This is a genomic window from Geothrix sp. (genome assembly GCF_049292215.1).
GTDB lineage: Bacteria > Acidobacteriota > Holophagae > Holophagales > Holophagaceae > Geothrix.
The window spans coordinates 1-55563 of record NZ_JBATQW010000002.1; the positions used below are offsets into that span (position 1 = coordinate 1).

Here is a 55563-nt window from a genome sequence, read left to right on the forward strand (position 1 = left end):
CTTTCACGGCGGTAACACGGGTTCAAATCCCGTTAGCCCTACCAGAAATACCAACACTTAGGCCCGCGAAAGCGGGCCTAAGTTGTGCCGTGTCCAAGGGCTGTCCAAAAGGTCTTCCTGGAAGGCCTCAGACGGTCCCGGTGGAGATTGGGCCTATCTTCTCCACTGCAGGGAGACAAGTTGGGCAGCACCCTAGTCAGACGAAGACGACGATCCAAGGCAATGATCATGCTGATCCTGGACTACGACAGGGCCTTCAGCAGCGATGGAGTCCCCTATGGGGTTGCCCGGACATCAAGGCTTAGCAAGCGGCTAAGGAGGGCCATGCTACAAGAGGCCCGTTGGCAGCACTAAGCACAACCTTTGCGGTTGCCTGCGCAATCCTGAGGGCAAACTGGGGGGGAAGGGACGACCGCTGCGCAATGTCCGGGGGGGGCGGACCAGATTCCATAAAATTTTGGAATCAATTCGAAGCAAGTAGCGACGAGGGTTTGAGCTGATTTGAGGCCCCAATCGAGACCTTAATGGCATCCAAACCTACGAGCACAATCCGGGACGGCCCCAAAACGGCGGGACAATGTGCATGCGGCCACCGACAGCCGGAAGCCGCGCCACCACAGGGTTTCCGGGCAAGGCCTTGGGGGTGGCACCCCTGCCGAAGGCCTGCCCGAAAGGAACTCTCATGAATGACCGCCTCTCCCCCACTACCGTGACGCTGGCCTCCGGCGACCCCCTCCCCCCGGCCGCGCGGCCCGCTGCCGATGGGGTGAAGGATTGGCTCCTTCTCGGGCCTGCGGAGGGCCGGGACAGCGAGTACGGCCTCTACGCCTGCCCGGTGTGCGGCGCCCCCGCGCCCAAGAAGCACGGCCACGTCCAGTCCCACCAGGTCTCCTGTGACGCCTGCCTCCGGGTACGGCTCGAGGCGGCGGCCAAGCAGCGGGGCATGACCTACCTCGGACCCGTCGCCGGGCGGTCCGGCTACCACACCTACATCTTCGATGGTTGCGGGCATCCCACGGAGGGCCAACCCGGGAATCTCCGTTCCGGCCAGCCGCGGTGCAAGGCCTGCCTCGAGGAGAAACTGCGGGAGGAGGCGCACGCGCAGGGCTACGAGTACATCGGGGAGATCGAGGGGGACAAGCGCCGCCGGTGGTACAAGCACCTGGTGGTCACACCCGATGGAGAGCCCTGTGGGCACAAGGACAAGTTCCAGCCCGGGAACATGCGAATCGGGGCCGTCACCTGCACGGTGTGCGAGGGCGGCGCGCGAGCCAAGCTCAAGACGACGAAGCAGAAGTCGCGTAAGGCGCGGACCCGGCGGCCCGAAACTATCGAGAAGTACAAGGCCATCGGGCAGGCCAAGGGCTGGCACGCACTTGAGATCGTCGGCGCGCATGGGCTCGTCCTCTGGGAGTGCAACACGTGCGTTCATCTGCAGAAGGGCACGGCCGGCAACATGGAGCGAGCCGGGATGAGGTGCGACGTTCACCAGAACATCGAGGAGCACTGGAGGGCCGAGGCCGACGCCAGGAACCTCGACCTCGTGGAGCGCCTCGACGGAAAGACCGCGCTGTACCAGTGCCGCGTCTGCGGCCATCCGATGCCCAAGAAGGCGGCCAATCTGCGCCTGGCCGAGGGGCCGGCCGAGTGTCCCGTGTGCCGGGAACGGGGCTGGCGGGAGGATGCGGAGGACCAGCGCTTTCTCTATCTGGGCCCGGGAGCTGAGTTCGCCTACGGGAACTACCGGCATCCGCTGCGGCCTGACGGTTCCCCTTGCGGGTGGGAAGGTGATTTCGTCCGGCGGAACATGGGCGCTGGTGAGGTGTCTTGCCCCTGGTGCGGCGAGCCTGGAGAGTCGGCCCTCCACCAGGGTGTGGCCCATTGGCTTTTGTCCCAGAGCGAGTTCCCCGGCCTTCACGTGGAGCGCGAGGCCAAGATTTTCGGCCCCGGCGTTCTTCAGGGCCACCCTCTCCGGCTGGATTTCCTCCTCACCTACGGGGATCTCCGTACGAACCTCGAGATCGATGGCCTCCAGCACTTTTCCTGCAAGGTCTCGTACCTTAAGGGGCGGCCTGCCAAGTGGCGTCGTTCCGTGGCACACGATGCGCGCAAGGAAACCCTCTGCAGGCTGCGCGGGGACCGGGTGCTGCACGTCGGCACCTGGGAGGGCCTCGAGGTTGCCATTCAGCTGCTGCGCGAGGTGCTGTCCGGGGCCCGTTTCACCGACCGCCGGGCTGAGGACTTGCCTTTCTTTGGGTCCGGCCTCCCGGGTGGCTGCCCGGCCCCTGACTGGTACACCATTCGCGCGGCCGTGATCGCCGAGACCGAGAAGGCCATGCGCGCCCAGGAGGCCAGCTAGGCGCCACCAGAAAATCTAGGACCGGGATGCTGGGGACCTAGACCAAGAAGGTCCCCAGTGGGAAGTATGGAATCGGCCTACTTCACCCAGTCGAGGCTCATCAGTTGCAGGCAATTGATGTAGCGGGCGAAGGAATTGAGCCGGCTTTCCCGCCAGGTATATCCCCGTGGGCAGCTCCAGCCTTCCAAATTGCTGGGCTACGACCTCTCGTGGCACTCCATGGGCATTGCGTTTGTGGCATTTATTTATATAGTTGGTGATCTGTCTTCCGGACGGGGCCACATACCCATAGTGCCAGACACTGAAAACATGCAGCTCAGCCTCTAGTCCGAACGTAGAGGCTTTCTTGATGTAGCGCTGGCGGTCTGTCGCTCGAACATTTGTGTTGTCCACGACCACGATGGGAGCGTTGTTCGTAATGGCTTCCAGAAAACGCTGCTGACATTGACTATGAGCCGCACCAAGCTGCCAGAGATCCCAAACATCTTCGAAGGACTGGCTGGTAGCTGTAGCTAATTCCTCAAAGTAATGGTCCGCGCTGACAATCACGGCCTCAGGGAAGTGTTCCCGCGCATACGTCGACTTGCCAGAGCCAGAACAACCGACAAGTAAGATCACTCGTGATGCCACAGATCCCTTTCAAGGGAGTCAATTCCAATTTTTAGTGTACGGCTACCCATTAGACAGTGCGTGACCAACTACCCCTATCAGCGCAGTAACCCTGTAAGTTCTGTTATGTTTCTATATTTTTTATTTTTAACAACTTAAGCTTTTTTTGGGACCCATTTTCGATCATACCGATCCTCTGAGAACCCTCGCTACTTCGTTTTCAGGATCAAGGCTGCCTGATCACCTTTAATCCCCAGCATCGAAGCCGACTGGTCCACGGACCATCCCGCCTCGAGTGCGCTGGCCAGGAATTCCCACCTGGCCTCCCGTAAGGCGGCAGGGGTGTGCCCGTCCCCCTGCCCGTCCTCGGCGAGCAGGGCTCTAAAGAGCTTTCGCTCGAGGGGCCCGCATAATTCGGGCATCCTTGGGCTCTCGGTTCTCTTGAGTGCCACCAAGGGGCGGATGATGCCACCTTCCTGGCTGATCACCCCCCGCCTTTGAAGTTTCAATAGGACCCCGTAGAGCCTCCGAGCGACACGCCCCTTGGCGCCTTTGCTGGACCTCTTGGACACCAGAAAGACCGCGAAGTGGTCGAGGAGGGCACGCCGCAACACACCTTCGGGGTAGGACTCAAGAAGGACCTGACGAACCCAAACCCCGCTGAGCCTTCCTACAGCCATGCCCGCCTCTGCCAGATAGGACTGCCAAATGGTGGCCGGTAGACCTTCACTCAACCCCACCCGATCTTGAGGGCGCGAGAGAGGCCCTTTTCGGTAGGTGCCCCTGAAGCCAACTCCCCATTCAGATGCCGCCATAGCCTCCTGAGGCCAGCTTTTAGGGCGATGGCGTCTATCCAATCCCCGTCCCAATCCACCTGCCGAAACTGACATACCGCCACGCCGAGTGCCTGGGCGTAGGCCACCTCGAGCTGATCTCCCGCCACCCAGGTGAGCCGATCCAACACACTGGCCTCCGGCCGCAGACAAAGGATGGGGCGTCCCTCCATGGTCGGAACCAAGGTCGAGGCCTCGCCCTTCTCGAACACATAATCGCCAACCGCCAGTGGCCCCGTAGGGAACTCGATGGGAACACCATCCACCACCACGTGCCGGCCCAAGGCCTCCTCCACGTGGATCCCAGCCTTGGCGAGGTCACCCACGGAAAGATGGGTGATGAAATCCAAATCTCCAGTGGCGAAGATTCCTTCCCGCTGGCCGACCCACACCTGAACGGCAGAACCTCCCACCAGCACCGCGTCAGCCTTGAGCTGCTCAAAGGCGTTCAACAAGGCCGAGGGCACCCCAATCGGCGCGGGCGCGTAATGCCACCGCCGCGAGGTCATGTCCGTTTCCGCTTGGGAGGCCGCCGCCGCTCACCGTCCAGACGCACCGAATCCTCCCGCTCCTTGAGCGCCACCGGATCCTCCGCCTCACGGAGGAGCCGACGTTCGATGGGATCCCGCGACTTCCGGGCGGCGCTCGCGGCCAGCCGGTTCCCATACCTCGAGAGCACGCCCTCCAAGGAAATGGTTGGACGGGTCCGGTTGTCCTGGATGCGACGAATGGCCTCCAGGGCCCGCGTGATGGTGCTTGGACGCACCCGCCGCAGGGGCTGCTCCTGGCGGCTGAGCATGGGCTGGCTGATGCGCAGCGCGAAGGCCAGGTCCGACTGCGTGATCCCTGCCGCCTCTCGGGCCGCCCGAATGGGGTTTACGGGAAGGGTGGTTTCGAGGCAGGACGCCGGGTTGGCCAGGAGCCGATCCAAGGCGCCCACCTCGTTGATCGTGGAAGGTGCGGCGGGCTTAAGGCGACGTCGGATGGCCGGCGTGAACTGAGCCACGGGCACGAGGGCGAATATCCGCCGCCCCTCGTCATCCGTGATGTAGCCCACCGAGCGCATGCCGGCCTCCAGATGAAATTATAACCTTTTATAACCTTTTCACCAAATGGAATACACCGCCCACCCGCCCCATTCGAACCAAAGCCTCGAAAGGCTTAAGTTGCAGATCCACCTCCTAGGCCTCCAGCACTCCGAGGCCTTTATCGGAGAGGAGTTGGCAGGCTGCCCGGAACAGCTCTCACGCTATGCCGAGGCACTCCGGTCCATGGAGAGACGGCCCGTCTGTGCGTGGCTGGTCGCGTTGCGCAGTGGGAAGTGGACTCCGTTTCCCGTCGACTGCTCCACCTGAGCCCGCTAACCAGACCCCGGACGGGGAAGGGACTGCGCGGTCCTAGCCCCGTCCCACCGAGTGGGTGTTCATCCAGCCTGCATAGCGGCGGTCGGAGGTGCGGGTGTGTTCGATCATCCAGTTCCTCAGGCACACCAGCAGCACCGAGGCACTCAGCGTGCCCCCCTTGAACTGCCGATACAGGTCTTGGACCTCGGCGATGGCATGGGAGTGTTGGTCGAAGTGGGCCTGGTAGCCGGGGCACCGCTGGTCGATGAGCACCGACTCCTCGTAGTTGAAGTGGTTGCGCACCGTATGGATGAAGTGGCTGAAAATCTCGTTGGCAGTACTGCGGTCACGCTGGATGACCAGCACCGTGTGGAAGCGGTTGATGAGGTTCACGAGGGCCCGATGCTGTTCGTCGATCTTCGGGTTGCCCAACTGGTCGATGGCCCGCCATTCCAGGAACGCCCCCGACGCGGGTTCGGGTGTGGTCGGGACCTCTCCAAGGCGCATCAGGTGCAGCACGGACCTGACATTCCGCTCGGCGGAAGCCCGGAATTTGAACAGCGCGTTTGGCTCGATCACAGGGACGGATTCCAGGGTGGGGAGGATTCCCCGGTCAGGCTTCGATGTCCTCAAAGGTCTCGCTTCAGGACCGCCCACCGCAGGCGATCCCCTGCGGCGCTCGTTCCTATAGCCAATCTGGCTCGGGGGCCCTCCCCATTCCATACGCTTGATTACCTACATTGAGGATCAGTTCATGCTGGTGGCGGTATAGCAGCCACGCAGAATCTGCACCTGGATGGTCACCTCGTAGAGCGCAGACAGGTTCGCGCTGGTGAGCACCTCGGCCTTCGGGCCATCCAGGAACACGCGCCCCGCCTTCAACAGGATCACGCGCTCGACCTGGGGGAGGACCTCCTCGATGTGATGGGTCACCAGAAGGATCGTCTTGTGGCGCTTCGCCAGGTTCTGGAGCATCTCCAGGAAGGTCTGCCGGGCGACGAGATCCAGCCCCGTGGTGGGCTCATCCAGCAGCAGGGCCCGAGGGTCGTGGACCAGGGCCCTGGCGATGAGCACACGCCGGGCCTCGCCCGTGGACATCTCCTCCAGGCGCTTGCGGGAGAGGTATTCGGCGCCGACCATCGCCAGGGAAGCCTCGGCCTGCTGGCGCATGGCGGGTGTCACCTCCTGATGAGAGAAGAGCCCCTGGCTGGCGAAGAAGCCGGACAGCACCACGCCCAGGCCGTTGCGGGCCCCGCCGCCATCGGCGCGGAGGAAGGCCTGCTGCAAGTCGGCGGAGACGATGCCCAGCTGGGTGCGCAGCGCGAAGAGGTCCCACCGGTCCTGCCCAAGGATGCGGATCGGCGGATCGTCCGGTTCGGGTCGCAGCGGATAGTCCTGCCGCGTCACCAGGCGGATGAGCGAGGACTTGCCCGAGCCGTTGGGTCCGAGGATGGCCGTGTGCTCACCTTCCAGGATCTCGAAACTGAGGTCATCCAAGGCCGGTCGGCCACCCCTAAGCAGGGTCGCGTGGCGGAGGGACAGCAGCGGCGGGCCTGCGCCTTCCCGGGAACCAGGGTCGATCGGGTGCATCGCCACAAGCCCTAGAGGCCCAAAGCGCGGGGCAGCCGCGGGCTGGAAATCAGGTCGACGAAGACCTCCCACCGCCGTCCGGGGTCCGCCACGGTCCCGCCTTGCCGCTCGACCCACTGCCGCACGAGCTGCTCACCCAGGTTGTAGTTGATGACGTAGCTGCGGTAGGTGTCGATGAAGCGCAGGCGCTGGGCGGCCTGGGCCTCGGTGCGCAGGGAATACTGCACGAGCAAGGCCTCGGCCTGGGCACGGTCCAGCCGGCCATCCAGGTAGCCCCTGGCGGCCTCGTTGTCGGTGAAGGCCAGCACCTTCATCTCCGCCTGCACGCGGGCCCAGCGCTCGGCTTCGGCGGGATCGAGACCCGCCAGGGGGAAGAGCACGTCCCGCTCAAAGGCCAGGCGCTCAGCGCCGGGGAAAGCCACCTCGATTCCGAAGTTGGCGGTGCCCTCCGCAATGAGCGACTGGGGTGAGAACAGCGGGTAGACCGTGAACTCCACCCAGCCCTTGCCCACCGGCGAGGGCTGCGCGAAGCGCTGCTCCAGCAGGGCGTTGTAGACGTGGTGGCCCGGGTAGCCCTCGTGGGCGGCCAGATCCAGGGCCCGGTCGATGGCGATGGGCAGGTCCAAGTTCACCTGGATCACGGAGTGCCCGCCGCCCTGGTACCAGTTGTAGGCGGACCAGGACTTCCCGGTGACGTACTCCACGCGGAAGTGGTCCGAGTCAGGCAGGGTCGCGTGCCGGCGCGTGCGGTCGCGGGCCTCGGCAATGGCCGCTTGGAAGACCGCGTCCACCCGCAGGGTTGGCACAATGATCCGCTCCCGCAGCCGCTGGTAGCGGTCCTGCACGGAGCCGGGGCCGTCCAGCAGCCCGTCCAGCCGCGCCAGGGCGGAATCCAGGGCGGCTTCGGACGTCACGGGCGGCCGGACCTGGTAGAGGGCCTCGGCTTCATCGTCGAAGGAGAAACGTTGGCCATCCAGACGGGCCAGGTGCGCCGCCACAGCGCCGAGCTGGCCCAGCAGGTAGTCCCGGCGCAGGGCCTCGCCCTCCTGCGGCTCCGCGGCGGCCACCCCGTCGAGCAGCTGGTCCGCCTCGGCCCGCAGCTCGGCCAGGGGGCGCGGCTCCCCGGCTTCCGCGACCTGCTTCCAGGCCTTGGGGCCGTAGTAGGCGTCGACGAAGTCCCCGTCGTGGCGGCCCACCGCCAGCACCAGGTTCACGTAGTCGGAGGCCCAGCGGGAAAGGGTCCTGTCCATGCGTCCTCCTCGTCCCAGGCATGGTCCCACAACCCCTACGGAGTGGCTCCACCCCACGTCGCTGACGCCCGGCCACATTCCCCCGCATTGATCGTTCTGCGAGGCGCTATGCTGGCCCTCCTGATCCGTGGAGTCCCCATGCGCTGCACCCCGACCACCGGCCGCTCGTAGGTCCCTGTGCATCGGCTCCGCCCCCTCGCCTCACTCATCCTGGTGGCCACGCTGGTGCCGGGCGCACAGGCCCAGGTGCCAGTGCGCAACGCCGCGGACCTGCAGAAGCAGCTGGACCGTCTGCAGACCCTGGGCAGCGTGCTCTACATCGCGGCCCACCCCGACGACGAGAACACCGCCGTGCTGGCCACCCTGTCGAAGGGCCGAAACCTGCGCACGGCCTACCTCTCCATTACCCGGGGCGGCGGCGGGCAGAACCTCATCGGCCCGGAGCTGGGCGACGGCCTCGCGGCCATCCGTACCCAGGAGCTGCTGGCCGCCCGGCGCCTTGATGGCGCCGAGCAGTTCTTCACGTCCGCGGTGGACTTCGGCTACTCCAAGACTGCCGAGGAGTCCCTGCGGATCTGGAACCACGATCACGTGCTGGGCGATGTGGTACGCACGATCCGCACCTTCCGCCCCGACGTGATCCTCACCCGCTTCCCCCCTGATGCCCGGGCCGGGCACGGCCACCACACGGCCTCGGCCATGCTCGCCATCGAGGCCTTCAGAGCCGCCGCGGATCCCTCCCGCTACCCGGACCAGGTGAAGGCCGGGCTGCGTCCCTGGCAGGCCACCCGCCTGCTGTGGAACCACTTCCGCTTCAGCGAAGATGCGCCGAAGCCAGCCCCCGGCAGCCTCACCCTGGACGTCGGCACCTTCGACCCCCTGCTGGGCCGCTCCTACGGCGAGCTCGCCGCCGAGAGCCGCAGCCAGCACCGCAGCCAGGGCTTCGGCGTGCTGGCCCAGCGCGGCGCCAGGGAGGAGAGCTTCGAGCTGCTGGCCGGCAAGCCCGCGAAGACCGGCCTCTTCGAGGGCCTCGACCTGGGCTGGTCCCGCTTCCCCGGCACCGGCGACGTGGCCGCGCGGCTGCGGGAGGCCCGCCAGGGCTTCCGACCCGATCAGCCCGCGGCCAGCCTGCCTGCGCTTCTGAGGGCGCGGCAGGCCCTCCAGGCCCTGCCTCCGGCCCTGCGGTTGGAACCCCTGCTCCAGGCCAAGGTCGCCGAGTTGGAGGACCTGCTCCGGGCCGCCGCCGGACTCTGGGTGGAGGCCATCGCGGATCGCCAGCGACTCGCTCCCGGAGACCAGCTCACGGTGAACACTGCCGTGCTGGCCCGAGGAGGCGCCCCCCTGGTGCTGGAGTCCCTGGCCCTCGAGGCCGTGACACCCGAAGGCGCGCACGCCCTGGAGGTCCACCCGGACGGCAAGCCCCTGCCCGACAACGCCCCCCGGAAGGAAGCCTTCTCCTTCGCGGTGCCCTCAACCACGCCCCTCAGCCATCCCCACTGGCTGGGTGGACCAGGCGCCGTCTGGGCTGGCCTGCCCGACTCGGCCCCGCCCTTCCGTGTGCGGACCCGTGTGGTCCATCCCGAGGGCAGCTTCGACGTGGTGGTGCCTGTGCAGTTCCGCTTCCGGGATCCGGTTCTGGGTGAGCGTTACCAGCCCCTGGCCGTGGTGCCTGCGGCTTTCGTCCACCTGGAAGAGGGCGTCCAGATCTTCGATGGACCAGGTGCTAGGGAGGTTCGGCTGAAGGTTACCGCCGGGGCCGCCCGCGCCGCGGGCCGGGTGCGAGTTCAGGTGCCTGCCCCCTGGAAAGTGGAACCTGCCGAACAGGCATTCACCCTCGCCCGCGCCGGGGAGGAGCAGAAGCTGTCCTTCCGCCTCACGCCGCCAGCTTCTTCCGCTTCCAGCGAGCTACGGGTGGAGGTGGACACCGGGGCCGGCTACGCGACCGCCCGCGGCCTGGTGAAGCTGGACCACCCGCACATCCCCCTGCAGACCCTGCTTCCAGAAGCCAGGGTGCGTCTGGAGCGCTTCGACCTGAAGCACAACGGCCACCGCATCGGCTACGTCATGGGCGCCGGCGACGACATCCCCCAGGCCCTGCGCCGCCTCGGCTACGAGGTGGACCTCCTAACCGACGAGGCCCTGGCCCGGGAGGACCTCGCCCGCTTCGACGCCATCGTGCTGGGCATCCGCGCCTACAACACCCGCCCCGCCCTGCAGACCCTGAAGGAGCGCCTGCACGCCTACGTCGCCGCAGGCGGCACGGAGGTGGTGCTCTACACCGTGAACACGGGCTTCCCGGGCATCAATGCCGCCATGGTCACGGACACCATCGGCCCCTACCCCTTCAAGGTGGGCCGGAAGCGCGTCACCGACGAGACCGTGCCCGTGCGCCTCCTGCAGCCCGGGCACCCGGTCTTCCACAGGCCCAACGAGCTCACCGCGAAGGATTTCGAGGGCTGGGTGCAGGAGCGGAGCCTCTACCACGCCGAAGGCATGGACGCCCGCTACACGCCCCTTCTGGGCATGGCGGATCCCGGAGAGGCCGAAGACACCGGCGCCCTGATCGTGGCGCCACACGGCAAGGGGCACTACGTCTACACGGGCCTCGCCTTCTTCCGCCAGCTGCCGGACGGGGTTCCCGGAGCCACGCGCCTCTTCGCCAACCTCTTGGCCCTGGGCCATCCATGACTGAGCCCGAGAAGGAGGATATGCCGCCGATCCTGGGCTCCTGGAAGCGCCTCTACGCCCTGGTGCTGGGCGAGCTGCTGCTCTGCATCCTGCTCTTCCGCCTCTTCTCCTGGGCCTTCTCATGAGCCGCCTGGACTGGCTGGTCCTGGGTGGCGCCCTCCTCTTTGTGGTCCTTTGGGGCCTCTGGAAGGGACGCGGTGCCACCACGGGCGAAGGCTACATCGGCGGCGGGCGGGACCACCGCTGGTGGCTCATCGGCCTCTCCATCATCGCCACCCAGACCAGCGCCATCACCTTCCTCTCCACGCCCGGCCAGGCCTACGTGGACGGCATGCGCTTCGTGCAGTTCTACTTCGGCCTGCCCATCGCAGCCGTGGTGCTCTCGGTCACCCTCATCCCCCTCTACCACCGGCTCAAGGTCTCCACCGCCTACGAGCTGCTGGAGGCACGCTTCGACCTGAAGACCCGCCTCCTCGCGGCCATCCTGTTCCTCATCCAGCGGGGCCTTGCCGTGGGCCTCACCATCTTCGCCCCTGCCCTGGTGCTCTCGGTGCTGCTGGGCTGGAGCCTCCACGTCAACATCCTGATCGTGGGCACCCTGGTCATGATCTACACCGTGACCGGCGGCACCAAGGCCGTGGCCTGGGCCCACAGCTCGCAGATGGTGATCATCGCCTGCGGCATGCTGCTAGCCGGCGTCATGACGGCTTACCGGCTGCCCGCCGACGTGAGCTTCGGCGACGCCCTGCATGTGGCCGGGGGCCTGGGGCGCTTGAACGTCATCGACACCCACTTCGATCCCAACAGCCGCTACAACCTCTGGTCGGGTCTCATCGGCGGTTTCTTCCTCATGCTGTCGTACTTCGGCACGGACCAGTCCCAGGTGCAGCGCTACCTGGCGGGCAGCGACCTCACCCAGAGCCGCCTGGGCCTGCTGATGAACGCCATGATCAAGGTGCCCATGCAATTCCTCATTCTGCTGCTGGGGGCCCTGGTCTTCGTCTTCTACCAGTTCCACGCGCCGCCGCTCTTCTTCAACCCCGGCCCCGTGAAGCAGGTGCTGGCGGGCCCTGATGCCGCCGCCTACCGGGCCCTCGAAACGAAGTTCGCCCAGGCCCGGACCGCCCAAAGCCAGAAGGCTGAGGCCTACGTCAGCGCCCGCCACAGCGGCGATGCCGCGTCGATGGCGGCGGCCAAGCACCAGCTATCGCAATCCCACGCCGAGAGCGAAGCGATCCGGCGTGAAGGGGTGGCCCTCATCGAAAAGGCCAACCCCGGCACAAACCCCAGCGACACGAACTACATCTTCCTGGCCTACGTGCTGAGCAGCCTGCCCGTGGGTCTCGTGGGCCTGGTCATCGCCGCTGTGTTCTCCGGCTCCATGTCCTCCATGTCCGGCGAGATCAGCGCCCTGGGCGCCACCACCGTGGTGGACCTGTGGCGGCGCCTGGTCGGTGGCAGCCAGGGCCAGCGCGAGGTGTGGGTGGGCCGCATCGCCACCTTCGCCTGGGGTTGCTTCGCCATGGCCTTCGCCGAGTACGCCGCCAGACTCGGCTCGCTCATCGAGGCCGTGAACATCCTGGGTTCGCTTTTCTACGGGACGATACTGGGCATCTTCATCACGGCCTTCTACGTCAAGCGCGTCCGCGGTGGCACGGCCTTCTACGCGGCCCTGGTGGCGGAGGTCGGTGTGTTGGCCTGCTTCAAGTTCACCGCCATCTCGTTCCTCTGGTACAACCTCATCGGCTGTGTGGCGGTGGTGGCGCTGGCCTGGGTATTCAGCTTCTTCCAGCCGCCACAGGCTCTCCCCGAAGGCGGATCTGCGGCCTAGGAGAGGACGTCCATCGCCTCGACGCTGAGGCGCAGGGTCTCAATGAGCACCCCACTGCCCTGGGCATCCAGGGGCGACCACTCCAGTCCCACGGGGAAGGTGTTGCGCAGACGCCAGCTCAGGGTGGGCTGGTGCTGCTCGTCCAGCAGGCTCACCACGAGGTCACGCCGCTCGGCCAGGCCGAAGTGGACGGTGTTCATCCACTGGAAGAACTCGTGGTCGGCGGGGACCACGCCGCGCTGCAGGACGCAGTCGCCGACCCGGAGCAGGCCGGGCAGCTGGCGAACAGAATCCACGGGATCAGAGCCCTCCCGGTAGCGGATCACGTCCCGTTCCAGCCGAGGCAGCTGCACGTGGGTGAAGCCGATGCGGGAGAAGCCCGCCTGGACCAGGAAGTGGAAGGACTGATGGGGGTAGTGGGCGGGCATGCTGCCTCCTGGGTGGGTCAGAGGGTTTCGCGCAGCCGGGTCCAGGCCGCGAGGTCGTGGCGGATGGCCCGGCGCAGGCGCCGGCCATCCTCGGTGCGCCATTCGAGCCGGGCCTCGAACTGCATGGGCTGCTTGCGCTGCTGGTAGCCGGCAAGGGTGTCGATCAGCAGGGGGATCCGGCGGCCGGCGCTCAGGAACTCCAGTTGGGTGAAGAGCGGCTGCTCATTGAGCCGGTGCCCCGCCAGATCGCGGATCACGCGGCTGAAGCGCACCCGGACACCGTGGGCATGGCCGCCTTCGCAGGCCAGCACGAAGTGGAGCGCCCCCCGCTCGACCAGGACATCGAGGATCACGTCAGCTCCGGTCGCCACGCAGGGCACGGTCCCCCTGGTCGTCACCAGATTGCGTGGGCTGCCTGTCGGCATGCGTCCTCCGGGGGTCGGGCTACCGGCGGAACTCTAACATGTCTCGACAGTCATCGTTCTCAGCCAGGCGGAGTGCTGAGGCTGAGGGTTCGGCCGGTTCAGCCGCCGCCAGCCCCAGGCGAGAGTCGCCGCCAGCAGTAGCCAGCCGATGGGGGACCTGGCGGCGATCTTCAGATCCTGCCGCGAGGGGATGGCCGCGAACACCAGGTTGGCCAGCAGAAAGAGTACCCCCGCCTCCGGCCAGCCGAATCGCGGGTTCCCGCCCAGCCGCCAGAGAAGCAGCCAGTAGGCCAGGGGTAGAAGCAGCAGCGGCGCCAAGCCGATGAAGAAGGCGTTGTACCAGCGCAGGTTGGCCAGGCCCACCTCCCCCAGCACCCAGCCTCGACCTTCCCGCCGGGGCAGGATGGTGAAGTGGGTCGGGCGCCCGCCCAGCAGGTGGCCCAGGAGCCAGTGGCAAAGCTCGTGGCAGAGGGTCCCCGGCAGGATCAGCAGGGAGAACAGCCAGAAGGAGCGTCGCGCCTGGTTCAGCAGCCAGAGCATGGCGGCAAAGCCCGCCAGGTAGGCCAGCTGCAGACCGTGGATGCCCGAAGGGGCCTGGACGTGCTCCATCCGACCAAGGTATCGCATCGTGACCACGAGCACAGACTCATGACCAGGTGCCGGAAAGACGATATTTTTACCAACGGGTCTTTTAATGGCCGTCAACTCCGCCACCACCCTCCCCCGGACCAGAACCATGAGCGCCTTTCAGTGGGACCAGAGCTTCCTGACCGGCCTCGACCAGGTGGATGAGCAGCACCACGCGCTGGTGGACCTGATCAACCGGCTCAGTGGCCTGCTGGAGGCGGGCGACATTGCGGATCCGCGGGCGCTGGCCAGGGTCTGCGAGGAGCTGACGCAGTACGCGAAGTACCACTTCACCGAAGAGCAGATGTTCATGGACGAGCTGGGGGTGGATGCCCGGCATGTGGGGCACCATGTCCGGGAACATGCGGACTTCTTCCTGGACCTGGCCCGGATGCGGGCCGAGGTCTCGGCCGGCGTTCCCGAGGCGGCCCGTCATCTGCTGGAGTTCCTCGTCCACTGGCTGGCGGCGCACATCCTGGGGTCCGACCAGGCCATGGCCCGCCAGATCGCCGCCATGAGCGCGGGCCGCAGCCCTGCCGAGGCCTTCGCAGCGGAGGAGCGCGCCATCGACGGGGCCACCGGCATCCTGCTCAAGTCCCTCGGGGGCCTCATCATGCTGGTGTCCGAGCGCAGCCGGCAGCTGGCGGAGCTGAACGAGACCCTGGAGAACCGCGTGTTCCGGCGGACCCAGGAGCTGTCGCTGGTGAACGAGCGCCTGTCCCTCTCGGTCAAGCGCCTCGAGGCCGAGCAGAAGGAGACCCGCCGCCTGAGCCGGGAGCTGGAGGAGGCCAACAGGCAATTGGAAGGCTATGCCATGATCGACCGGCTCACCGGCCTGCCGAACCTGCAGTACGCCATGAACCGGCTGACCTCCGAGATCGCCTCCGCCCGGAACTTCAATCATCCCCTGAGCGTGGTGATCTTCGCGGCGGAGGGCTTCAAGGCCGTCAATGAGGTCCATGGTCACGCCGCGGGCGACGAGATCATCATGTCGCTGGGCGTCCTGCTCCGGATGGCCTTCCGCCACCACGACGTGGTCTGCCATGTCGGCGTGGAGGAGTTTCTCGTCATCTGCCCCCTGACCACCCACGCCGAAGCGGTCCTGCTCATGGACCGCGTCCGGGCGGCCCTGCCGGGCCTGGAAGTCCGCGTTGGCTCCGACGTCTGGAAGGGGCCCGTCAGCGCGGGGGTTGCCGAGTTGGGATCAGGGGTCGATACCGTCAAGAAGCTGATCCAGGCCGCGACGACGCGGCGCTGGCCGCTGGAACCCTAGGCCCGCCGGGCGACGACCACCAGGTCCGAAGACGCGGGACCCCACGGTTCCCCAGTCATGGTTCCCAGCGTCTCCTCCACGGTGAAGCCAGCCTCCCTGAGGAGGGCCTCGACCTCGACCCGACACCACCCCCTGATGGCCACGTCGTGGGCGGCGATCAGCTCGAGCGGAGGTTCCGCTCCGGGTCGATAGCGCAGGTGGGCCGGCGTGAAGGTGAGGCGGCCGCCACCATGGTGGGTCATGAGGCGCAGGAAGACGGTCTCCCCGCCCTCCCCTTCGCCTGGGCGCAGGACCACCGGAAAGGTGCGCTCGCCGCGGGCGAGGATGCGGTCGTAGTTGAGCAGCTGGAGGAGGAAAGGCGCTCCCGGCGCGAGACCGCCGGCAAGTGCCGAGAAGAAGGCACGCACCTCGGCTTCCTCGCAGAGGTGGGGCAGCGTGTTGCCCACACAGATCGCGGCACCCTGGCCACCCGGGATGGCTCCCGCCAGGTCCGTGAGCCCCGCTTCGACATAGCTGCCTTGTGGATCGAGCTCGCGGGCGGCATCCAGCTGGGAGGCCGAGACATCCACCCCAGTGACCTCGAAGCCGAGCCCGGTCAGGAACCGCGTGTGCTCGCCGCTGCCGCAGCCGAGGTCGAGCGCCCGCGGCGAGGGCGCTCCCGCCAGCACCCGCTGGAGCAGGGGCGCCTCCCGCTGGAGGCGCTCGGGCCAGGCGATGAGGCCCCGGTAGGCGATGCGTCCGTAGGGGTCGGGCTCAGGTCCACTCATGGAGGGAGTGTAGCCCTTGGCCTCAACGGGGCCACAGCGACCCGAAGATCCCCGCGCTGAGCAGGCCGTAGATCAGGGCATCCGCCAGGTCCTTCAGGACGCTGCTCCAGGGCTTGCCCATCCAGATGGCCAGGCTGATGCTGCCGAAGCCGTAGGCCACGAAGGACACGGCGCCCACGACGCGGAACACCTGCAGGTAGTGGGTGCCGACACCGAGGGTCCGGCCGGCCAGGTAGGCCGCCGTGATGGCGACCAGCACCGTAAAGGCGAACCACTTGCCCAAGGCCGCGCCCATGGCCGGGGCCCCGTTGGGCATCACCACCACCATGGCCACGGGGCCTTCCTGGTATTTCGCCAGCATCTCGGGCTTGCCCATGTCCTTGTGGTCCGAGCAGTGGGGCAGCACGTACTGGCCAGGCGTGGGCGACTCCTTGCGGATCGCGGCCCGCACCTCGTCTTCATTGGCGAGGGCCTTGTACTCCGAGGCGTGCCACTTCAGCACCATGTGCACGAGGCTGCTGGCGACGAAGACGCCAACGGCCGAGAGCAGGATGGGCAGCCAGAGCTGAGTGAGGGAGACATGGGGCATGGCAGCTCCTGTTGTCTAGACAGCGGTTTGGGGATGTCCGTAGGGTGAATTCGCAGCCGGCGCCCGTCAAGGGTTCCGGCGGGGCTTCCGGGGTCCCGGCGCGGAGTGGCAGCCAGTGGCAGCATCCACGGCGTCGATCCAGCCCGCCTTGGCCTCGGGAAAGGCATCCGCGTAGGGCACGTAGGGCTTCACATCCAGCACCGGCGTGCCGTCCAACAGGTCCACGCCCCGCAGATGCAGGGTCCGGCCCTCGACGGCCACCAGCTCCACCGCCGAGAGGCCGAGGGCGTTGGGTCGGTGCGGCGAGCGCGTGGCCAGCACGCCCCGCTTGCCCTTCGGTCCCCGGGGCGGCTGCACCAGGGGCGCCCAGCCTTCGCTGAGGTGGAAGGCGAAGATGAGCCAGACGCGCTCGAAGCCCGCCAGGTCGCGCAGCACGGTCGCGGGCAGGGAGGCGTCGAGTTCCAGGGTGGCCTCGGCCGGCGCACCCGATTCGGTGCCCGCCACCACCGTGGGCTGGTGCGGCGCGTCGATGCGCTTCGCATAGGGCGTGCGTACGATGCCGATGGGTCGGTAGGTGAAGGCCGGGGAATCCATGGGTGAAGCGTAGCGCCCCGGGGCAACCCGGGGCCCTTGATCCTGGCGGCTCCCTTGACTTGGACTGGACGCGGGGGGCCATGGATAGGAGCATCACCAAGGCGGCAGGTGCCAGCCGTCCGCCTCACCTTGCTGCTCCTTCTGACTGCCCGCCCATGATCATCTACCGCATCGCCCACACTGGATCCCGCATCGTCGGCCGCCTCTTGTTCCGGCACCGGACCCTTCACCGCGAGCGGATTCCCGAAGCCGGCGGGGCCCTCATCGTGGCCAACCACGTCAGCTACCTGGATCCCGCCGCGGTGGGCGCATCCTTCCGGAAACCGATCTACTACCTGGCCCGCAAGTCCCTCTTCAAGGGCTTTCTCGGCTGGCTGCTGCCCCGCATCCAGGTGCTACCCGTGGATCGCGGCAAAGGCGACCTCGCCAGCATGAAGCGGATCCTCAGCCTGCTCAAGGAGGGCAACCGGGTGGTCATCTTCCCGGAGGGAACCCGCTCCGTGGATGGCACGCTCCAGCAGGCGGAGGCCGGCATCGGCTTCATCATCGCCAAGTGCGACGTGCCCGTGGTGCCCGTGCGGATCTTCGGCGCCTTCGAGTGCTTCCCTCGGGGCTCCAGCTGGCCACGGCCGGGCCGCATCACCATCGTCCCCGGCCTGCCGGTGGATTTCTCGGCCATCCCCGCGGAACTCACAGGCCGGGAGCGCTACCAAGCCTGTGCCGACCAGGTCATGAAGGCCCTGGGCGACATCAGGCTGGACGCCTGACGCCGGCCACTCAGACAGACCAGTCGTCTCCAGGCTGCGGACTCGGGGGTGGTAGGGCCGCCGGATCCAGGTTTGGCCCGGTGCGAAGGGGGATCTCGATCCTGAACGTGGCGCCCTGACCGGACTCGCTCTCGATCCAGACCCGGCCCCCATGGAGCTCCACCATCTGCTTGACGATGGACAGACCCAGGCCCGTGCTGTACTCGCCACCCGTTGGCTTCGCCGAGAGCCGCTGGAAGAGGCCGAAAGCCTGGACCTTATCCTCGGGTGACAGACCCGGCCCTTCGTCGCTCACCTGGATCTCGACCCAGCCCTGACCCTCCTCCACCCTCGGAGTGACCATCACCAGGACCTCCTTCCCGTGGGGCGAGTACTTGATGGCGTTGTTCACCAGGTTGTCCACGGCCCGCTTGAAGTGGACCTCGTCCACGTGGCCCCAGCACTCGCCGGCGAGCATCTCCCGGTAGGTGAGCCGGATGGCCTTGCTGGCGGCGTATTCGAGGTTGGTCGTCACCACCTGGTGGACCAGGCTGGGGATGTTGGACTCCACCAGACGGAGCGTCACGTCCCGGGCCTCCTGGGCGGCCGTGTCCAGCAGGCCGTTGATGATCTGAAGCATCTTCTGGCCGATCTCCCGGAGCTTCCGGGCCCGGGCTTCGATGTCGGGGCTGGTCTCCCAGGCCTCCTCCTGAATCAGCTGGGCGTGCAAGAGGATCCCGGTGAGGGGGTTCTTGAGATCGTGGGCGGTGGTGGCTAGGAAGCGGCTCTTGAGCTGGTTGGCCTGCGTCAGATCCTCGTTGGCCTCGCGCAGGTCGCGGGTCCGGGCGTCGACGGTCTCCTGCAGGATGCGGTTCTGGCGGCGGAGGGAGCGGTAGCGGAGCAGGACCGCCCCGTATACCGCCCCGGAGGCGCCAAGCAGGAAGAGCAGCCTGGCCCACCAGGTTTCGAACCAGCGGGGGAGGACCCGGAAGGCCAGGCTGGTGCTCGGTCCCGGCGGCCCCCCCTCCTGCCGAAGGCGGACCTCCAGCTGGTAGCTTCCCTCGGGGAGCGCGCCATACCTCAGGTGGTTGCTGTCCAGCCGGACCCAGTCCTGCTCCACGCCGGACAGCCGGGCTTCGAGTTGCAACGAGCTGGGCGATAGCGCGGACGGCAGGGCGAAGCGCGCCTCCAGATCGGCCCTGGGTCCGAGTCGGGGTTCCGGTCCACCGAGGGGAAGCGGCTTGCCGTGGACACTCCAGCCCAGGAGGAGCGGGCGCACCAGGGCCGGGGGCTTGGTCTCCTCCGCAGTCCGGTAGCGCCCCAGCCCCGAGGTGGTACCAAACCAGAGGTCCCCATTCGGCTCAAGCAACAGCCCTTGGGTGGTGGCATCCGCGCCCGGGATGCCCTCGCCGGGGGCGAACCAGGCCTCCAGGGTGCGGGTGCCAGCATCCAGCCGACCCAGGCCCTGGCTGGTGCCCACCCAGAGGCGCCCAGAGGGCGCGGCGGCCAGGGAGAACACGAGGAGCTGCCCCTTGTCGCGGAAGGGCGACCACTCCTCCACCTGCTTCCAGGTCCCCCCCTCATGCCGATGGCGGGTGAGAACCGGGCGATCCAGGTAGGCCACCCAGATGTCTCCGTCGCCCATGCGCTGGGCGCTGAGGGGTGTGTAGGGAAGGGTCGCGCCAAGGGATTCCCAGGTCCCTCCGGACCTCAGATACACCGTGGATTTCGTGGGCAGGTAGACGGCCCCGGTGCTGTCCTGCACGACTTCGAAGATCCCCTCCGGCGGCTTCCCGTCCAGGGTCCCGGGCTCCCACGCCCATCCCCCGGACCGCTTCACCCCCCGCGCGAGGCGGTGCTGGTAGTCGGAGATCCAGACCGTGCCGTCCGCCTCCACCCCCAGACCCCGGGAGACCCCAGAAGGCTCCATGCAGGAGGCATGGCTCTGCACCTTCAGGGAGGCCGGGTCGATGGTGTAGAGGGTGCCGCCGGGACTGCCCACGGCGAGGAGGGTGCCGTCCGGATGCAGGCGCACCCTCGAAAACTGCCCCTTGGCCACCACCTTCCAGCCCGCCGGTCCAAGGACGGCGAGGCCCCCGTCCGTGGCGGCCCACAGGCGCCCCTGGCGGTCCCGGAGGCTGGTCCAGACCACGTTGCTGGGGAGGCCGTCCTCCACGTCGTGGAGGGTCCAGAGGCCCCGGCCGAGCACCTGGGTCACGCCCAGGGAAGCCACCCAGGGGGAGCTTTCTGCATCGAGCATACCGGTCACGGGAACATAGCCCTTGGGTCCGGTGGCCACCGGGCGCGTCTCGGTGCCCCGGCACCTCAGCAGGCCCTGGGCCGTGTTGATCCAGAGCCACCCGGTCCGGTCCCGGGCGATGCCGAAGTGGTCTGGGATCGCCTCGGAGAAGGGACTGCCAAGGCGTGTCCAGGGGGCCTTGCCCGGCGCCTTGCGCCAGAAGCTCAACCGGGTCCGCATCCAAGTGAAACCCGCGCCATCCCAGCCGAAGGCCAGGGGGATGTCGCCCGTCTCCGCCGGCATCCGCTCCAGGGCCCAGGCCCGCCGGGAAGCGTCCAGAGTCCAGATCCCCTGCTTGCCGAGTACCTTCACTCCGGTCGCGGTAGGATCCGCAAAGACCTGGATGAGGTCTGCCGGACCGGGCCGGGCCGGCGCCAGGGAGAATGTCCCTCCGGAATGCACGAACAGCTGGGTCCCGGCGTGGACCCACAGATCGCCCTGGGCGTCGAGACCCAGGTGATGGATCCGCTGGGCGAGGGGGCCCCCCTCTGCATGAAAGGTCCAGCCTGCGTCCAGCCAGCCGAGGCCGTTCCGTGTCCCCACCCAGAGCCGGCCATCCTGGCCCGCCAGGAGGGTCGTGATGAAGCGGTGGTCCGGGGGCAGGTCCAGGGGTTCGAACCGGCGGCCGTCGAAGCGGAAGAGCCCCCCTTCCGTCCCCGCATAGATCAGACCGTCCGCCCCCTGGGCCAGGGCGATGACCGACGTGTTGGTGAGCCCCTCCGGGAACCCGAAGGTCCGGCCCGGGTAGCGCCCCGGTGCCTGTCCATCGGCCGCGACCATGGGCAGGAGCGCGCCGAACAGCAGGCTCCGCAAGAGGCGAGGCAGGGACATGAAGGGCCAGGTCATGGGGTCCGGTGGGATGGAGACAGGTGAGATGGATTTTGGGCAGATCGAATGATCCCAGGTGGACCATCCCTGCCGTCTGTTCGGGATTTCCTCCATCCCGGATTAATCGGGGCGGGCCAACGGGAGGGGTCAATCCGGCACTCCGGGGGCCCCAGGGCTGTCCGGTGCCCCTACCATTCGGATATGAGCCCCGACGATCCCCCCCGCGCCCGCCGGCCCCGCTACAAGGGCACCCACCCCCGGCGCTTCGTGGAGAAGTACAAGGAGCTGGCCCCGGAGCAGCATGCTTCGGAGCTGGAGAAGGTCATGGCCCGGGGTCATACACCGGCAGGCACTCACCGGTCGATCATGGTGGACGAGATCCTGGCGGTGCTGGATCCGAAGCCGGGCGAGGTGGCCCTGGACGCCACCCTGGGCTACGGCGGCCACACGCGGGAGCTGCTGCCGCGCCTGCTGCCCGGGGGGCGACTCTTCGGCGTGGACGTGGATCCCCTGGAACTGCCCCTCACGGAGGCCCGGCTGCGGGCCCTGGGCTTCGGCGAGGACGTGCTCACCGTGCGCCGCATGAACTTCGCAGGGCTTCCGCGGCTGAAGGCCGAGTCCGGCGGGTTCGACCTGGTGCTGGCGGACCTCGGTGTGTCCTCCATGCAGATCGACAACCCGGCCAGGGGCTTCACCTGGAAGGCGGAAGGACCCCTGGACCTGCGGTTGAACCCCCAGCGTGGCCGATCCGCGGCCGCACTGCTGGCCTCCCTGGACGAACAGGCCCTGGCAGATCTGCTCGTCGAGAACTCGGACGAACCGTACGCGGCGGCGATCGCCCGGGAAGTGCACGGACAAGCCATCCGGACCACGCGCGATCTTGCAGAGCGCGTGAGGGCGGCGCTGCGCGCCGAGGGGCTGGAGGATGAAGAGACCAAGAAGGCCCTGCAGCGCACCTTCCAGGCCCTGCGGATCGCCGTGAACGACGAGCTTACGGTGCTGGACCAGTTCCTCTCCCTCCTTCCTGGGGTGCTGAATCCCGGCGGCCGCGTGGCCATTCTCACCTTCCACTCGGGGGAGGACCGCCGGGTGAAGAAGGCATTCCAGCAGGGCCTGCGCGAGGGCCTCTATGCTGAGGTGGCCGCCGAGCCCCAGCGGGCTTCGGCGGAGGAACGCCGGGCCAACCCGCGGTCGACCAGCGCCAAGCTGCGCTGGGCCCGACTTCCCCGCGGCTGAGCCTTACGATAGGGTGGTCGGATATGATTACCGCCCCCTCCTCCCCTCTCCGCACGACGATCCTCTGGGTTCTCGCCCTGCTGCTCATGGCCGCCACGGTGGTCTACCAGCGCCGAACGGGTCCCACCCATCCGCTGCGCGGCACGGTGACGATCGCCGGTTCCACTACCACCTTCAAGCTCATCCGCAGCGAGGAGACGGTGCGTGAGGCCCGGGTGGCCCTGCCGGATCCCGGCGTTCCCGGCACCCTGGTCTGGCGGCGCTTCCCCCTCCAGGAGGCCTGGAACCGCCAGCCCATGGTTCGCGAGCAGAAGGACGGCAAGGGCGAGCTGGCGGGCTACCTACCCAAGCAGCCCGCGGCCGGCAAGCTGGAGTACACCGTGGAACTGGGCGATGGCCCTGGTGCGGTTCGGCTGCCCCAGGACGGCCCGGTGGTGCTGCGCTACAAGGGCCCCGTGGCCCTGGCCGTATTGCTGCCCCATGTCGCCATGATGTTCATCGCCGTGCTGCTCGGCCTGCGAACCGGACTGGGGGCGCTCTTCGGAACCACCGCGCCCCGCCGCCTCCTGTGGCTCACGCTCGCCTGCATGACCCTGGGCGGTTTGATCCTCGGGCCTTTCGTGCAGAAGGCCGCCTTCGGCCATTACTGGACCGGCTTCCCCTGGGGCTACGACCTGACCGACAACAAGACCCTGCTTATGTGGGGCGTGTGGGTGCTGGCGGCCCTCGTCGCGGGGCCTCGGCCCCGAAGCCGAGAAGGCTGGAGCCGTGCGGCGGTGCTGGCGGCCACCCTGGCCATGGCCGTGGTCTACCTCATCCCCCACAGCATGCGGGGCAGCCAGTTGGATTACAGCAAGGTGAAGGCTGGTGGAGACTCGAAAGACGCGGTGGTCACCGGGCGCTAGGTACGGTCCCCGCCAGGCGTCCCAGCGCCAGCGCAAAGTTCACCTGCTGCATCAGCCCCGCCAGGTTCCAGGCGGGATCGTAGCGGTCCGTGGGCCGGTGGTAGTGGTTGAGGAAGTCCGCCGCCCTGGCCTGGGCCGCGGCCTTGTCGCCCAGGTAGTCCCAGCCCCCGTTCAGCGAGAAGCCCGGCGACAGGGCCGGCACGCCCGCCTGCATGAAGGGGAAGTGGTCCGAGCGAAAGCAGAGCCCCGCGGGATCCGCCTTGGCCGGGGTGACGACCAGGCCCGTCGAGGCGGCCGCCTGGGCGCAGAGGGCCCGCAGCTTCGGAGCGTTCGTTCCCAGCAGACCGATGTCCCGGGTGGGGCCGATCACGTTCAGGCTCTCAAGGTTGATGTTCAGCACCGTGGCCGCCAGGGGCCAGAGCGGCGAGGCCACATAGGCAGCCGACCCGAGCAGGCCCTGCTCCTCGGCGCAGGGGAAGAAGACCATGACGCTGCGTTTCAGGGGCTGGTGTACCAGGGTCTGGGCCAGGGCCAGCACGGCGGCACAGCCGCTGGCGTTGTCCACGGCCCCGGAGTAGATGGCGCCGTCCGCCCCTTTGCCGAAGTGATCCCAGTGGGCCGAGTAGATGACCAGCTCCTGTTTCAGCTTGGGATCGGTGCCCGGCAGGATGCCCGCCACGTTCCACTGCTCTAGGCTCCGCACCTTGGAGACCAGCCGTCCCCGGGCCTGGATGGGCAGGGCCACGGGGCGGAAGGACAGGGCGTCCGCGCCGGAAGCCAGCGCGCGGAAATCCTGGCCCGCCAGGGTGAAGAGCCGGGTGGCCATGGCCTCGGTGATCCAGCCCTGCATGGCCCCAGCCTGGCCGGCGCCCTCCCGCTGGAAGCGTTCCTGGACCCAGCCGTTGCGAACCACGGCCCAGCCGTAGCCGGCGGAGGCATCCGTGTGCACCAACAGGACGCCCGCGGCGCCACGGCGGCGGGCCTCTTCAAACTTGTGTGTCCACCGACCGTAGAGGTTCTCCGGCTCGCAGCAGAGGGGCATGGGCGCCCCGCCCTTGCGGTCCCCCACCAGCATCAACAGGATGCGGCCCCGCACATCCAGGCCCTTGTAGTCGTCCCGGCTGCCATCGGCGGCCGTGATGCCATGGCCCACGAACACCAGAGGCGCGTCCACGGCCAGGGTGGTTTCCGCGGCCGCCGCGCCCATGACGAGGTCCGTGCCCAGAGCAGGTGCCAGTGCATCCTGTGGACCTATAAAGCGGAGGCTGCTGGCGGCCGCGTCCAGCCGCAGGCCGGACAGCCGTACTGTCTGCCGATAGCTGGCGCCGTTCGCGGGCTGCAGCCCTAGGACCTGCAGCTGGGTCTCCAGGTAGCGCACGGCGAGTTCACCACCCCGCTGCCCGGTGCCGCGGCCTTCCAGCACATCGTCAGCCAGGAAAGCAAGGTGTGCCCTGAGGGCTATCTCATCGACCTGCGACCGCTGGGCCCAGAGAGGCGTGAGCGCCAAGGCCGCGAGAAGGACTGGGAGAAGGGTGTTTGTCATGCCACCACCATAGCCTGTGCCCCTCGTGGCCCGGTTGCGGTCAGAAGACCTCCTTGAAGAGGTCCTTCATGTGCTGCCAGCTGCGGCGATGGGCGGCCTCGTTGTAGGCGGCGCCCTTGCTGTTGTCGCTGCCGGCCTCCTTCTGCGTGAAGGCATGGACGGCGCCAGAATATGCCACGAAGACGCAGTCGGCCTTGGCCGTCCGCATCTCGTCCTGGAAGGCGGCCACGTCCTTGGCCGGCACCCAGGGATCGTCGGCCCCGTGGCAGACCAGCACCTTGGCGGTGATGGGACCTGGCGCCTGACCCGCGGGCACATCCAGCCCGCCGTGGTATGACACCACCGCCTTCACCGGCAGGCCGCCCCGGGCCGCTTCGAGGGCCCCCGTGCCGCCGAAGCAGAAGCCGATGACGGCCACCCTGCTACCATCCACGCCCTTCTGGGCCTTGAGCGCCTCGATGGCGGCGGCGATGCGGCGGCGGAACAGTGCGCGGTCGCCCTTGAAAGAGCCCGCCAGCTTGCCTGCTTCTCCGGTGTTCGCCGGGCGGACACCCTCCCCGTAGATGTCCGCCGCCAGGGCGGCATAGCCCAGCTTGGCCAGGTCGTCAGAGACCTTGCGCTCATGGTCCGTTAGGCCCATCCACTGGTGGATGACCACCACGCCCGGCACCTTGCCCTTGGCCTCGGCCGGGTGGGACAGGTAGCCCGCAAGCTTGGTTGCCCCGTCTGCATAACTGAGCGGCTGGCCCGCGAAGACCGGAAGGGCGGCAAGGGAGAGGGCGAGGGCGGCGGATCGCATGGAGCCTCCTGGGGTGGGAGACCGATCGTATAGCTGTTTAAACGGCTATTCCAGGGAAACCCGTTACCGCCCCGTGCTGCCGTAGCCGCCTTCGCCGCGCTCAGTGTCACCCAGGGCCTCGACGGTGGGCTCGGGGATCCAGCTCCAGCTGGCCACCGGGGCAATGAGGAGCTGGGCGATGCGCTCCCCTCGGCGGAGCTCGAAGGGAGCCTCCCCATGGTTCACCAGCAGCACCTGCACCTCGCCGCGGTAGTCCGCATCGATGGTGCCCGGGGCGTTGAGCACCGTGAGCCCATGGCGCAGGGCCAGACCGGAACGGGGCCGTACCTGCCCCTCGAAGGCCGGCGGGATGGCCATCACCAGGCCCGTGGGCACCAGGCGTCGTTGGCCCGGGGCGATGGCCCAGGTCTCGCCTTCCGGAATCGCCGCCCGCAGGTCCATGCCAGCCGCATGGGGCGTGGCCGCCACCGGCAGATCGAGGCCGAGGCCGTGGGGGAGCTGATGGACCGGAATGCGCATGGCTCCCAGCCTCCAGCCTCCAGCCTCCTGACTCAAGTCCTTTCCTTGACAAGCTGGCCGCAGGCCCCCTGCACGTCCCGCCCCCGGCTTCGGCGCACGGTGACGAAGCAGCCGCGGGCCTTGAGCCACCGGGCGAACTGCTGCACCCCGTCCTCGCTGGGCTGGAGGAAGTCGCTGGCCGCGTGCTCGTTCATGGGAATCAGGTTCAGGTTGTGGGCGCTCCGCAGGTCGCCGAGCCAGTCCGCCAGGCGCTGGGCGTCGGCCTCGGTGTCGTTCTCGCCGGCCAGCAGCACGTACTCGAAGCAGAACTTCTCGCCCCGCTTCGGACCCCAGTCATCCAAGGCCTGGCGGAGGCGGGCCAGGTTCCACACACGGTTCACGGGCATGGTGCGGTTGCGGGCCTCGTCGGTGGTGGCGTTGAGGCTCAGCGCCAGGAGGGGCCGGGGCTCCAGCTTCGCCAGCTTGTCGATGCCGCTCACCAGGCCCGACGTGCTGACGGTGATGCGGTTCTTCCCCAGCCCCAGGCCGGCGGGATGGCACATGAGGCGGATGGCGCGGTGTAGGTGCTCCAGGTTGTGCAGGGGCTCGCCCATGCCCATGAACACCAGGGTGAGTTCGTGGCCGCGGTCGGGCCCCAAGTCCGCCATGAGGGCCAGCACCTGGCCCAGGATCTCGCCGGCCTGCAGGTTGCGGAGGATGCCCATGCTGCCCGTGGCGCAGAAGGTGCAGCCCATGGCACAGCCCACCTGGCTGGAGATGCAGTAGGTCACCCGGGGGTTCCGCACCCGGCGCGGCATGTGGACGGCCTCGATGCGCTTCCCATCCGCCAGTTCCAAGGCCAGCTTGGTGGAGCCGTCGTCGGAGGGCTGACGCTCCACGAGGGTGGGCAGGCGCAGGTCCGCCACGCTCTCCAGCCAGGCGCGGATGCTCGATCCCAGATCCGGCACACCCCCCTTCCAGGTCCAGGGCCGGTGCAGCCGCTTGAAGGTCTCCAAAGCGCTGCCAGGACAACCCAGGGCGGATAGGTCCTCAGGGAAGAGTGACCAGGCCGAAGGCAGGCCATCCCGTTCGGGGGCGGCGTGATCCCAGGGCATGGGTCGTGAATCGGACATCCAGGCAGTGTACCGGCTGGCAGCGGATTCATTTCAGAGCCCGGCGTGGCTATCCTGATGAGGTTGTCCATTAAGGGAGCCCCCATGTCCGTTGCCGCCCCGCTGCGTCTCGTTCTGGCCTTGGTCAGCCTCTCCGCCCTGACCCTGGCGGCGGATGGGCCGGCCTCGGTGCCCCTGCAGAAGCAGGTCGCGATCTACAGTGAACAGCCCACCCTGGGGGAGGCCTTCACCGTCCTGGACTGGTCCCTTCCCATGGGCCGGATGACCTTCACCATGACCTCGGGCACGGTGGCGCCCATGGTCTCTGCGGGACGCACGCTTGGATTCCACTTCAAGGGGAAGGGCTCCTTCCGCTACCGCTCAGAAGAGCCCCTCGAGCGGGCGGCGCTCACCTCGAACTACAAGAAGAACATCGGTGGCATCAACACCAAGGCCATCCTCTCGGAGGAGAAGGGCCAGCAGGTCCTGACCGTGGAGTTAAAAAGCTTCACCCTCTGGCAGGAAGGATTGGTCCAGGCCCTACCGAGTGGAACGCCCGCCGAGACTCCCAACGATTCCTTCACCCGGGACTGGGCCTTCTTCAAGCGGGATGGGCTGGGAGACCGGGGTCATGACTTCGCGGCCCACCTGGCCAACACTCCGAGTCGCGGCCTGGCCCGAGCGGAGATCACCGGTGCGGACAGCCCCTTCATCTACACGCTGGACCAGGGGGGATCCCAGCGCGAACAGCTCTGGTCCGTGGCGGGTCCCTACCGCCCAGCGGTCTATGACGGCCTCCGCAGGGTGCTCCTCTCGGAGCAGCCCATCGGCTGGACCTGGAAGGCCCCCCTTTCCGCACTGCTGAACCTGACAGCCGTGGACATCGACATGAAGGCAAGCCTGGGTGGCGCTGACCTGAGGGTCACCGAAACCCTGGTGGCTGGAGACGAGGGGATGTCCGTCATCTCCTTGAATCTCTACAACATCGTGGATCCCACCTACAAGCAGGGGAACTACCGGGTCTCCAAGGTCCTGGATGCCGAAGGACGCAGCCTCCCCTTCCACCACCGCAACGACACGATCGTGGTCCAGTTGGATCAGCCCCACCCGGCTGGTGAGCCATTCAAGCTCACCTTCGAATACGGCGGCGCCATCCTGCTCCGTCCCGGCGGCGACAGCTACTGGGAGCTCGGCGTCGAGCCCTGGTTCCCCCAGCCCGACATGGATGGCCAAGCCTACACGGTGCATGCCGTCATCCAGACGCCCAAGGAGGACGTGCCGGTGGCCCCTGGCACGACGATCCGCCGGAGCCAGAGTGAATCGGGAAACCTCCTCGAGGTCCGCATCGACAAGCCCGTGCAGTTCTTCTCGATGTTCGCAGGAGCCTACACCTTCACCGAGGAGGCCAAGGATGGCCTCACGATCCGGGTGGCCGCCTATGGCAACCAGGGCGGCGGTATGCAGAAGCGGCTCATCGACATCGCCAGGCAGACCATCGGGTTCTACGAGGACTTGTTCGAAAAATTCCCTTTCGAGGAGTTCAACATCATCCAGGTGAACTCATTCGGGTACGGCCAAGCCCCTCCCGGGATGATGATCATCACCAACGAGGCCTTCAACGGGAAAGTGGATGACCTCAGTGCCCTGTTCACCAAGGGCATCAATCAGCGCTTCGCCCACGAGATCGCCCACCAATACTGGGGCCACCTGGTCAAGATGGCGACCCCGGAGGAGCAGTGGATCACCGAGTCCTTTGCCAACTACGCCTCCGCCCTGGCCATGAGAAGCATGAAGAACCAGGGGACCAGCGCCTACGAGGGCATGCTGAGCCGGTGGCGGAACCAGGCGAATGCCTACACGGAAACAGGCACCATTCCCTTCGCCAACCGGCTCCAGTGGATCGGGGACCCCCGAGGCGCCTTCCTCGCTCGGACCTCCCTCCTCTATGAGAAGGGGGCGCTCATCCTCGCCTCCCTACACAAGGAGATGGGCGACAAGAACTTCGCCCTGTTCATGAAGTCCATCATCGCCAACTTCCGGTGGAAGGCCGCCAACACGCCCTCCATCGAACAGCTCGCGACCATGGCCGGCCGCAAGGACTTCGGTCCGCTGTTCCGCGACTGCTACTGGGGAACCCAGATGCCCAAGTAACCCGCGAAGGGAATCAGGCCACCAGGTCCTGCGGCCGGATGTCGCAGCCGCGCCGGGTGCCGAGGGCGCTGACACCCAGCTGGGCCGGGTCGAGCAGGTCCTGGGCGATGCGAAGCAGGTCGTCCGGCGTTACAGCCTCGATCTCGGCCATCTGCTGGTCGAGGCTACGCAGCTGCCCCAGGTGGATGGCTTGGTGCGCCAGGCTGAACATGCGGCTGCTGCTGCTCTCCTGGCTGAACACGAGGCCCGTGCGGGCCTGGAGCTTGGCTCGCTCCAGCTCATCGGACTCCACGCCCTTCTCGCGGATCCTGGCGCACTCGGCCATGGTTCGCTGCACCAGCTCCCGCAGCTGGGCCGGGGCGCAGCTGGCGCTGATCTGCAGCGCGCCAGTGTCCGCATAGGGGCTGAGGTAGCTGCCCACCTGATAGCAGAGGCCCCGGCGCTCCCGCAGCTCCATGAAGAGCCGGGAGGCCATGCCGCCTCCCAGCACGTGGCTGAGGAGGTGGGCCGCCGCCCGGTCCGGGGAGTGGTGATCGGTAGCTGGGAAGCCCATGACCAGGTTGGCCTGCTGGAGGTCCTTGCGGGGCACGTTCAGCAGGAAGGGTCGGGTCCGCGCCTGGATGCCGGGCGCATGGGCGGTCCCCTTGGGCAGGCGGTCCAGGATGGGCTTCAGCAGGTCGAGGAAAGGCGCCGCCTCGATGGCGCCGGCGGCTGCCACCACCAGGTTCGGCGCGCGGTAGGTGTGGTCGAAGAAGGCGCGGGCCTCCGTGGCGCCGTAGCCGGAGACCTGCTCGCGACGGCCCAGGATGGGGTGGGCCAGCGGCGTGCCTTCCCAGAAGCCGCCATAGAACAGCTCGCTCACCCAGTCGTCGGGCTGGTCCTCACTCTGTGCGATCTCTTCCAGGATCACGCCGCGCTCGCGCACCAATTCGTCGGCCTCGAAGCGGGGGGCGGTCACCAGCTCGCCCAGCAGGTGCAGCAGCTCCGGCAACTGGTCCGCCAGCACCTTGCCGTAGAAGCAGGCCACCTCCTTCCCTGTGAAGGCGTCCACGTGGCCCCCCAGGCGGTCCGTGGCCGCCGCCAGTTCATCCGGGGTGGGGTAGGAGGCCGTGCCCTTGAACACGGTGTGTTCCAGGAAGTGGGCCAAGCCCTCCTCCTCGGGGCCTTCGTGGCGCGACCCCCGCCGCACCCAGAAGCCCACCGCGCAGCTCCGAACATGGGGCAGCTGCTCGATCAGGATCTCGGTGCCCTCGGGCGTGACGGTGCGGAGCGGAGCATGTGGCATTCCACCAGTCTACCGCCCAGAGCCCCTACCCTTCGGCTTCGCTTCCCGCCAGGCCGATGGGCGTGCGGTGGAGCTTCCAGCCGGCCAGGGCCCAGCAGAGGGCGCCGAAGGCCAGGAGTGCCAGACACGCCACCACCGGATGAGTACTGACCTGCTCCTGGGCCAGGAGCTGGCTGGTCTGGACCGTGGCCGCGCGGCTTCCGGCCAGGCTCTCGATGTGGTGGGTGAAGGTGAGCCGCTGGAGGAAGGGCGGGAAGATCCGCACCAGTGGCTCCCACAGGAAGAAGTAGAGGGCGCCCCAGAGGGTGCCGCGCTTGAAGACCAGGCCGATCAGCGTCATCAGGGCCAGCTCCCCCCACCAGGCACTGACCAGGGCCACGAGGCGCCCCAGCAGGAGGGAGGGATCGCCGCCGATGACCTGGAGGCCCAGGGTGCCGATGATGAGCCACACAGCACCCCAGGCGAACCATGGCAGCCCCTTGCCTAGGGGCAGGGCCCAGGCAGGGGCGGGGCGCACCAGCAGGAGGGGGAGCGTGCGCTGCTCCAGATCCTCGCGGATGCCTGCGGGGGCGGCCACCAGGGCCATGATGGGCAGCATCATCTTCACCAGCACATCGTGGAACACCCTTAAGGTTTCGCCGGGATAGGGACGACCCTCCGCTCCCTTGATCTGGGCCACGGTGTAGATGAGGAGCGTGAGCGCCACGGGCACCATGACCAGGGAGGCCAGCACCCAGCCGCGACCCTGGAAGACGCGGGGCAAGTAGCCCCGCGCCGTGGCGCGGATCGTCGCCAGGGGAGAAGGGGCGGCGTTCATGCGTGATCCTTCGTCAGATACTGGAAGACGGCATCGAGGTTCAAATCCAGTGGGTCGAGCGCCTGCAGAGGGATGCCACCCTCTGCCGCGGCCTTCTGCAGGCGGGGGAGGATGTCCCGAGGGGAGCGCACCGACAGGACCACAGCCCCTTCTTCGATCCGGAGGGCCGCCAGCTCCGGCTGTTCCACGGCCCAGCGGGCCAGGACCTGGGCCTCGCCTGTCAGGCGCAGTTCCACCGGATGGCGGTCCAGCAGCTGGCGGATTTCGGTGACGGTCCCCTCGGCCAGCAGGCGGCCGCGGAAGAGCAGGAGGATGCGCTCCGTGAGCTGGGCAATCTCACCGAGGATGTGGCTGGAGACCAGGATGCGGGTGCCCTTCTCAGCGAGGCTGCGGAGCAGGGCCATGAGCGTGAGCCGGGCCTCGGGATCCAGTCCGTTGAAGGGCTCATCCAGGATGAGCAGCTCCGGTTCGTGCAGGAGGGCTTGGGCCAGCCGGATGCGCTGGCGCATGCCCTTGGACATGCGCGCGAAGGTGAGGTGGGCGCGGTCGGCCATGCCCACGGTGGCGAGGGCCTTGGCCACCGCAGTGTCCAGGCCTGCGCCCGAGAGGCCGGATAGCTCGCCCATCATGCGCAGCCACCTATCCGCCCGGAGGCCCGTGGGCAGCCGGTCCCCCTCGGGCACCAGCCCCAGGCGGGCGAGCACAGCAGGGTTGCGGAAAGGCGCCTCGCCAAACACCCGCACCTCGCCGCCGGAGGGCGGCAGCAGGCCCGCCAGGAGCTGAAGCAGGGAGGACTTGCCGGCGCCGTTGGGTCCAAGCAGGCCCGTGATGCCGCCGCCCTCGGGCAGGCCGAAGGAGGTGGGGCTGAGGCCCAGGATCGGACCGTAGCGGAGGGAGGCGCGGTCGAGGGAAATCATCAGATCACCGCTTCAGAGGGGCGCGTCCGCCGCGCGGCCACATAGGTCCAGAGGGTGATGTGGAAGGCGGTGCCCAGAATCGCTGGCAGCCAAGCCACCATCGGATGGTCCACGCCCACGAAGAGCTGGGGCCAGGCCTCGGCCAGCATGACGGGGTTCAGGGCGTCCACAGCCTTGATGCCCGTGAGGCCATGGATCATGGTCGCCAGGGTGCCGGCCCCCAGCACCAGCCCCAGCACCCAGCCGATGCCGGCCCGCGGGGTGGCGGCCATGCTGGAGGCGCCCACGGCCAGGGAGCCCATCAGCACCGAGCTGATGGCCATGGCCGGCAGCAGCCGCAGGGGCGCCGTCACCCACACCGGCCCCTGGAGGCCCGCCAGCAGCAGGGACATGGCCCATGGCAGCAGGGCAAACGGCAGCAGGATGGCGAAGGGCAGTGCCGAGGCGAAACCGAGCTTGGCGAGCAGGTAGTCCCTGGGCGCCACGGGGTGGGCGTAAATCAGGGGACGCACCCGGTAAAGGGTATCCCGGGCCACGAGGCCGCCCCCCACCAGGGCCACCAGGAACCACAGCAGGTAGCTGGCGGGGTTCAGGAGGTCGGCCTGGAAGTCTGCGCCCTGGGTCAGGATTGTCTTGGCGAAGTCCTGCATCGGTTTGAAGGTCTGGTTGGTCCGGAAGAGGTGCTCCATGTAGATGCGAGCCACCTTCACGATGAGTACGACCAGGAAGGCGAACCCGAAGAAGCGGCCGATCTTCTGACGCCAGAGCCGGGCCAGGTCGAAGCGCATGAGCACCAGGGCTGGAGGATGGCCCTGATGGAGATCCGGCGCGGGCGGGAGGGTGGGGGCGTAGATGGGCATGGCTCAGGCTCCCGCAGCCACAGGATGGAGGGCGCGCAGGAGGACCTCGTCCAGGCGGTCATGGCGAGGGGTCACCTGCACCAGGGTGGCGCCCTGGGCCTGGGCCCAGCGGAAGGCACCCGCGGGATCAGCTTCGGTCAACTCCAGGTCGTAAAGACCATTGCGGGCTTCCAGGACGGTGCCCAGCTCGGACAGGGCCACCTCCTGCGCTGCATCCAGGGGATCCAGGAAGCGGAGCTCCACGCGCTTCGCGAGGGCCCTGCGAAGGCCCGCCATGGAGCCGGCCGCCTTGATCTCACCCTGATCGAGGATCACCAGCTGGTCCGCCACCCGCTCCACGTCGCCCAGCAGGTGCGAGGCCAGGATGACCCCCGTGCCCAACTCCGAGTGGACCCGCAGCACCAGGTCCAGCATGCGGCGTCGGCCATCGGGATCGAGGCCGTTGGTGGGCTCGTCCAGGAAGATCAGCTCGGGACTGTGCACCAGGGCCTGGGCCAGCTTCACACGCTGCCGCATGCCCGTGGAGTAGCCGCTCACCGGGCGGTAGCGGGATTCATCCAGCCCCACGAAATAGAGCACCTCGTGGGCGCGGTCCCGGGAGGCCTCCGGCGCCAGGCCGCTCAGCTCGCCCCAGAAGGCCACCTGCTCATAGGCGGAGGCATCCTCGATGAGGGCGTCGTACTCCGGCATGTACCCGATGCGGGCCCGCAGCCGGGCCGCTTCGGGCGCCCCCAGGGCCACGCCCAGAACCGATCCGGTGCCGCCCGAAGGCGTGAGCAGGCCGAGCAGGGCCTTCAGCAGGGTGGACTTGCCGGCGCCGTTGGGACCGAGCAGACCCACGATCCCGCGCTCCAGCGTGAGGCTCAGGCCCTTCAGGGCGGGCGCCGCCGACGCGGCGTAGCGCACTTCCAGGTTTTCGAAGGCGATCAAGAGGAACTCCAGGTTGAAGGCGGCTACGAAGCGGACTCTGAAATGGATTAGGCTGTAGCCACCATCCTCCCACCACCCGGACGCCCCCGCATGCAACTCCTGGACTGGCCCATTCTCGATGCCCTGCAGGCCGGCGCCCTGATGGCCCTTTTCATCAGCTTCGGCACAGATGCGCTCTCCCGGCGGGACCGCATGATGGGCTGGCTCTCAGTCACGTGCCTCCTGGTGGGCCTGCGCCATGGCGTCCTCGTTCTGGGCACCCTCCCCAGCATAAATCCCGACCTGGTGGATCGTGCCCAGAGCCTGCTGGTGGCCTTCGGCTTCATCGCTCTCTGCACCGCCCTCACGAACCTCTTCCCGCGCCATGTCCCCCGCCGGTTCCCTGCCTGGGTCGCCATCGGCATGATCCCGAGCTACGTCCGCAACCTGCTGCTGCCCCACCCTAGCCTCTGGGACACCTGGTTGCACCATGTGGCCAACCTCACCTACCTGGTGGGTTGCGGCTTGACCATTTACTGGGCTCTGCGGGCACGCCAGGACGAGGACCCCATGGGCCGTCGGCTGTTCCTGGGCTTTCTGGGACTGACGCTGCCGGTAGTGGTGGAGGTCGCCGCCCTCAGCCTCTTCGACATGAAGGTGCGGCTGTCCGGCTTCAGCCTGGTGTTCTTGTCCATGGGGGTCGGGACCTCCTGGCACTGGTTGATGGTCAGTGGCATGGAGTCCCGCATCCACCGGGCCGAGGCCGAAGTGGAGGTCTGGCGCAGCCTCGTACCAGGCACCGCCTTCCGCACCGACCGTCCATCACCCTTGATGGAGAAGACCTTCGGAGCCTCCTGGCCGGAACGGCTCAAGGCCACGCCCGAGGCGACCTTGATCGGGCTGGATGGCGCCGCCTACCGGGTGCACAGCAGGCTCCTCTACCACCTGGAGCGGATCGGATGGTACGAGCGCGATGAGGACACGCAGCCCGGTCACCAAGGCTTCCTGTCCGGCTGGACGGTTGGCCTCGGCATGGAGGAGGGCGCAGAGCATGAGCGGATCCAGCTGCTGCTGCGCGCCTGGGGGGCGGAGGTGCAGGCCTGGGGCACGGTGCCACCACGGGAGGGGCCCTATCCGAGCGTGCTGCTCTGGGCCCGGGAGCCCAGCATCCTCTCGGTCTGGCGGGAGGACGACCTTGCCAGGAGGCGGCCCCGATGGGTCCAGATTGGCGGACCCATCACCGAGGGGCCCCATGCGCGCCTGGAACCCGGGGCCCAGGAGGAGGACCTGCGGGGCACACTCGAGCGCCTCCTGTCCCGGCACTGAGCCCAGCGCTGAACCTGCGGCACTTGCCCCAAGGCGTGGCATCCATCGGAGAATGGGCGGATGAGCTTCGCCCATCTCCACCTGCACACCGAGCACTCCCTCCTCGACGGCCTCACGCGCATTCCCGACCTCGTGAAGAAGTGCCGGGCCTCGGGCATGCCCGCCGTGGCCGTGACCGACCACGGAAACATGTTCGGCATGATGAAGCTCTTCGACGCCTGCGAAAAGACACAGGACGAGAGCGGCACCTGGGCCGTGAAGCCCATCCTGGGCTGCGAGGTCTACGTCGCGCCCAAGACCCGCTTCGACAAGAAGCTCGAGGCGAAGAACGCCACTGGCGAGGAGGGCCTGGAAGACTGCGTCGACCCCAGCGGCTCCCGCGATGCGGGCTACCACCTGGTGCTGCTGGCCAAGAACCCCGTTGGCTTCGCGAACCTATCCAAGCTGGTGTCCGCGGGTTTCACCGAGGGCTTCTACTACAAGCCGCGCATCGACAAGGACCTCCTCCGGGAGCACAGCGAGGGGCTTATCGCCCTGTCGGCCTGTCTCGGTGGCGAAGTGCAGGCCCGCATCCTCCAGAACCGGCTGGACCAGGCCGAGAAGGTGTCCCGTGACTTCCGCGACATCTTCGGGGAGGACTTCTACCTGGAGATCCAGGACCAGGGCTTCGACAAGGAGAAGGAGATCATCCCCTTCCAGCAGGAGCTGGCCCAGAAGCTCGGCATCCCGCTGGTGGCCACCAACGACGCCCACTACCTCAACCACGCGGACGCCGACCTGCACGACACGCTGCTCTGCATCGGCACGAAGACCACGAAGGCGAAGGAGAAGCGCATGCGCTTCTCCACGGATCAGTTCTTCGTGAAGACGCCTGAGGAGATGCGGTCGGTCTTCCCGGATCATCCGGAGTACCTGGACCGCACCCTGGAGATCGCCGCCAAGGTGGACCTCTTCCCCATTACGCGCAAGCCCGTGACACCGCGCTTTCCCGTGCCCGAGGGCTACGACCTCGACTCCTACTTTGTGCACATCGCCCAGGAGACCTTTGAGCAGCGCCTGGCCGGCTGCCGACCCCTCTGGCAGGTGGGCGCCCTCAAGCACAGCGAGGAGAAGTACCGCGCGCGGCTGGCCTTCGAGCTGGACATGATCCTGAAGATGGGCTTCCCCGGCTACTTCCTGCTGGTCTGGGACTTCATCCGCAAGGCCCGGGAGATGGGCGTGCCCGTGGGCCCCGGCCGTGGCTCGGCGGCCGGCAGCATCGTGGCCTGGTCCATGATGATCACCGACATTGATCCAATGCAGTACGACCTGCTCTTCGAGCGCTTCCTCAACCCCGAGCGCGTGTCCATGCCCGATGTGGACATCGACTTCTGCCGGGATGGCCGCCAGCGCGTCATCGACTACGTCACCGAGAAGTATGGCCAGGACAAGGTGAGCAACATCATCACCATCAACCAGCTCAAGACCAAGGCCGTGATCAAGGACGTGGCCCGGGTCTTCGAGAAGGACTTCGCCTTCGCCAACAACCTGACGAAGCTGGTGCCCCAGGAACCCGGCAAGCCCATGAGCATCGGCGAGGCCCTGCAGAAGAGCGACAAGCTGCGCGAGCTCTACGAGTCCGATCCCGAGGTGAAGAACATTCTGGACATCTCGGCCCGGCTCGAGGGCCTGTCCCGCAACACGGGCGTCCACGCGGCAGGCGTCATCATCGCCCCGGATGAGCTCACCCAGTTCGCACCGCTGTCCCGGGACAAGGACGGCAAGGTGATGGTGCAGTACACCATGATGGAGGCCGAGCGTGCGGGCCTGCTGAAGATGGACTTCCTGGGCCTGGAGACGCTCACCCAGATCGCCAAGACGCAGGAGGTCATCGCCCGGCGCCATGGCCAGCCCAAGGACATGACCACCATCCGCGCCTTCGACGACAAGAAGACCTTCGAGCTCTTCGCCGCCGGCGATACCGATGGGGTCTTCCAGTTCGAGTCCGGCGGCATGAAGCAGCTGCTGCGGCAGTTGGGCCCCGACCGCTTCGACGACCTCATCGCGCTGAACGCCCTCTTCCGCCCCGGCCCCCTGGGGGCAGGCATGGGCACCACCTACGTGGAGCGCCGCCACGGCCGCGAACCCGTCACCTACATGTTCCCTGACCTGGAGCCCATCCTTTCGCCGACCTACGGCGTGATCCTCTACCAGGAACAGGTCATGCAGATCGCCAGCCTCATCGCCGGATACTCCCTGGGCGAGGCGGACATGCTGCGCCGGGCGATGGGCAAGAAGGACAAGGAGAAGATGGCCAAGGAGAAATCCAAGTTCATCGAGCAGGGCGCCAGCCGGGGCTACGACAAGGCCAAGGTGGCCGAGCTCTTCGACCTCATCGAGTTCTTCGCGGGCTACGGCTTCAACAAGAGCCACAGCGCCGCCTACGCCATGGTGGCCTACGAGACCGCCTACCTGAAGGCCAACTACACCGTGGAGTTCATGGCGGGCCTGCTCTCCACCAAGTCCGGCCGCACGGACGACGTGGCGAAGTACGTGCAGAACTGCCGCGAGGGGGGCATCGAGGTCCTGGGGCCCGACATCAACGAATCGGCCCTGGACTTCACGGCCACCTCCGACCGGCAGATCCGGTTCGGCTTTGCCGCCGTCAAGGGATTGGGCGATGCCGCGCTGCAGGCGATCCTCGAGGCCCGGCAGGCCGAGGGCAGGTTCAAGGACCTCTTCCACGCCCTGAAGAGCACGGACCTCCAGAAGGCCAACCGCAAGGTGTGGGAGTCCCTCATCAAGGCCGGCGCCTTCGACAGCCTGGAACCCAACCGCGCCGCCCTGCTGCAGGGCCTGCCGGACGCGGTGTCCGCCGCCTCCCGCGGCACCGGCGACACGGGCATGACCAGTCTCTTCGACGATGCCGAACTGGCCACGCTCAGCGAGGACTGGCGCGTGCCCGAGAACATCGAGCCCTGGGATCGCAAGGTCCGGCTGGCCGCCGAGCGCGAGGTGCTGGGCCTCTTCGTCAGCGGCCATCCCCTGGAGGAGTTCACCGACGCCATCCAGGTGCACACCCACGGCACCCTGGCCAAGATCGCAGAGGACGCCACCTCCGGCCGCCTGCGGGATCGCAACGAGGTCACCCTCGGCGCCATGGTCTCCACCGTGGCCTTCAAGACCAACCAGAAGGGGGAGCCCTGGGCCATCCTCCAGGTCGAGGACACCACCGGGAAGATGGAAGTCTTGCTCATGGCCACCAAGTGGGACCCCGTCACCAAGAAGAAGGATGCACTGCGCCCCTTCGAGCGCTACCGCCACCTCGCCGTGCCCGAGGCCATGCTGCGCATCACGGGCGAGCTGCGGGTGGAGACCATCCAGGGCAACGGCAACGGAACCGAGGGCGAAGATGACGAAGAGCAGACCGTGGTGAAGGTCTTCGCCACCCTGCTGGAGCCCCTGGAGGGCTTCCAGGGGCTGGGCTTCACTGGCGCCCTGGTGCGACTGCCCCCGGGTGAGTGCCCGCCCCGCCTGGCGACGGTCCTCGGCGACCACAAGGGTGAGCTGCCCGTGACCTTCGAGTATCGCTCCAAGGAGGGCCTCGTAGCCCGGGTGAGGGCCGGCCGCGACCTGCGGCTGAAGTACGACGAGGCGCTGAAGGAGAAGGTGGCCAAGGAGACCGGCTGCGCCCTGACCTGGACCTACTGAGGCTCGGCCGGAGTATCCTCACTCCATGTCGAAAGACCCATCTCCCTCCCCCGACCTCCACGCCGTCGTCGAAGCCCTGGCCGAGGCCTCCACGGCCCTGACCGAAATGCCCCTGGGCCGCCGGGAGTTTCCATCCCGCACTGCCGTGGCGGCCCTGGTGGAGGACCTGCGCGCCCTGCTCTTCCCGGGCTATTTCGGCCCCTCGGAGCTCACGGCCGAGACCCTCCGCTACCACCTGGGCGCCCGGATGGATCGCGTGCTCCACGGCCTGTCGGACCAGATCCAGCGGGGCCTCATGGCCACGGACCCGGCCTGCACCGAGTGCCGGGCCCGCTCCGTGGCGCTGGCCCAGGCCTTCCTCGCCCGGCTACCCGCGGTGCGCCACCTGCTGGCCACGGACATCCAGGCCGGCTTCGAGGGCGATCCCGCGGCCACCAGCCCCGAGGAGGTGCTCTTCTCCTATCCCGGGCTTCTGGCCGTGGCCAGCCAGCGTCTGGCCCACGAGCTGCTGAAGCTGGGCGTGCCCCTGCTGCCCCGCATGATCACCGAACACGCCCACAGCCTCACGGGCATCGACATCCATCCCGGCGCCCAGATCGGCGAGCGCTTCTTCATCGACCATGGCACGGGCGTGGTCATCGGCGAGACCTGCGTCATCGGCCGGAATGTGCGCATCTACCAGGGCGTGACACTGGGCGCCAAGAGCTTCCCCCTCGATGCCGAGGGCCACCCCGTCAAGGGCGTCCCGCGCCACCCGGTGGTGGAGGACGACGTCATCGTCTACTCCAATGCCACCGTGCTGGGCCGCATCACCCTCGGGAAGGGCTCGGCCATCGGCGGGAACGTGTGGCTCACTCGCAGCGTGCCCCCCAGCAGCGTCATCACCCAGGCCAACGAGAAGGACGGGATGCCCTCATGAGCGTCTTGCTGCGCTTCGTCTTCTCGGCCATCGGCCTGCTGGTGGCCTGCTCCTTCGTGCCGGGTCTGGGCCACGGCTCCTTCCTGGACCTGCTCATCGTGGCCGTGATCCTGGCGGCCCTGAACACCACGGTGGGCAGCTTCCTGAAGCTCATCGCCCTGGTGCCCATGGCCTGCTCCTTCGGCTGCTTCAGCCTCGTCATCAACGGTCTGGTCTTCTGGCTGGCCGGCATGCTGTCAGCGAAACTTGGATTGAACTTCACGGTGGGCGGCTTCTGGGCGGGCTTCTTCGGGGCCCTGGTGTCGAGCGTGGTCGCCTCGGTCCTCGGCGCCATCTTCATCCCCAAGGACCGGCAGCGCCCGCAGGGCCCGCCGCCTTCGATCAAGGTGGTGAACTGACCCCGGACTGCCCCAGGAGCCCGCGCACTGCGGCCTCCGTGGCCTGCAGGAGCGCCTCGGCGCTGGGGTAGTCCTCAGGATGCAGGGGCCGACCCACCATGATCCGGTAGGTGCCGGCCCGCACTCGCCAACCACCCCTGGGCAGGATGTCCACGCCGCCCTGAATGGCGAAGGGGACCATGGGCACTCCCGTCTCCATGGCCAGGGTGAAGATCCCCTTCTTGAAGGGCAACAGGCGCCCGTCGAAACTGCGCGTGCCTTCAGGGAAGGCGGCGATGGACTGGCCGCCGCGGATGCGCCGGGCGGCAGACCGCAGGCTCTCCAGGGCCGTGTCCCGGCGGCTCCGGTCGATGAAGATGAAGCCCGCCAGCCAGATCACCCAGCCCAGGAAAGGCACCCGGGCAAGCTCCCGCTTGGCAATGAAGACGGGCCTGCCGGGCAGGGTGGAGATGACCAGGGGTGGATCGAGCAGGGACGTGTGGTTGCCCGCAAAGATGACGGACTGGGTGCCGTCCCGGATCGCCGCCGGTAGGCCCTCCCAGCCTTCCAGCTCCCGGCGGATGCCGAAGGCCCAGGCCGTGGCGCGGATGTAGCGCGGAGCCACCGCCCAGAAGGCGCCTGCTCCGCCCAGGAAGGGCGCCAGCAGGAAGCAGAGCACCACGGCAAGGGCCAGGGCCAGGGAACCGGCGGCCCAGACGAGCAGGGGCCGCAGGAGGGAGCGGTGCACCATGATCCTACTGGGGCGGCAGCAGGACCGCGTCCTTGAGATACACCGGGAACTGCGGGATGTCGCCCATGCCCCGGCGCCACTCGGTCCGCACCTTGGCGATCTTGTCCACGGCCTCCATGCCCGAGACCACGCGGCCGAAGGCGCAGTAGCCGAAGCCCTCCTCGCTGAAGCCGTGGGGATCCAGGCTGGGGTTGTCCACGAGGTTGATGTAGAACTGGGACGAGGCGCTGTGGGGATTCTGGGTGCGGGCCATGGCGATGGTGCCCCTGGCGTTCTTCAGGCCGGCCTTGAAGGTCGAGCCCACCTCGTTGAGGATCGGGTCCCGGGTGGGCTTCTCCATCAGGGTGTCTGTCATACCGCCGCCCTGGACCATGAAGCCGTCGATGACGCGGTGGAAGATGGTGCCCTTGTAGAAGCCGTCCTTCACGTACTGCAGGAAGTTCGCCACTGTCTTCGGTGCCAGTTCCGATTCCAGCTCCACCACGATGGGGCCATAGCTGGTGAGCAGCTGCACCCGGGGCTTGGCCGCGGGGGTGGGCGCAGGGGCTGAGGCAGGCTGGGGGGCGGGCGCCTGGGCGACTAGGGGCAGGGCGAGGACCAGGGTGACGAGGGCGGATCGGATCACGGGGACTCCAGGAGTGGACACTTCATTCTGCCGGGAATCGCCGGGAAGTCCCCGCTATCGTGGACGCATGCCCTTCATCGACCTGCCCACTTGGCTGCTCTCCCTGCTCCTGGCCCCCTTCGGCCTGGTGATGGGCTCTTTCGGCAACGTGTTGATCCACCGCCTGCCCCAGGAGGAGCCCGCCGACCGGAATGTGGTCACCAAGGCCAGCCACTGCCCCGGCTGCAAGGCGAAGATCAAGCCCTGGCACAACGTGCCCCTGCTGGGCTGGCTGTGGCTGCGCGGCAGGTGCGCCGCCTGCGGCTGGAAGATCCCCGTGCGCTACCCGCTGGTGGAGCTGCTGGCTGGGCTGCTCTTCGCCGCCTCGCCCTGGCTCTTCCCCTTCGGCACCCTGATCTGGTTCAAGGGCCTCCTCTGCGGCTTCGCGCTGATCGTCCTGTTCTTTACGGACTTCACTGAGATGATGCTGCCGGACGCGCTGCAGTTTCCGCTCATGGCCCTGGGGGTGCTACTCACCCTGCCCCAGGTGCTGCGGCCCGAGGCCCTCGTGCAGATCTGGACCGGCGGCGGTGCCCTCGTCCAGGCCCTGGCCTTCCACAACGGCCTGCAGCCGGCTCCCGCCTGGGCTGGCTTCGAACCGGCCGTCACCTGGCAGGCCAGCCTCATCGGCCTGGCCGTGGGCTACGGCGTGCCCGCCCTCATGAACCAGATCTACAAGGCGATCCGCAAGACCGACGGCCTGGGCATGGGCGACTTCAAGATGCTGGCCTGGCTGGGCGCCTTCTGGGGCTGGGCCCCCATGCTGGGAATCCTCTTCCTGGGCGCGGGCCTGGGCGCCGCCGTGGGCGTGCCCCTCATGCTCATGCGCAAGGGCGACGGCCAGACCATGCTGCCCTTCGGCTGCTTCCTGGCCCTGGCCGCACCCCTCGTGGTGTTCTTCGGGCGGGCGCTCTGGCTGGGCTACCTGGGCTGGGTGGGCTAGCAGGCAGGGCTTTCAGGAGAATCCTTGATCGCGGCGTTCGCGCCGTGAATCGCCCGCGGTAACGGGCGGGATGGCCTTTCCCCATCTCTGCGTTCACGCCTGGCGGCTGGAGCGGGACAGATTCCTTGCTGTAGCGCAGGCGCGCGCTGATCATGTCCTTTATCTGGCCCCCTTTGGACCGTGCCGGGAGGACTCATTGGCCGAGTTGGTGCCCCTCGATGTCATGCTGCTCTCGCAGCTGATGCAGGTGACGCTCAGCGTGGTACTGCTGGTGGCGATCCTCGGGCTGGTGCGGCTCTTCCATCACGAGGCCATCGCCACCCTGGCACGCGGCTGGGCCTGTTTCCTCATGCTGCTGGTGTTCTCGCTGTTCTACGTCATGACCTTCAAGACCCGCCAGCCGTGGCTGTGGCAGGCCACCGCGGCGGCCGCGCAGGACATCACGGTGGTGGCCATGTGGTGGCTGTGGCGCCCGGTCGCCGGAAAACTATCCGGAAGGCCGGAGGAGCGGTCTTGGCGGCGCGACCGGACCTGGCAACTGGTGGTCGGGCTCGGCGCCATCACCTGGGACACCCTCGATGCGTTGAAGGTTCCCTGGATCCCGCCGAACGTCCTGGACCATGTCTTCGCCGCCGCCTTCCTCTGGCTCGCCTGGATCACCTGGCGGGAGAGCCGCATAGCCACGCGTAACGCCGGAATGCTGCGCTGGCTTGCCTTCGGCTTCCTGCTGTTCACCTTCCGCGCCGAGGCATCCATTCTCCTGCTGCCGACCGGGGGCTTCAACACGGCCCGGTTCTCCCAGCTGGCCCTGGTGGCCGGTCTACAGATGGCCCAGGTCGCATCATTCGGCGCCATCTGCCTGGTCGTATCCCTGAGCCTGGAGCAGCTCGCCATCTTCGAGCAGTCTGAGCGCCTGCGCAACGCCGAGTCGCGCCTTTTCAAGGCGCGCCACCTCGCCAGCCTGGGCGACCTGGCGGCCCGTGTGGCCCACGACTTCGGCAACGTGCTCCAGGGGATCTCCACTGGCGTGGAATTGGCGAGAGAGGATCTGCCCGGTTCCTCTCCGGCCGTGAAGTCCCTGGACCTGGTCGCCCGCCAGGCAGAGCGGGGGAAGGCCCTGGTGGCCCAGCTCCTTGGCTACGCCCGGGCAGGGGCTGCCCCGGCCGGCCATTGCGTCCTCGATGAGTACCTGGTCCTGAATGGGGACTCCATCGCGCACCTCGCTGGCGACGGGGTGACCGTCCGCATCAGCACTGCCAGCCCCGGCGCCGTGGTGCCGCTGGACCTCACGTCCCTGGATCGAATGCTGATGAACCTGGTAGCCAATGCCAGGGACGCCAGCCAGCCTGGCGGCGAGATCCGGATCGAGTCCGCCCTGGAGACCGCGGCCCTCCCCAAGCGGGGTGAGACCCTAGCGGAGGCGCCCGGCGAGTGGGTGCGCCTCCGCGTCGCGGATGCAGGAGTAGGCATCCCCCCCGAGGTCCGGGAGAAGATCTTCGAGCCCTTCTTCAGTACCAAGGGGTCGCAGGGGACAGGACTCGGGCTGGCGACGGTCGCCGCCATGGTCGCCCATGCGGGCGGGGACATCACCGTGACCAGCGAGGCGGGAGGCGGGACCTGCTTCGAGGTGCGCCTGCCCAGAGTCCCCGCCCTTCATCCGTGAACAGCGCGACAACCTGCTAATCGCTCAGCAAGTTTGTCCTGTCTCCGGCACTCCTGGGTCAGGTTGAACCCGAACACCTCAACCGGTCCCCAACCCTGGGAGGTGGCGGAAGTATCCTTCACTCTCTCAGGCCGGGTCGGATGGCGAGCACCTCGAGGCGCTTGTTTCCGGCGGGTCGCCGCCAGACCACCTCGTCGCCGGACTCGGCATGCAGGAGGGCCTCGGCGAGGGGCGAGACCCAGCTGATCTTCCCGAGGGCGGCGTCGGCCTCGTCCTCGCCCACGATGCAGTAGATCTCGACCCGCCCCGCCTCGTCCTGGACCTCCACGGTCATCCCGAAGCGGACCTGGTCCGGAGCGTGGACCGTGGGATCCACCCGGACGGCGCGCTGGAGCCGCCCCTCCACCCAGCGCAGGTCCCGCTGCACCGTGGCCAGTTCGTGCGGGTCCGCGAGCTTTCCGGCCTCGAGCAGGTGGTCGCGGCGGACGGCGAGGTCACTGGCAAGGGCCTCCAGCTGCCGGAGCCCGGTGGGCGTCACGTAGTTGGGGTGGGGACTCTGGGGACGCTCGGGCACCTCCTCCGGGCGTCCCGCGTCATCTGGGTCCTTGACGAAGGCTCGGTTCACCAGCTGCTCCTGGACGTGGCCGCCTCACCCATGGGATGGTGCGGTCCCCGGCCCCTGGCTGAGCTCCATCAACACCCCGCCCGTCTCCGCTGGGTGGATGAAGGCCACGCGGCAGCCATGGGCGCCGTTCCGCGGAGCCTGGTCGATCATGCGCACGCCCTTGACCAGCAGGTGGGCCACGGCACCATCGATGTCATCGACTTCGAAGCAGACGTGGTGGATGCCAGGGCCGCGCTTCGCCAGGAACTTGCCGATGGGACCTTCGGGATCAGTGCTCTCCAGGTATTCCAGGGTGCTCTGGCCCACGGGGAAGAAGGCCGTCTTCACCTTCTGTTCGGCCACTTCTTCCGTGTGATCGGGGGCCATGTCGAAGAGCCGCGCCATGCGCGCCATGGCCTCGTCCAGGCCCGTGGCCGCGATGCCCAGGTGGTTGATGCGGAGCAGCTGCATGAGGCCTCCCTCGCCAGTGTAAGGGTTTCGGGTCAGAGACGGCAGGGAGGCCGCCAGGTCCCGGGTCTGGTTGGTTCCGACAGAGGGCCATTCTGGCTCCCCAACAGGGCGTGGTCTGCAGGTGAGCGGGGAGCATCCGTGGCGCCGCGTCCTCAGCTGTCATGCTCGGGGGATGACTGCGCGCGCCCGGTTCTGGACCATCATGCTGACCCACACTGGGCTGGCGGCCGGCACCTACATCATGGGCAAGGCGGCCACCGCGCACTTCCCCGTGCTGGCCCTGGGCCTCTTCCGGTTCCTCCTGGCCGCCCTCTGCTTCCTCCTGCTCATGGGCCTGCGCGGGACGCGCCTAGGCCCACTGCTGCGGGAGGACTGGCGGGGCTTCCTGCTCTCCGGATTCCTCGGTGTGGTCCTGAACCAGCTCGGGTTCCTCTGGGGACTGAAGCTCACCCTGCCCTCGCATGGGGCCCTGCTCTACGCCCTCACGCCGACCGTGGTCCTCCTGCACGGCTGGCTAAAAGGCACCGAGAAGCCCACCCGGCGCAAGCTGGCCGGCATCGTCCTGGCCTTCTCCGGGGTCGCGTGGCTGTTCAGTAGTCGCCAGGATGGCACCCTGCCGCCCACCTGGCTGGCCGGGGACTTCCTGATCCTGTTGGCGGTGGTGGCCTGGGCGGCGTTCACTGTGCAGAGCCGTCCCCTCCTCCTGAAGCACGGCCCGGAGGCCGCCACCAGCTTGACGATCCTCCTCGGGACGGTCCTCTTCCTCCCCGTGGGCGCCTTCGGTCTACGGGACTTCCACCCGGCGAGCATTCCTTTCTCGGCCTGGCTGGGCGCAGCCTATCTGGGCTTGGTGTCCAGCGTGGTGATGTACCTGCTGTGGTTCCGCGCCCTCAGCCTCCGGGAGGCCAGTCGGGTGTCCATCGTGGCCAACGGTCAGCCCATCCTCACGGCCCTGCTGGCCTGGGCAGTCTTTGGCACGCCACCGACCGCAGCCTTCGGCGTGGGAGCCGCCCTCGTCATCGCGGGCGTAGTGATCGCCCAGACCTGATTCAGTGCTGGCAGGCGGGTGCCATGCCCAGGCTGACGGTCCCGTCGGTCACGCGGACCTTGCCCTTGCTGCCCAGGAAGGCGATGACGCCGTCGAAGTCGAAGCTGTCGCCGTGGCAGTTGCAGTAGATCGCCGTCTGGCCGTGGGCTGCCGCGGAGGCGGCGCGGAGGTCGTCGAGGGTGCAGGTCCCGCCCTTCTCCATCAGCAGGCTCAGCAGGTCGTGGCCATAGAGGGGTTCGGACATGGGGATCTCCTATTCAGGAGCCGGAACTCCTAAACACATTCTAACGCTTGGGCCGGTGATTCCGGTCACGACACCAAGGACAGCGCCACTTCCCGAATGAGGGGCTCGGGGCTGAGGTTCCTGGGCAGGTGCCGCAGGGCTTGGAGGGCGGCCTCCTGGGGCGCCTTCAGGTTCCGTTCAGGCGTCGCCAGCGCCGCCAGCGCCTCCCGCCAAGGGGCCAGGGCCGGGGTCTCACCGGCGCGGATCCGGGCCAGATCAGCCAGCAGACGCAGCAGCAGTTCCAAGGGCTGCCGCAGCTGCTCGCCCTGGGCCATGGCAGATTCCTTCTCGGGCAGGAGGGGCTCGGAGGCTTCGCCAAAGGCGCGACCACCCATCAGGGCGAGCCAAGCCTCCAGCTGGGCCTCGGCGCGACGGAAGGCGGACTCGTCCAGGTGCCTCAGACTGCCCTCCCCCAGGGCCAGCCAGCGGTCGTGGTCCGCCTCCCGCCAGCCGTTCCGCTGGGCCACGGCCCAGGCCTCCCGGGGGGCCAGGGGCGCGAAGGGGATGCGCTCGCAGCGGCTGCGGATGGTCTGCAGCAGGGCCTCGGGGCGGTGGGTGACCAGGATGAAGTGGGTGTCCTGGGGCGGCTCCTCCAGGGTCTTGAGCAGGATGTTGCCGCTGGACTCGTTGAGGCGGTGCGCCTCCTCCACCAGGATCCAGCGGTGGCAGCCCATGGCCGGGGCCAGGGCGGCCCACTCGATGACCCCGCGGCTGAACCGGGGCTGGTTGTTGGAATCCAGACCTTCGCGGATCTGGTCAATTCGGATGACGCCCGCCTTGCCCTCGGGGGCGATGCGCAGCAGGTTGGGCAGCTCGAAGGGCAGGTCCTCCCCCTGGAACATCCGGCACCCCTCGCACTGGCCGCAGGCGGTCCTCCGGAAGCAGAGCTCGCGTTGGGCCAGCTCCAGGGCCACGCGGCGCTTCCCGATGCCCTCGGGGCCCACAAACAGCAGCGAGCCGCGGATGCGCCCGCCCTGCAGCCGCTGGAGCAGGCGCTCGCGGATGGCTTGGTGGCCGGCGATGTCGGGCGAATACATCAGTCGACTCCGAACCCGGCGTTGCGCAGAAGGGGGGCCACCCGCTGCCAGATGGCGGCCTCCACCTGATCCACAGGATCCCGCGCGGGGATGAGGGCCACCCGGTTGGGATGGTTCTGGGCAATGGCGAGGAAGCGGTTCCGCACGCGCCGGTGGAAGTCCACTTCGGCCTCGTCGAAGCGTGTCTCCGCGAACTCAGCCCCCAGCGACAGGTTCCGCACCTCGACCCGCTGCAGGGACACCTCGGGGTCCATGTCCAGCATCACGGTGAGATGCGGCTTGAGCCCCCGCAGCACCAGCTCGCTGAGCCGGTCCAGGGACGACTCCGCCACGCCGCTGGCCCCCTGGTAGGCGCGGGTGGAATCCTCGAAGCGGTCCACCAGGACGACCTTCCCGGCCGCCAACGCCGGGCGGATCACGGTCTCCAGGTGCTGGGCGCGGTCCGCGTAGAACAGAAGCAGCTCGGCCTCCGCGCACCAGGTCTCCCCGCTGCCGTGGCGCTCGAGCAGCAGGCGCCGGATCTCCCGGCCGAGGGCCGTGCCGCCGGGTTCCTTCGTCACCACCAGGGGCAGGCCGAGGCGCCGCAGGCGCTCCGACAGGTGGAGCAGCTGGGTGGACTTGCCGGACCCCTCCACGCCCTCGATGGTGATGAACACGCCCTGCACGGTGCCTCCGTGGTTCGAGGATACCCGGCCCGGCTGGAGGACAGAGCCGTTACACAGTGCTATCCTGCTCGAAACACCAGGAGTTCCAGGTGGCCGAAGCGATCCATTGCCCGAGCTGCACCACCCGCTACCGCCTTCGCCCCGAGCGGCTGAAGCCGGTCATCCGGCGAGCAAAATGTTTTTCCTGCGGCAGCGTGTTCTCCGTGGGGGACGTGGTCCAGCGGCTGCTCGCGCCCCCGGTGGAACCGTCCCTGGATGACTTCTTCCCCGAGAGCATCGAGTCGATCCACCTGGACGATCCGACGCCCGCCGCACCCCTGCCATCCTCCCTGACCCTGGGTGACCTGGATGTGGCCGACGAGGAGATCCTAGAAAAGACCCTAGTGGCCATCCCCGAGTCGCTGCCCGAGGCGAAAGCCGAAGCCCCCGCCTTCCCGCCCGAGATCACAGAGACCACCCTGTCGGGCTACACCTCGGCCCGGGATGCCATCGAGAAGCTCTTCGGCAGTTCCCCCGCCGCTGGAAGCATGAAGCTCAACCAGGACTCCCACGCCGTGGACATGGATGCCGCCCTGTCCGCCCTGGACACCACGCTTGGGCCCACCCCCGCACTTCCCCGCGCCACGGGCACCGAAACCCAAGGGGACAGCCCCACGGCCTCGGGGCTGACGGAGGAGGACCTGGCCGGACCGTCCAGTTCGACCATGCGCCTGACCCAGGAGGACATGCAGGCCATCATCGCCTCCGCCTCCGCTCCCGCGGAGCCCACCGTGGCGCTGCGCGCCTCGGACCTGATCACAACGCCGGAACCGTACCGGGACCTGGTCGCGACGGTCCCAGTCACCCGCTCCTTCGCTCCCCTCCCCGAGTCCCCCGACACAGGCGCCGAGTTGCTGCGGCTGAAGATCGGCGAGGACATCTACGGTGGTCTCACCATGCCCCAGCTGATGGCCTGGGTCGAGGAGGGCCGCATCCTCGAGAACCACCTCGTGGCCCGTCAGCACAGTGAGAACTGGCTGGAGGCCCACAAGGTTCCGGGCCTGCGGCCGGTCTTCGAGCGCCTCCGCCGCGAGCGGAGTGGTGGCGCCCCCAGCCTGGATTCCGGCATCGGGGATGCCTCCTCCAAGAAGAGCCTCTTCGGGGGCCTGTTCGGAAAGAGCTGACATGCAGATGCTATTTCTCCTCGCCGCCCTGGGCCTAGCCCAGGAACCACCCCTCCAGATCCCGCCTCCGGTAGCGGAAGCGCCAGCCCAGGCACCCGCGCCTGCGCCACCTCCGGCCCCTGCCCCGCCCCCCAAGGCCACGCCCGCAGCACCCGAAGCACCCGCCGCTGTGGTTTCCGCGGCTCCGCTGTCCTTCTATTCCGAGACCTTCCCCTTCGCCTGGGATCGCGTCATCCCCCTGACCGCCAATCTTGATGGGCTGAAGGTCAGCAGCATCTTCTTCAACAAGCGCGTCATCCAGCCCGGGTTCTTCAACCTCCTGAAGGGTGCCGAGTTCGGCACGAGGGCCCAAGTCGAGGTCACGAACACCGGCAAGTTCGCGAAAGTGGCAGGCTTCGCGGTGGCCGTGGTGGACAAGGAGGGGCGCCTGATCGGCGTGGCCTCCGGCGGCACCAAAGTCGGCACCATCAAGCCGGGCGAGACCGAGACCTTCGACCTGAACTTCACCCAGGTGAAGGAGCGGCTGGCCATGGGCGACAAGTTCTTCCTGGCCATCGAACTCAGACCCTAGTTCGCTTCCTGCTCGTGATAGTGCGCCAGCAGTTCAAGTGGCGTGACCGTGGCGGTCCCCACCTTGGCCACCACCACGCCGGCAGCGGCGTTGGCGAGCATGGCCGCTTCGCGCCAGTCGCCGCCTGCCGCAACGGCGGCGCTGAAGGCGGCGATGACGGTATCGCCGGCGCCGCTCACGTCGAACACCTCGCGGGCCTCAGTGGGAATCATCCAGGGCGCCGCGTGTTCCTCATCGGGCGCGAACAGGGCCATGCCCCGCTCGCTGCGCGTGACGAGCAGGCCCTTCAGACCAAGCTCGGCCATCAGGGCCCGACCCGCGATGGTCACTTCCATATCCGACCTGGCTTCGCGAGTGGTGAGCTCCGAGGTTTCCTTGGTATTGGGCGTCATCAGGGTGGCACCACGGTAGAGGGCCTTGTGAGCCGGCTTGGGGTCCACGATCCAGGGGATGCCCCGGGCGACACAGAGGGCGCGAACCGTGTCCATGACCGGCTCGTTGATGGTGCCCTTGGCGTAATCCGAGACGATCAACGCCGAGGCTGAGCTCAGGGCCCGCTCCAGCCGGTCCTTCAGGCCCAGGAGCACCGCGGCGTCAGGCATGCCCGGATCCTCCCGGTCGATACGAAGCATCTGCTGCTGCTGCCCAATCACGCGGGTCTTGATGATGGTCGGGCGGGAGGTGTCCAGCACCAACCCTGAGATGGACACGCCCAAACCCGTCAGCAGGCCCAGCACCCGGTCCCCCGCCGCGTCCTTCTGCAGGGTTCCAATGAGCAGGGGCTCTGTGCCGAGGGCCTTCAGGTTGGCCGCCACATTGGCTGCGCCGCCCAGCACCGCCCGCTCCCGCAGCACCCGCACGACGGGCACCGGCGCCTCGGGCGAGATCCGGTTCACTTCACCGAACAGATACTCGTCCAGCATCACGTCACCCAGCACGGCCACCTTCCGGCCCTCCATGCGCTGGAGCAGGGACTCGGCCTGGGCGCGGTCTAGTCTCACAATTCCACCTTCTTGGCCCCGTCCACCAGCATCACGGGGATGCCATCCTCGATGGGGTAGAGTAGCCCGCAGGACTGGCAGTGCAGACCCTCCAGACGCTCCACGAGGTCGCCGTGGCAGGCTGGACAGCAGAGGATCTCGAGGAGGCGCGGGTCGAGGGGCATGGGGGTAGCTTATCGGAATCAGGAGGTGACCGTGAGCCACCCGGTCGAGGCGTTCCGCTCGACCCACGACAGCCTCTAGCGAAAGAACACCAGCGTCTCGATCAGAAAGAGGGGGAGCAGCACCGCCGCGGACCACCCCATGTATGCCAGGAACGAGGGCATCTCCAGCCCACTGTGCTCGGCGATGGCCTTCACCATGAAGTTCGGACCGTTCCCGATGTAGGTGTTGGCGCCCATGAACACGGATCCGCAGGCCACGGCCTTCAGGAGCATGGGTGAGCCTTCTGCCAGGGCGCTCAGGGAACTTCCGGCAAGGCCCGCCTTCGCCGCCGCCAGGGAGGCGAAGGTGAGGTAGGTCGGGGCATTGTCGAGAAAGCTGCTGAGCAGGCCGCTTGCCCAGAAGAGTTGCCAGGGCCGTTCCAGCGGCAGGCTCGCCGCATGTGCCTGCACCAGATCAAGGGCTGGGAGCATGGCCCCGAAGATGCCCAGGAAGAGGGCGGCCACTTCCCCCAGGGGTTCGAAGCTGAAGTGGTTCCTCCGGAATGGAACTGAGCCTGCCGGGCTCCGCCTCCGCCACAACGCCACTCCGGTGATGAGCCCAAGCGCCAGGATCTGTGCCAGTTTACAGAGAGCCTGAGCGAGGGTTTCGCCATATTTTGCATGCAGCAGGGGGAGCAGCAGTTGGCCCGCGCCGACCACCACCGCCAGGATCCCCAGGAGCAGCCCCACGTTCACCCAGCCCTCGACGTGGAGCGGGCGCTCGGCCAGACGGAGATCCTCGGCCAGGGCGTGCTTGATCTCCAGTTCCTCCCGGTGGAAGACAATCTCGTCCACGAAGTGGAACACCGTGAGCAGCATGGCCTGCAGCAGCGCCCACTGGGGCAGGAGCCCCAGCGTCCATGTGAAGGGGACACCCTTGAGGAAGCCCAGATAAAGCGGGGGGTCCCCGAGGGGCGTCAGGAGGCCGCCTGTGTTCGAGACCACGAAAATGAAGAAGACCACCACATGCACCTTGTGCCGTCGGCGGCGGTTGGCATGGAGCAGGGGTCGGATCAGTACCATGCTGGCCCCGGTGGTGCCCATCACATTGGCCAGAAGGGCGCCCATGGCCAGGAAGGCCGTATTCAGCCAGGGCAGGCCGGAGAAGGCCCCGGAGATGTGGATGCCCCCACTCACCACGTAGAGCGAGGCCAGTAGGGTGATGAAGGCTAGGTAGTCCAGAAGGGTTTCCAGCAACCTGGCCGAGTCTCCCGCCACCGCATGATGAAAACTGATGCCCGCAAGGCCGCAGACCAGGGCCAGCATCCACTTGCTGGACTGCCGGCTCCACCAGCCAGACGTCCTCGTGAGGAGCGGTAGGATGGCGATGGCGCCCAGCAGCAGCAGGAAGGGCGCAAACCCCGCGATGGCTGACCACGGCCCCAGCACCCGAAAGCAGTCCAAACCCGGCCCCCCTGCGGGGGCGAGAGTTGTTCCCGGATTCAACACCGGACGCCTAGAAGGTCTTGGCGATGGTTAGCGTCACGCGATCCTTGCCGATGTTGCGGCCCAGCAGGTTCTTGTAGCCAGCATCCTTAGTGTCGGCGTTGGTTCCCGCCAAGGCGAAGGTGTAGCCTTTGATCTCCTTGGCGATTCCCAGCTTGTAGTCCGTGTAGTCGAACAGGCTGTTCACCGCAGCATCACTTGTGTTGTAGGTGGTCTTCCCGCCGTGGGCCAGGATGGTCCAGCCGCTCTCACCCAGAGGGAAGGCCAAGCTGAGATCGATGTAGCTGGAGCCACTGGCCTTCGCGACCCCAAAGTTGCCGTCGCTGACGACCCGTGAGTATTTGAGGCTCGCCCAACTGTAGCTCAGACCCAAGTATGCTTCCGTGGTGTTGGGGGTGTAGCCGGGGACGGCCTTGTAGTCACCCGGGTAGAGGTAGCGGTAGAGCCCGACATCCAGCGTCCAGTCCTTGGCGAATCCCCACTTGTAGCCCCCGAACAGATCGACCTCCACGCCGGCGGAGACCGGACCCGAGGAGAAGGAGTCCGAGATCCAGGTGATGTTGCTCAGGGCGGCGCTGACGTAGAAACCCGAGGGGTGCACCAGGTCGAGCTCAGCCTGGACCGTAGGCTTTCCGTCCGTCTGGGTGAGCCCGCGGAAGATGTATTGGGAGCCAAGCGTGGTGTAGCCCGTCACCGCGAAACCCAGGAGGGTGGGCGGGGTCGGAGGTGCGGGGGCTGCCGCGGGCACGGCGGGGGACTGAGCCAGCAGGTGGGCGGTCAGGGCCGCGGCCAGGGGAACGATGAAGAGTCGACGCACGAGAGCACTCCCGAAGAAAGTCAGATCATTATTGATAAGAAGATCCTGTAAGGAAAGGGGTGGTTCTACCCCTTCCAGCCTGGCCGCGCCGCGAGCCGCTGATCTGGGAGTCGGGCCCAGGCGTGAAAGTGTTTCCAGGTTCAGTGGTGACGCATGGGTTCCGGTGTCAGGGCCTCATTGTCGACTTCCCCGGTTCGGATGCGGATGACCTGCTCCAGGGGGCGCACGAAGATCTTGCCATCGCCCACCTCCCCAGTCCGGGCGGAGTCCAGGATCGCCTTGACGGTGACGGCCACGAAGGGCTCCGAGACCGCGATCTCGAGCTGGATCTTCTCGTGGAACTCGTAGACCATCGGCGCGCCGCGGTAGGTCTCCAGGGCGATCTTCTCGCCGCCGTGGCCCGCCACCCGGAGGATTGTCATGCCGGTGACTTCCGCGGCGAACAAGGCTGTCTTCACGTCCTCGAGCTTCTCTGGCCGGATGATGGCTGTGATGAGTCTCATGCCTTGCCTCCGATGGGTGCGGTTGTCGTCATGGGCTTAGGAAGGATCATCACGGGGGTGTTCACGGTGGAGCCATCCCCAGGGTAGGCCGGGGCGGAGACTTCATGGAAATCCAGGCCCGCCATTTCCTGCTCGGGTGTGACCCGCATGCCGATCAGCTTGTCCAGCACCTTGAAGAGCGTGAAGCTCGTGACACCCACCCAGACGAGGTTGGCGCCGATCCCGATGAACTGGGCGACGAGCTGCTTGCCACCCCCGTAGAAGAGTCCGGTCACGCCAGCGGCGGTGCCGTTGAGGCCCTGGCCGTAGGTGCCATCTGCGAAGAGCCCCAGCGCGATGAGGCCCCAGGCGCCGTTGACCCCGTGCACCGCGATGGCACCGACGGGATCGTCGATCTTGAGGGTGTTCTCGATGTAGAGCGCGGCGGCAACCACCAGGACGCCTGAGATGGCGCCGATGAGCACGGCCACTGGAGCGGTCACAAAGGCGCAGGGGGCGGTGATGGCCACCATGCCCGCCAGCATGCCGTTGACGGCCATGGAGAGATCAGGCGCGCCAAACTTCTTCAGAGTGTAGGCATACGCCAAGGCGGCACCTGAGGCCGAGGCCAGCATGGTATTGACGGCAACCACAGCGATACGGAGGTCGGTCCCTGCGAGCGTGGAACCCGCGTTGAACCCGAACCACCCGAAGGCCAGGATGAAGCAGCCCAGCACACCCATGGGTAGGTTGTGGCCAGGGATCGCCTGGGCCTTCCCCTTCACGTACTTCCCGATGCGAGGGCCGAGCACGATGGCACCCGTGAGGGCCATGACACCGCCGGTGAGGTGCACCACGCCGGAACCGGCGAAATCCACATAGCCATTGCCCAAGCCGATCTTGGCCAGGGAAGCCAGCCACCCCCCGCCCCAGGCCCAGCAGCCGAAGACGGGGTAGATGAGGGCCGAAGCGACGAAGCCGTAGATGATGAAGGCCGACAGCTTCCAGCGCTCAGCCATGGAGCCCGTGGGAATGGTCAGGGCCGTGTCCATGAACACCATCTGGAAGAGGAACATGGCGAAGGCCGAGACATCATAGGCCACACCCGTCAGGAAGAAGCCCTTGCCGCCGAACAAGCCCCAGACGTTGCCGCCGATCGTAGGCCCGATGAGCTTGGACATGCCTTCCGGAGCGCTCAGGGCGGCACCCATGGGCGCACCAGAACCACCCATCTGCAGGGCGTAGCCAACGGCCCAGAAGCCCAAGATGCCGATGCCGTAGACCATGAAGTTCATCATCATGGTGTGGGCGGCGTTCTTGGCGCGGGT

At 67.6% G+C, this 55563-nt stretch carries 53 protein-coding genes (1 of these 53 only partly in view); 18 read left to right on the top strand and 35 right to left on the bottom strand.

The window, feature by feature from the left end:
- Nucleotides 1-682: 682 nt before the first annotated feature.
- Entirely contained in the window at nt 683-2359 is a 1677-nt protein-coding gene (locus WAS25_RS00205) for a hypothetical protein (protein WP_422309136.1), read from the top strand.
- 15 nt (nt 2360-2374) lie between these two features.
- Here the strand turns inward: WAS25_RS00205 and WAS25_RS00210 are convergent, their stop codons facing one another.
- The 6 genes from WAS25_RS00210 to WAS25_RS00235 all read right to left on the bottom strand — a co-directional run bounded on the left by WAS25_RS00210 (nt 2375) and on the right by WAS25_RS00235 (nt 7984).
- Complete coding sequence (locus WAS25_RS00210) at nt 2375-2989, bottom strand: AAA family ATPase (RefSeq protein ID WP_422309138.1); 615 nt, start codon at nt 2987-2989, stop codon at nt 2375-2377.
- Between the two features lie 709 nt (nt 2990-3698).
- Complete coding sequence (locus WAS25_RS00215; RefSeq protein WP_422309140.1) at nt 3699-4310, bottom strand: hypothetical protein; 612 nt, start codon at nt 4308-4310, stop codon at nt 3699-3701.
- The gene (locus WAS25_RS00220) at nt 4307-4867 is read right to left on the bottom strand and encodes a helix-turn-helix domain-containing protein (RefSeq protein ID WP_422309142.1); all 561 of its coding nucleotides are present in this window, start codon (nt 4865-4867) and stop codon (nt 4307-4309) included. The genes WAS25_RS00215 and WAS25_RS00220 overlap by 4 nt, the downstream gene beginning before the upstream one ends.
- 331 nt (nt 4868-5198) lie before the next feature.
- On the bottom strand, nt 5199-5723 hold the full coding sequence (locus WAS25_RS00225; RefSeq protein ID WP_422309144.1) for a bacteriohemerythrin: 525 nt from the start codon (nt 5721-5723) through the stop codon (nt 5199-5201).
- Between the two features lie 168 nt (nt 5724-5891).
- Nucleotides 5892-6734: an ABC transporter ATP-binding protein gene (locus WAS25_RS00230; RefSeq protein WP_422309145.1), complete on the bottom strand. Its 843-nt coding sequence runs from the start codon at nt 6732-6734 to the stop codon at nt 5892-5894.
- An 11-nt stretch (nt 6735-6745) separates the two neighbouring features.
- Nucleotides 6746-7984: a hypothetical protein gene (locus tag WAS25_RS00235; RefSeq protein WP_422309147.1), complete on the bottom strand. Its 1239-nt coding sequence runs from the start codon at nt 7982-7984 to the stop codon at nt 6746-6748.
- Nucleotides 7985-8161: 177 nt separating this feature from the next.
- On the opposite strand from WAS25_RS00235, the gene WAS25_RS00240 reads away from it, so the two are divergent.
- The 3 genes from WAS25_RS00240 to WAS25_RS00250 are packed head-to-tail and all read left to right on the top strand — an operon-like array spanning nt 8162 to nt 12503.
- Nucleotides 8162-10672, top strand: coding sequence for a PIG-L family deacetylase (locus WAS25_RS00240; protein ID WP_422309149.1), 2511 nt, complete (start codon nt 8162-8164; stop codon nt 10670-10672).
- Nucleotides 10669-10797 carry a hypothetical protein gene (locus WAS25_RS00245; RefSeq protein ID WP_422309151.1) on the top strand — a complete coding sequence of 43 codons (129 nt, stop codon included), beginning with the start codon at nt 10669-10671 and terminating at the stop codon, nt 10795-10797. The genes WAS25_RS00240 and WAS25_RS00245 overlap by 4 nt, the downstream gene beginning before the upstream one ends.
- Entirely contained in the window at nt 10794-12503 is a 1710-nt protein-coding gene (locus tag WAS25_RS00250; RefSeq protein ID WP_422309153.1) for a sodium:solute symporter, read from the top strand. The genes WAS25_RS00245 and WAS25_RS00250 overlap by 4 nt, the downstream gene beginning before the upstream one ends.
- Here WAS25_RS00250 and WAS25_RS00255 read toward each other — a convergent pair.
- The 3 genes from WAS25_RS00255 to WAS25_RS00265 are packed head-to-tail and all read right to left on the bottom strand — an operon-like array spanning nt 12500 to nt 13983.
- Nucleotides 12500-12931, bottom strand: coding sequence for a phage tail protein (locus tag WAS25_RS00255; RefSeq protein WP_422309154.1), 432 nt, complete (start codon nt 12929-12931; stop codon nt 12500-12502). The two genes, WAS25_RS00250 and WAS25_RS00255, sit on opposite strands and share 4 nt — an antisense overlap.
- 17 nt (nt 12932-12948) lie before the next feature.
- A complete protein-coding gene (locus WAS25_RS00260; RefSeq protein ID WP_422309156.1) occupies nt 12949-13356 on the bottom strand; it encodes a hypothetical protein in 408 nt (135 codons plus the stop codon).
- A gap of 33 nt (nt 13357-13389) precedes the next feature.
- A complete protein-coding gene (locus tag WAS25_RS00265) occupies nt 13390-13983 on the bottom strand; it encodes a hypothetical protein (protein WP_422309158.1) in 594 nt (197 codons plus the stop codon).
- A 109-nt stretch (nt 13984-14092) separates the two neighbouring features.
- On the opposite strand from WAS25_RS00265, the gene WAS25_RS00270 reads away from it, so the two are divergent.
- Nucleotides 14093-15256, top strand: coding sequence for a GGDEF domain-containing protein (locus WAS25_RS00270; RefSeq protein ID WP_422309160.1), 1164 nt, complete (start codon nt 14093-14095; stop codon nt 15254-15256).
- Here the strand turns inward: WAS25_RS00270 and WAS25_RS00275 are convergent.
- From WAS25_RS00275 to tsaA, 3 genes are all read right to left on the bottom strand, one after another.
- On the bottom strand, nt 15253-16023 hold the full coding sequence (locus WAS25_RS00275) for a class I SAM-dependent methyltransferase (RefSeq protein ID WP_422309162.1): 771 nt from the start codon (nt 16021-16023) through the stop codon (nt 15253-15255). The two genes, WAS25_RS00270 and WAS25_RS00275, sit on opposite strands and share 4 nt — an antisense overlap.
- A gap of 22 nt (nt 16024-16045) precedes the next feature.
- Nucleotides 16046-16612: a hypothetical protein gene (locus tag WAS25_RS00280; RefSeq protein ID WP_422309164.1), complete on the bottom strand. Its 567-nt coding sequence runs from the start codon at nt 16610-16612 to the stop codon at nt 16046-16048.
- Between the two features lie 66 nt (nt 16613-16678).
- Nucleotides 16679-17206: a tRNA (N6-threonylcarbamoyladenosine(37)-N6)-methyltransferase TrmO gene (tsaA, locus tag WAS25_RS00285; RefSeq protein ID WP_422309165.1), complete on the bottom strand. Its 528-nt coding sequence runs from the start codon at nt 17204-17206 to the stop codon at nt 16679-16681.
- Nucleotides 17207-17361: 155 nt separating this feature from the next.
- On the opposite strand from tsaA, the gene WAS25_RS00290 reads away from it, so the two are divergent.
- Entirely contained in the window at nt 17362-17973 is a 612-nt protein-coding gene (locus tag WAS25_RS00290) for a lysophospholipid acyltransferase family protein (protein WP_422309167.1), read from the top strand.
- Nucleotides 17974-17983: 10 nt separating this feature from the next.
- Here WAS25_RS00290 and WAS25_RS00295 read toward each other — a convergent pair whose 3' ends face one another.
- Nucleotides 17984-21097: an ATP-binding protein gene (locus WAS25_RS00295; protein WP_422309169.1), complete on the bottom strand. Its 3114-nt coding sequence runs from the start codon at nt 21095-21097 to the stop codon at nt 17984-17986.
- Nucleotides 21098-21280: 183 nt separating this feature from the next.
- Here WAS25_RS00295 and rsmH point away from each other — a divergent pair, with 183 nt between their 5' ends.
- Nucleotides 21281-22315 carry a 16S rRNA (cytosine(1402)-N(4))-methyltransferase RsmH gene (gene rsmH, locus WAS25_RS00300; protein ID WP_422309171.1) on the top strand — a complete coding sequence of 345 codons (1035 nt, stop codon included), beginning with the start codon at nt 21281-21283 and terminating at the stop codon, nt 22313-22315.
- A gap of 23 nt (nt 22316-22338) precedes the next feature.
- Complete coding sequence (locus tag WAS25_RS00305; protein WP_422309173.1) at nt 22339-23220, top strand: hypothetical protein; 882 nt, start codon at nt 22339-22341, stop codon at nt 23218-23220.
- Here the strand turns inward: WAS25_RS00305 and WAS25_RS00310 are convergent.
- The 4 genes from WAS25_RS00310 to rlmN all read right to left on the bottom strand — a co-directional run bounded on the left by WAS25_RS00310 (nt 23207) and on the right by rlmN (nt 27193).
- Nucleotides 23207-24763: a M28 family peptidase gene (locus WAS25_RS00310; RefSeq protein WP_422309175.1), complete on the bottom strand. Its 1557-nt coding sequence runs from the start codon at nt 24761-24763 to the stop codon at nt 23207-23209. The two genes, WAS25_RS00305 and WAS25_RS00310, sit on opposite strands and share 14 nt — an antisense overlap.
- A 40-nt stretch (nt 24764-24803) precedes the next feature.
- Nucleotides 24804-25562: a dienelactone hydrolase family protein gene (locus WAS25_RS00315; protein ID WP_422309176.1), complete on the bottom strand. Its 759-nt coding sequence runs from the start codon at nt 25560-25562 to the stop codon at nt 24804-24806.
- Nucleotides 25563-25625: 63 nt separating this feature from the next.
- Nucleotides 25626-26081 (bottom strand): dUTP diphosphatase, encoded by a 456-nt coding sequence (gene dut / locus WAS25_RS00320; RefSeq protein WP_422309178.1) that lies wholly within the window; start codon nt 26079-26081, stop codon nt 25626-25628.
- A gap of 32 nt (nt 26082-26113) precedes the next feature.
- Complete coding sequence (rlmN, locus tag WAS25_RS00325) at nt 26114-27193, bottom strand: 23S rRNA (adenine(2503)-C(2))-methyltransferase RlmN (RefSeq protein ID WP_422309180.1); 1080 nt, start codon at nt 27191-27193, stop codon at nt 26114-26116.
- Between the two features lie 84 nt (nt 27194-27277).
- Here rlmN and WAS25_RS00330 point away from each other — a divergent pair, with 84 nt between their 5' ends.
- The gene (locus WAS25_RS00330; protein WP_422309182.1) at nt 27278-29323 is read left to right on the top strand and encodes a M1 family metallopeptidase; all 2046 of its coding nucleotides are present in this window, start codon (nt 27278-27280) and stop codon (nt 29321-29323) included.
- A 13-nt stretch (nt 29324-29336) separates the two neighbouring features.
- On the opposite strand, the gene WAS25_RS00335 is transcribed toward WAS25_RS00330, so the two are convergent.
- Genes WAS25_RS00335 through WAS25_RS00355 form a run of 5 tightly spaced genes read right to left on the bottom strand, consistent with a single transcriptional unit; the run spans nt 29337 to nt 34132 of the window.
- Entirely contained in the window at nt 29337-30608 is a 1272-nt protein-coding gene (locus WAS25_RS00335; protein WP_422309184.1) for a M16 family metallopeptidase, read from the bottom strand.
- Nucleotides 30609-30633: 25 nt separating this feature from the next.
- Nucleotides 30634-31425 carry a hypothetical protein gene (locus WAS25_RS00340; RefSeq protein ID WP_422309186.1) on the bottom strand — a complete coding sequence of 264 codons (792 nt, stop codon included), beginning with the start codon at nt 31423-31425 and terminating at the stop codon, nt 30634-30636.
- Complete coding sequence (locus WAS25_RS00345) at nt 31422-32342, bottom strand: ABC transporter ATP-binding protein (protein WP_422309188.1); 921 nt, start codon at nt 32340-32342, stop codon at nt 31422-31424. Before WAS25_RS00345 ends, WAS25_RS00340 begins: the two co-directional genes overlap by 4 nt.
- Nucleotides 32342-33202 carry a hypothetical protein gene (locus tag WAS25_RS00350; protein ID WP_422309190.1) on the bottom strand — a complete coding sequence of 287 codons (861 nt, stop codon included), beginning with the start codon at nt 33200-33202 and terminating at the stop codon, nt 32342-32344. Before WAS25_RS00350 ends, WAS25_RS00345 begins: the two co-directional genes overlap by 1 nt.
- Before the next feature lie 3 nt (nt 33203-33205).
- The gene (locus tag WAS25_RS00355) at nt 33206-34132 is read right to left on the bottom strand and encodes an ABC transporter ATP-binding protein (RefSeq protein WP_422309191.1); all 927 of its coding nucleotides are present in this window, start codon (nt 34130-34132) and stop codon (nt 33206-33208) included.
- 90 nt (nt 34133-34222) lie between these two features.
- Between WAS25_RS00355 and WAS25_RS00360 the strand changes: the two genes are divergently transcribed.
- From WAS25_RS00360 to WAS25_RS00375, 4 genes are read left to right on the top strand one after another with little or no spacing between them, the layout of a single operon-like run.
- Nucleotides 34223-35437 carry a hypothetical protein gene (locus WAS25_RS00360; protein ID WP_422309193.1) on the top strand — a complete coding sequence of 405 codons (1215 nt, stop codon included), beginning with the start codon at nt 34223-34225 and terminating at the stop codon, nt 35435-35437.
- A gap of 60 nt (nt 35438-35497) precedes the next feature.
- A complete protein-coding gene (gene dnaE / locus WAS25_RS00365; protein ID WP_422309195.1) occupies nt 35498-39127 on the top strand; it encodes a DNA polymerase III subunit alpha in 3630 nt (1209 codons plus the stop codon).
- Nucleotides 39128-39152: 25 nt separating this feature from the next.
- A complete protein-coding gene (locus WAS25_RS00370; RefSeq protein WP_422309197.1) occupies nt 39153-40046 on the top strand; it encodes a serine O-acetyltransferase in 894 nt (297 codons plus the stop codon).
- Nucleotides 40043-40444: a phage holin family protein gene (locus WAS25_RS00375; protein ID WP_422309199.1), complete on the top strand. Its 402-nt coding sequence runs from the start codon at nt 40043-40045 to the stop codon at nt 40442-40444. The genes WAS25_RS00370 and WAS25_RS00375 overlap by 4 nt, the downstream gene beginning before the upstream one ends.
- On the opposite strand, the gene WAS25_RS00380 is transcribed toward WAS25_RS00375, so the two are convergent.
- Both WAS25_RS00380 and WAS25_RS00385 read right to left on the bottom strand, forming a co-directional pair.
- On the bottom strand, nt 40428-41174 hold the full coding sequence (locus tag WAS25_RS00380; protein WP_422309201.1) for a lysophospholipid acyltransferase family protein: 747 nt from the start codon (nt 41172-41174) through the stop codon (nt 40428-40430). The two genes, WAS25_RS00375 and WAS25_RS00380, sit on opposite strands and share 17 nt — an antisense overlap.
- Before the next feature lie 4 nt (nt 41175-41178).
- A complete protein-coding gene (locus WAS25_RS00385) occupies nt 41179-41796 on the bottom strand; it encodes a peptidylprolyl isomerase (protein WP_422309269.1) in 618 nt (205 codons plus the stop codon).
- A gap of 70 nt (nt 41797-41866) precedes the next feature.
- Here WAS25_RS00385 and WAS25_RS00390 point away from each other — a divergent pair, with 70 nt between their 5' ends.
- Nucleotides 41867-42781: a prepilin peptidase gene (locus tag WAS25_RS00390; protein WP_422309202.1), complete on the top strand. Its 915-nt coding sequence runs from the start codon at nt 41867-41869 to the stop codon at nt 42779-42781.
- A 196-nt stretch (nt 42782-42977) separates the two neighbouring features.
- On the top strand, nt 42978-44444 hold the full coding sequence (locus WAS25_RS00395; RefSeq protein WP_422309204.1) for a sensor histidine kinase: 1467 nt from the start codon (nt 42978-42980) through the stop codon (nt 44442-44444).
- 118 nt (nt 44445-44562) lie between these two features.
- Here WAS25_RS00395 and WAS25_RS00400 read toward each other — a convergent pair whose 3' ends face one another.
- Together WAS25_RS00400 and mce are read right to left on the bottom strand one after the other, a co-directional pair.
- Entirely contained in the window at nt 44563-45069 is a 507-nt protein-coding gene (locus tag WAS25_RS00400; protein ID WP_422309206.1) for a GreA/GreB family elongation factor, read from the bottom strand.
- 24 nt (nt 45070-45093) lie between these two features.
- Nucleotides 45094-45519 (bottom strand): methylmalonyl-CoA epimerase, encoded by a 426-nt coding sequence (gene mce / locus WAS25_RS00405; RefSeq protein WP_422309208.1) that lies wholly within the window; start codon nt 45517-45519, stop codon nt 45094-45096.
- A 172-nt stretch (nt 45520-45691) separates the two neighbouring features.
- On the opposite strand from mce, the gene WAS25_RS00410 reads away from it, so the two are divergent.
- Nucleotides 45692-46567: a DMT family transporter gene (locus WAS25_RS00410; RefSeq protein ID WP_422309210.1), complete on the top strand. Its 876-nt coding sequence runs from the start codon at nt 45692-45694 to the stop codon at nt 46565-46567.
- Between the two features lies 1 nt (nt 46568).
- Here the strand turns inward: WAS25_RS00410 and WAS25_RS00415 are convergent, their stop codons facing one another.
- The 3 genes from WAS25_RS00415 to tmk all read right to left on the bottom strand — a co-directional run bounded on the left by WAS25_RS00415 (nt 46569) and on the right by tmk (nt 48552).
- Nucleotides 46569-46811 (bottom strand): DUF2492 family protein, encoded by a 243-nt coding sequence (locus WAS25_RS00415; protein ID WP_422309212.1) that lies wholly within the window; start codon nt 46809-46811, stop codon nt 46569-46571.
- Between the two features lie 65 nt (nt 46812-46876).
- On the bottom strand, nt 46877-47887 hold the full coding sequence (locus tag WAS25_RS00420) for an AAA family ATPase (RefSeq protein WP_422309214.1): 1011 nt from the start codon (nt 47885-47887) through the stop codon (nt 46877-46879).
- On the bottom strand, nt 47887-48552 hold the full coding sequence (gene tmk / locus WAS25_RS00425; RefSeq protein ID WP_422309216.1) for a dTMP kinase: 666 nt from the start codon (nt 48550-48552) through the stop codon (nt 47887-47889). Before tmk ends, WAS25_RS00420 begins: the two co-directional genes overlap by 1 nt.
- 89 nt (nt 48553-48641) lie before the next feature.
- Here tmk and WAS25_RS00430 point away from each other — a divergent pair, with 89 nt between their 5' ends.
- Both WAS25_RS00430 and WAS25_RS00435 read left to right on the top strand, forming a co-directional pair.
- Entirely contained in the window at nt 48642-49715 is a 1074-nt protein-coding gene (locus tag WAS25_RS00430) for a zinc-ribbon domain-containing protein (protein WP_422309218.1), read from the top strand.
- 1 nt (nt 49716) lies between these two features.
- Nucleotides 49717-50286, top strand: coding sequence for a hypothetical protein (locus WAS25_RS00435; protein ID WP_422309220.1), 570 nt, complete (start codon nt 49717-49719; stop codon nt 50284-50286).
- On the opposite strand, the gene rfaE1 is transcribed toward WAS25_RS00435, so the two are convergent.
- From rfaE1 to WAS25_RS00465, 6 genes are all read right to left on the bottom strand, one after another.
- Nucleotides 50283-51287: a D-glycero-beta-D-manno-heptose-7-phosphate kinase gene (rfaE1, locus tag WAS25_RS00440; RefSeq protein ID WP_422309222.1), complete on the bottom strand. Its 1005-nt coding sequence runs from the start codon at nt 51285-51287 to the stop codon at nt 50283-50285. The two genes, WAS25_RS00435 and rfaE1, sit on opposite strands and share 4 nt — an antisense overlap.
- Entirely contained in the window at nt 51284-51451 is a 168-nt protein-coding gene (locus WAS25_RS00445) for a Trm112 family protein (RefSeq protein WP_422309224.1), read from the bottom strand. The genes rfaE1 and WAS25_RS00445 overlap by 4 nt, the downstream gene beginning before the upstream one ends.
- A 75-nt stretch (nt 51452-51526) precedes the next feature.
- Nucleotides 51527-52894 carry a sodium:proton antiporter gene (locus WAS25_RS00450; RefSeq protein WP_422309226.1) on the bottom strand — a complete coding sequence of 456 codons (1368 nt, stop codon included), beginning with the start codon at nt 52892-52894 and terminating at the stop codon, nt 51527-51529.
- Nucleotides 52895-52946: 52 nt separating this feature from the next.
- Nucleotides 52947-53753: a TorF family putative porin gene (locus WAS25_RS00455; RefSeq protein ID WP_422309228.1), complete on the bottom strand. Its 807-nt coding sequence runs from the start codon at nt 53751-53753 to the stop codon at nt 52947-52949.
- 140 nt (nt 53754-53893) lie between these two features.
- Nucleotides 53894-54256 (bottom strand): P-II family nitrogen regulator, encoded by a 363-nt coding sequence (locus WAS25_RS00460; RefSeq protein ID WP_422309230.1) that lies wholly within the window; start codon nt 54254-54256, stop codon nt 53894-53896.
- On the bottom strand, nt 54253-55563 hold the 3' portion of the coding sequence (locus WAS25_RS00465) for an ammonium transporter (protein ID WP_422309231.1). The gene runs 267 nt beyond the window's last position; only the last 1311 of its 1578 coding nucleotides appear in the window; its start codon lies off the right edge, out of view; its stop codon occupies nt 54253-54255. The genes WAS25_RS00460 and WAS25_RS00465 overlap by 4 nt, the downstream gene beginning before the upstream one ends.

What these genes read in the sequence shown, in the direction of transcription:
- WAS25_RS00340 (WP_422309186.1), bottom strand. Translation starts at nt 31,425, where the DNA reads ATGAACGCCGCCCCTTCTCCCCTGGCGACGATCCGCGCCACGGCGCGG.
- WAS25_RS00245 (WP_422309151.1), top strand. Translation starts at nt 10,669, where the DNA reads ATGACTGAGCCCGAGAAGGAGGATATGCCGCCGATCCTGGGCTCCTGG.
- WAS25_RS00230 (WP_422309145.1), bottom strand. Translation starts at nt 6,734, where the DNA reads ATGCACCCGATCGACCCTGGTTCCCGGGAAGGCGCAGGCCCGCCGCTG.
- WAS25_RS00435 (WP_422309220.1), top strand. Translation starts at nt 49,717, where the DNA reads ATGCAGATGCTATTTCTCCTCGCCGCCCTGGGCCTAGCCCAGGAACCA.
- WAS25_RS00215 (WP_422309140.1), bottom strand. Translation starts at nt 4,310, where the DNA reads ATGACCTCGCGGCGGTGGCATTACGCGCCCGCGCCGATTGGGGTGCCC.
- mce (WP_422309208.1), bottom strand. Translation starts at nt 45,519, where the DNA reads ATGCAGCTGCTCCGCATCAACCACCTGGGCATCGCGGCCACGGGCCTG.
- dnaE (WP_422309195.1), top strand. Translation starts at nt 35,498, where the DNA reads ATGAGCTTCGCCCATCTCCACCTGCACACCGAGCACTCCCTCCTCGAC.
- WAS25_RS00235 (WP_422309147.1), bottom strand. Translation starts at nt 7,984, where the DNA reads ATGGACAGGACCCTTTCCCGCTGGGCCTCCGACTACGTGAACCTGGTG.
- WAS25_RS00205 (WP_422309136.1), top strand. Translation starts at nt 683, where the DNA reads ATGAATGACCGCCTCTCCCCCACTACCGTGACGCTGGCCTCCGGCGAC.
- WAS25_RS00305 (WP_422309173.1), top strand. Translation starts at nt 22,339, where the DNA reads ATGATTACCGCCCCCTCCTCCCCTCTCCGCACGACGATCCTCTGGGTT.
- WAS25_RS00410 (WP_422309210.1), top strand. Translation starts at nt 45,692, where the DNA reads ATGACTGCGCGCGCCCGGTTCTGGACCATCATGCTGACCCACACTGGG.
- WAS25_RS00315 (WP_422309176.1), bottom strand. Translation starts at nt 25,562, where the DNA reads ATGCGATCCGCCGCCCTCGCCCTCTCCCTTGCCGCCCTTCCGGTCTTC.
- WAS25_RS00335 (WP_422309184.1), bottom strand. Translation starts at nt 30,608, where the DNA reads ATGCCACATGCTCCGCTCCGCACCGTCACGCCCGAGGGCACCGAGATC.
- WAS25_RS00350 (WP_422309190.1), bottom strand. Translation starts at nt 33,202, where the DNA reads ATGCCCATCTACGCCCCCACCCTCCCGCCCGCGCCGGATCTCCATCAG.
- WAS25_RS00380 (WP_422309201.1), bottom strand. Translation starts at nt 41,174, where the DNA reads ATGGTGCACCGCTCCCTCCTGCGGCCCCTGCTCGTCTGGGCCGCCGGT.
- WAS25_RS00295 (WP_422309169.1), bottom strand. Translation starts at nt 21,097, where the DNA reads ATGACCTGGCCCTTCATGTCCCTGCCTCGCCTCTTGCGGAGCCTGCTG.
- WAS25_RS00270 (WP_422309160.1), top strand. Translation starts at nt 14,093, where the DNA reads ATGAGCGCCTTTCAGTGGGACCAGAGCTTCCTGACCGGCCTCGACCAG.
- tsaA (WP_422309165.1), bottom strand. Translation starts at nt 17,206, where the DNA reads ATGGATTCCCCGGCCTTCACCTACCGACCCATCGGCATCGTACGCACG.
- WAS25_RS00330 (WP_422309182.1), top strand. Translation starts at nt 27,278, where the DNA reads ATGTCCGTTGCCGCCCCGCTGCGTCTCGTTCTGGCCTTGGTCAGCCTC.
- WAS25_RS00445 (WP_422309224.1), bottom strand. Translation starts at nt 51,451, where the DNA reads ATGCCCCTCGACCCGCGCCTCCTCGAGATCCTCTGCTGTCCAGCCTGC.
- WAS25_RS00220 (WP_422309142.1), bottom strand. Translation starts at nt 4,867, where the DNA reads ATGCGCTCGGTGGGCTACATCACGGATGACGAGGGGCGGCGGATATTC.
- WAS25_RS00280 (WP_422309164.1), bottom strand. Translation starts at nt 16,612, where the DNA reads ATGCCCCATGTCTCCCTCACTCAGCTCTGGCTGCCCATCCTGCTCTCG.
- WAS25_RS00375 (WP_422309199.1), top strand. Translation starts at nt 40,043, where the DNA reads ATGAGCGTCTTGCTGCGCTTCGTCTTCTCGGCCATCGGCCTGCTGGTG.
- WAS25_RS00255 (WP_422309154.1), bottom strand. Translation starts at nt 12,931, where the DNA reads ATGCCCGCCCACTACCCCCATCAGTCCTTCCACTTCCTGGTCCAGGCG.
- rsmH (WP_422309171.1), top strand. Translation starts at nt 21,281, where the DNA reads ATGAGCCCCGACGATCCCCCCCGCGCCCGCCGGCCCCGCTACAAGGGC.
- WAS25_RS00415 (WP_422309212.1), bottom strand. Translation starts at nt 46,811, where the DNA reads ATGTCCGAACCCCTCTATGGCCACGACCTGCTGAGCCTGCTGATGGAG.
- dut (WP_422309178.1), bottom strand. Translation starts at nt 26,081, where the DNA reads ATGCGCATTCCGGTCCATCAGCTCCCCCACGGCCTCGGCCTCGATCTG.
- WAS25_RS00260 (WP_422309156.1), bottom strand. Translation starts at nt 13,356, where the DNA reads ATGCCGACAGGCAGCCCACGCAATCTGGTGACGACCAGGGGGACCGTG.
- WAS25_RS00420 (WP_422309214.1), bottom strand. Translation starts at nt 47,887, where the DNA reads ATGTATTCGCCCGACATCGCCGGCCACCAAGCCATCCGCGAGCGCCTG.
- WAS25_RS00390 (WP_422309202.1), top strand. Translation starts at nt 41,867, where the DNA reads ATGCCCTTCATCGACCTGCCCACTTGGCTGCTCTCCCTGCTCCTGGCC.
- WAS25_RS00360 (WP_422309193.1), top strand. Translation starts at nt 34,223, where the DNA reads ATGCAACTCCTGGACTGGCCCATTCTCGATGCCCTGCAGGCCGGCGCC.
- WAS25_RS00250 (WP_422309153.1), top strand. Translation starts at nt 10,794, where the DNA reads ATGAGCCGCCTGGACTGGCTGGTCCTGGGTGGCGCCCTCCTCTTTGTG.
- WAS25_RS00460 (WP_422309230.1), bottom strand. Translation starts at nt 54,256, where the DNA reads ATGAGACTCATCACAGCCATCATCCGGCCAGAGAAGCTCGAGGACGTG.
- rlmN (WP_422309180.1), bottom strand. Translation starts at nt 27,193, where the DNA reads ATGTCCGATTCACGACCCATGCCCTGGGATCACGCCGCCCCCGAACGG.
- WAS25_RS00310 (WP_422309175.1), bottom strand. Translation starts at nt 24,763, where the DNA reads ATGACAAACACCCTTCTCCCAGTCCTTCTCGCGGCCTTGGCGCTCACG.
- WAS25_RS00290 (WP_422309167.1), top strand. Translation starts at nt 17,362, where the DNA reads ATGATCATCTACCGCATCGCCCACACTGGATCCCGCATCGTCGGCCGC.
- WAS25_RS00275 (WP_422309162.1), bottom strand. Translation starts at nt 16,023, where the DNA reads ATGAGTGGACCTGAGCCCGACCCCTACGGACGCATCGCCTACCGGGGC.
- WAS25_RS00345 (WP_422309188.1), bottom strand. Translation starts at nt 32,342, where the DNA reads ATGATTTCCCTCGACCGCGCCTCCCTCCGCTACGGTCCGATCCTGGGC.
- WAS25_RS00370 (WP_422309197.1), top strand. Translation starts at nt 39,153, where the DNA reads ATGTCGAAAGACCCATCTCCCTCCCCCGACCTCCACGCCGTCGTCGAA.
- WAS25_RS00265 (WP_422309158.1), bottom strand. Translation starts at nt 13,983, where the DNA reads ATGCGATACCTTGGTCGGATGGAGCACGTCCAGGCCCCTTCGGGCATC.